Below are 56,481 nucleotides of genomic sequence, written 5' to 3' on the forward strand. Positions count from 1 at the left end.
GCTGGCCGGGGGTTGGGGGTTGTGGCGGGGACTGGTTAGCGGCGCATGATCTTGGCCGAGACCCAGTTGCCCAGGAACTGGGCGGCCTGGACCAGGACGATGATGATCAGGGTGGCCACGACGGTGACCTGCCACTCGTAGGCGCGGTAGCCGTAGACGATGGCGAAGTCACCCAGGCCGCCGCCGCCGACGTAGCCGGCCATGGCGGACATGTCGACCACGGCGATGAACAGGAAGGTGTAGCCCAGCACCAGCGGGCCGAGGGCCTCCGGGATGATGACGCTGGTGATGATCTTCCAGGGGCTGGCGCCCATCGCGCGGGCGGCCTCGATGACGCCGGGGTCGATGCCCACGAGGTTTTGCTCGACGATGCGGGCCACGGCGAAGGTGGCGGCAAAGGCCATGACGAAGGTGGCGGGCTCGCGGCCGATGGACGAGCCCATCACGGCCACGGTGACCGGTTGCACGAACGCCAGCAAGATGATGAACGGGATGGGCCGGATGATGTTTACCGCGATGTTGAGGATCGTGTAGATAAACCGGTTGGCCAGGATTCCCGACGGGCGGGTGGTGTAGAGGAGGATACCGAGGATAAGGCCCAGGATGCCGCCGATGATCATGGTCAGCGAGACCATGATGAGGGTGTCGACGACCGCCTCCATGAGGGTACCGGACAGGCGGTCCCAGTCCGCGGCGGCCAAGATAGTTGTCGTCATCGCTTGATCTCCTCAATGTCGGTGGTCTGGGACATGGTGTGGTAGAACTCCTCGATGGCCTCGTCAGAGCCGTTGAGGCGGACGGTCATCTTGCCGAAGGAGTGCTGCTGCAAGGTGGTCACGCCGCCGTGGACGATGGAGATGGACACGCCGCGCTCGCGCAGCTGGGCGGCCGCGCCGAAGAAGCCGGAGTTTTCCGTCAGGTTGATGGTGAACAAGCGGCCCTCGTGGGCCAGCAGGTCGTCGGCCTCGACGTGGTCCGGGGTGTTGCGCAGGGAAGTGGACACGAAGCGCTGCGCCACCGGGGTCTGCGGGTTGGAGAAGACCTCGTAGATGGAGCCTTGCTCGACCACGCGGCCCTGCTCCATGACGGCGACCTTATCGGCGATGGAGCGCACGACCTCCATCTCGTGGGTAATGACCACGATGGTGATGCCGAATTTCTGGTTGACCTGGCGCAGCAGCTCGAGGACCTCGTGGGTGGTCTGCGGGTCCAGCGCGGAGGTGGCCTCGTCGGCCAGCAGGAGGCGCGGGTTGGTGGCCAGCGCGCGGGCGATGCCGACGCGCTGCTTCTGCCCGCCGGAGAGCTGCTCCGGGTAGCTCGAGCCCTTGTCGCCCAGGCCGACGAATTCCAGGAGCTCCTGCACGCGGCGCTTGCGCTCGGCCTTGGCCACGCCGGCCAGCTGCAGCGGGTATTCGATGTTGCCGGCGGCCGTGCGGGAGTTGAACAGGTTGAACTGCTGGAAAATCATGCCGATGGAGCGGCGCAGGGAGCGCAGCTTCTTCTCCGACATGCCGGCGATGTTGGTCTCGTCCAGCAACAGCTCGCCCTCGGTCGGGGTGTCGAGCCCGTTGATGAGGCGCACCAGGGTGGACTTGCCGGCGCCGGAGTAGCCGATGATGCCCATGATTTCGCCGGGCTCCACGGTCAGGCTGACATCGTCGAGCGCCCGGGTGGTGGTCTTTTTATGCTCAAAGACCTTGGATACGTGGCGGAACTCGACGCGGGTTCCGGTGGTGGGTGATTCGGTCACTAAAAGCCCCTTGGTTGTTGCGTGTGCAGTAGCGGGTTCATTAAACGTGGTACAACCCCGGCAACGCGGTAGCCAGTGGGCTGGGCGCGTCGGCGGGGTGGAAGGTGCCGGGAGTTAAGTTTAGAGGTCTTCTTCCAGGCGCTTGAGGATGTCCTGCAGTTCCTCCGGGGTGCGCTCCACGGAAACGGAGGTGCCCTTGGAGTCTTCCTGCACGGCTTCCTGGACCTCGGGGGTGTGCCAGATCTTGACGAGCTCCTTGAGGGTCTCGTTGTCGGCGTCCTCCGAGCGCACGGCGAAGACGTTGATGTAGGGCTCGGCCTCCTCGGAGTTCGGGTCGTCCTGGACCACCGCGGTGGTCGGGTCGATGCCGGCGCGCTCCAGGAAGGAGTTGTTGATGACGGCCGGGGTGCCCTCGCTGTAGGCGGAGGTGGTCTGCTCGGCGCCGACCGGGGTGACCTTGACCTTGGAGGCCTTCTCGTCAATGTCGGCCGGGGTCGGGGTAATAAGCCCGTCCTGCTTCAGGGTGACCAGGTCCTGCTGGACCAGCAGGTTGATGGCGCGGCCCTGGTTGGTGGAGTCGTTCGGGATGGCGACGTTTTCGCCCTCGATGCCGTCCAGGGAGTTGTGGTCCTTCCAGAACAGGGCCAGCGGCACGATCTCGGTGGCGGCGATCGGCACCAGGTCGGTGCCGTTGCCCTTGTTGTACTCGGCCAGGAACTTCAGGTGCTGGAAGTTGTTGGTGTCCAGCTCGCCCTGCTCCAGGGCCTGGTTCGGGGTGGTGTAATCCGAGTAATTGACGATATCCAGGTCGAAGCCCTGGTCCTTGGCGGCGGTCTCGAATGCCGCCCAGGCCTTCTTGGAGGCGTCGGTGGTGCCGACGGCGATCTTCGAATCCTTGGTAATTTCCCCGCCCTCGGAGTCGGAGGAGCAGGCAACCAGGCCGGTCGCTGCCACGACGGTGGCGGCGGCTGCGGCAAGTGCGCGACGGATCTGCATGAGAATGGTCCTTTTCTGTGTGACTTTTATAAGGCCGGGCGGTGTCTCGGGGCAGTGCCCGAGCGCCGTCGGCAGGCGTAATAAAGCGGGTTGCGGGGCGCGCAACCTCGATGGGTTATAACCTAACAGTCTGTATACCGCTTTGTCTATTTACTTGCAGATTTTATGCATATTCACAGACTGCTCGGTTTGTAAGGTGCGAGTAATTAGAACACGAGTTCGTATCTTGCTAGGCTGTGCGGCGTGAGATTCAACGGTGGACGGGCGCTGAGCTGGTCGCGGCTGGAGCGGATCCTTTCCGGCCGCCCGGCGCTCACGCCTGTGCCCGTAAACCACAGCGCTGAGCAGGACGTACCGCGGGCTAAGGGGAAATCCGCGGTGCCGTTTGCGGAGCTGCACGCCGTGTCGAGCTATTCCTTCCTGCAGGGCGCCTCCGAGCCGGAGGAGTTGGTCGAACGCGCAGTTGAACTAGGCCTGGAATCCCTGGCGCTGGTGGACAGGGACGGGTTCTACGGCCTGATGAAATTCGCCGAAGCCGCCGCCCGCGCGGGCCTGCCCACGGTCTTCGGCGCCGAGCTGAGCCTGGACGAGGGCGTCCTGACGGTGCTGGCGCGCGGCCCGGAGGGCTACCGGCGCCTGTCGCGGCTTATCGCCCAGGCCAAGATGGCGGCTGGGGAGAAGGGCAAGACCGCCTACCCGCCGCTGGCGCAGGTCGCCCGCGCCCTGGGCGAGGAGGTGGTCTACCTCGCCGACGTGGACTGGGTGGACCGGTTGGAGCAGCTGGTGGGCGCCGCCGGGGCCGACAACGTGGTGCTTGAATACGCCAGCACCATGGTGCCGGCGGACGCGGACCGCCACCGCCGGCTGGATGCCGCCCGGGACGGCTGGGGGCTGCGGGCTATCGCGAGCGCCCGCCCGGCGGCGGCGCGGCGCACCCAGGCCCGCCTGGCGGCGGCGAAAAACGCCTTGGCCCACCGGCAGTCCCTGCAGCAGGCGGACCCGGACCAGCACCCGATGGGGGCGAGCTGGCTGCGCTCCGGCGAGGACATGGCGCGCCTGCTTCCCGGGCGCGAGGATCTGCTGGCCGCCGCGGCCCAGCTGGGGCGCGACTGCAGCTTCCGCTGGGACGTTTTGGTGCCCAACCTGCCGCACTTTGACGTGCCGGACGGGCACACGGAGATGACCTGGCTGCGTACGCTGGTTTACGTGCGGGCGCGCAAGCGCTACGCGAGCCGGCCGGCCGATATCCGCGAGCGCGCGAAAAAACAGATAGAACACGAGCTCGCCGTGGTGGAGCAGCTGGGCTTTCCCGGCTATTTCCTCATCGTCACGGACCTGGTGGATTTCTGCCGCCGGGAAAACATCCTGTGCCAGGGCCGCGGCTCCGCCGCCAACTCCGCGGTCTGCTTCGCTCTCGGCATCACGAACGCGGAGCCCATCTCCGCGGGCCTGCTCTTCGAGCGCTTCTTGTCCCCGGACCGGGACGGCCCGCCGGATATCGACGTTGATATTGAGTCCGGCCGCCGCGAGGAGGTCATCCAGTACGTCTACTCCGCCTACGGGCGCCAGCAGGCCGCGCAGGTGGCCAACGTCAACACCTACCGCCGCAAGGGTGCGACCCGGGACGCCGCCCGCGCCCTGGGCTACCCGCAGGGCAGCGCGGACGCCTGGTCGAAGGGCACCGACGAGCCCCCGGCGGACGTGGTCGCACTCGCCGAGGAATTCCTGGGCCAGCCGCGGCACCTGGGCATCCACTCCGGCGGGATGGTGCTGTGCGATAGGCCTATCGCGGACGTGGTGCCCATGGAGTGGGCGCGGATGGAGGGTCGCTCGGTGCTGCAGTGGGACAAGGACGACTGCGCGGCCGCCGGCCTGGTCAAATTCGACCTGCTGGGGCTGGGCATGCTGGAGGCCCTGCACCACATGCAGGACCTGGTGGCCGAGTCGACCGGCCGTGAGGTCAACCTCTGGGAGCTAGATCTGGCGGAGGAGGCCGTCTACGACATGCTCTGCCGGGCTGATGCCGTCGGCGTCTTCCAGGTCGAGTCCCGTGCGCAGCTGGCCACCCTGCCGCGGCTGAAGCCCCGCGTCTTCTTCGACCTGGTCGTCGAGGTCGCCCTCATCCGCCCGGGCCCCATCCAGGGCGGGTCCGTGCACCCGTACCTGCGCCGCCGCGACGGGCTGGAGGAGGTCACCTACGATCACCCGGTGCTGGAAAAGTCCCTGGGCAAGACGCTGGGGATCCCGCTGTTCCAGGAACAACTGATGCAGATTGCCGTCGATGCCGCCGGTTTTACCGGCGCCCAGGCCGACGATCTGCGCCGCGCGATGGGCTCGAAGCGCTCGCCGGAGAAGATGGCCGCGCTGAAAGACCAGTTCTTCGCCGGCCTGGCCGCCACCCACGGGATCACCGGGGAGACGGCGGACAAGCTCTGGAACAAGATCGTGGCGTTTGCCGCCTACGGCTTCCCGGAGTCGCACTCCCAGTCCTTTGCCTCCTTGGTGTATTTCTCCGCCTGGTTCAAGCACCACTACCCGGCGCAGTTCTGCGTGGGCCTGCTGCGCGCCCAGCCGATGGGCTTTTATTCCCCGCAGTCGCTCATCCAGGACGCCCGCCGCCACGGCGTGCCGGTGCGCCCGGTCAGCATCAACGCCTCCGGCAAGGAGTCGAGCGTGGAGACCTGCGAGCCCACCCCACCCCGGCCGGGCGGCCCACCTGGTCCCATGGCCATCCGCCTAGGGCTGGGTTTGGTCAAGGGCTTGGGCGACAAGGCGGCCGAGCGGGTGGAGGCCAACGCGCCGTACACGGACATCCCGGACCTGTCGCGCCGGGCGGGGCTAAAGGTCGCCCAGGTCGAGGCCCTGGCCGAGGCCGGCGCCCTGGACTGTCTGGGGCTAAGCCGCCGGCAGGCGCTGTGGCAGGCCGGGGTGGCGGCCACCGAGCGCGCCGGCATGCTGCCCGGCATGTCCGCCATTTCCGCGCCGGCCCTGCCCGGCATGTCCTCATTCGAGCTGCTGGCCCAAGACATCGCTGCCACCGGGGTCAGCCACGACCGGCAGCCGATGTCCGCGGTGCGCGGGGCCCTGGATGCCGCCGGCATCCTGCGGGCGCGCGACCTGGCCGCGGTTCCGGACGGCACCCGCGTGCGCCTGGCCGGGATCATCACGCACCGGCAGCGCCCACAGACGGCCGCCGGCCTCATCTTCTTAGGGATGGAGGATGAGACGGGGCTGATGAACGTGATGGTCTCGCCCGGGCTGTGGAAGCGGCAGAAGGTGCTGGCGCGCACGGCCAAGGCGCTGGTCATCCGGGGTATTGTCCAGAACGCCACGGGCGCGGTCAGCGTGGTGGCGGACAAGCTCGAGCCGCTGGATATCGGAGAGTATTTCAGCCGCGGCTCGCGGGACTTCCGCTAGGCGGGCGCCAGCCGCCGGAGGCGCCGGGGAGGGCCCGGCTAGATCCGCTGGTAGAGCTCGCTGGACAGCGGGGTGAACTCGGTGCGGGAGAAGACGGCCTCGACGGGCAGGTCGAAAAACTCGCAGATGCTAAAGGCCAGGTCCAGGCTGGGCGAGTGGTCGCCGCGCTCGAGCGCCCCGATGGACTGGGGGTTCACATCCACGGCCGCGGCCAGCTCGGCGCGGGAGACGCCGCGCTCGACGCGAAGCAGGCGCACGCGGTTGTAGATGGGGCGGCGCGGCTTCTTCTTCGGGGACATGCAAGAAATTATTATATAAACATAACGGCTAGTCAAGGTGTAGTTTTCCGGCGCGCGGCACCCGCCCGGGCGTAGCACCGCGGCTATCACCCGGCAGTCGCGCCCAGGATTGTTAGGCTAAAGCGCATGAACGCTGTCGCCTCGCCGGAGCTCAACCCGGTCTCCCAAGCCTTGGTCAAGGCCCGCTATATCAATGCCGCGATCTGGCTGATAGCCCTGGCCCTGGGCGTAGGCGCCCTGGGATTTTTCTGGGCCAGCTGGTGGTACTGGGGCCTTATCGTCATCGCCGCATTCGGCGCGTGGCTGGCCTGGCTCATCCCCGCCCAGGTGCGCAACATGGGCTGGCTGGAAACCGACGACGAGCTGCTCATTACCCGCGGCAAGCTGTGGCACACCTTCACCGTGGTGCCCTACGGGCGCATCCAGTTCGTGGACGTGTCCGCCGGGCCCATCCAGCGCTGGCTGGGCATTAAGAAACTGCAGCTGCACACGGCCTCGGCGACCACGGACGCGACCGTCAAGGGCCTGCCGGCCCAGACCGCGGACCAGCTGCGCGAGCGCCTGGCCGTCAAGACCCGGGAGAGGATGAGCGGGCTGTGAGCAAACACCGCCGCGGCCCGGACAACGCGGCCGTCGACGCCGACGGCTTCCACCGCGTGCACCGGCTCACGCCGCTGCTGCAGTTCTGGTCGGTCATCCTGGCCATCCTGGCCATCGGGGTGGTCAACATCAACCTCGAGGTCCTAGGGGATGCCGCGCGCTTCATCGCCGACGGCCACTGGGGTCGCGGCCTGCGGGACGCCGCCTGGACCGCAGCCGCCTTCCTCGGCGTCTGCCTGGCCATCTGGTTCCTCTCCGCCATCTGGTGGCGGCGGCTGGGCTACCGGCTGGGCACGGACGAGCTGGCCCTGCGGCGCGGGGTGTTATCCACCCAGCTGCGCACCGCCCGCTACGACCGCATCCAGGCCGTCGACGTCATCGAGCCGGTCATCGCCCGGATTTTCGGCGTGGCCGCCGTCCGCGTCGAGACCGCCGGCGGGGCGTCCTCCCACATCCAGATCGCCTACCTGAAAAAGCCCGCGGCCACCCAGCTGCGCGAGGAGATCCTCACCCGCACCAGCGGCCGCCGCCCACCCACCGGCGCGGAGCCAGCTGCCGCTAACGATGCCGCCGGCAGCGACACCGGCAGCGGCACCGGCAGCGACACCGGCCACCAGGAGGTGGTCATCCCGCCTATCCCGACGCGGCGCAGCCTGCTGGGCGCGGCCCTGCGGGTGAGCACGTTGCTGGTGGTGGCGATTGCTGCGGTCTTGATCCTCACACCGGTGCCGACTACCACCGTGGTGCCGATCCTGGTGGGCCTGGTGCCCAACGTCTGGGGGCTCATTGACACCTCGTGGCGGTTTAGCTCCCGCCTGGATGAGGACGACTCCGGCCGCGCGCTGCTCATCATCAACTACGGCCTGGCCGACCGGCGCCACCAGTCGGTGCGACTGGATCGCATCCACGCCGTCCAGGTCCGCCAGCCGCTGCTGTGGCGCCTGACCAAGTGGTGGGAGGTCCGCGTCTCCGTGGCCGGCTACGGCTCCGCCGCGGGCAAGGGCTCGGGCACTACCCGGGTGCTGCCCGTCGGCAGCCGGGAGCAGGCCCTCCGCCTGCTGGAGCTGCTCAGCCCCCTGGACAAGAAGGAGATCGACCGCTACGCCCAACCGGAGGGCGCCCGTGAGCCGACCTATTCCTCGCCGCGCCGGGCCTGGTGGGTCTCGCCGCTGGATTCCCACCGGCAGGCCGTGACCCTGGTGGGCGATAACAGCATCACCCACGCCGGGCTGCTCAACCGCCGGGTCAGCGTGATTGCCAACAGCCACATCCAGGAGCTGGCCTATACCGCCGGCCCGATTGCCCAGCTGTGCCGGCTGGCCACCGTCCGCTACGAACTGGTCGCCGGGCCGGTGCGCATGGCCGGCAGCGACCTGGATCCGGCCGACGCCGCCGCCTTGCTAAGCCACCTGCGCGCCCGGCGCCTGCCGGCGGCCCCGAGCGCCCACGCCACAGACGATCCGGACCCGGCCTAGACCGCGCCGTTAAAGCCCAGCTGGCGCCAGGCCTCGAACACGGCCGTCGATGCCGCATTCGACAGGTTCATCGAGCGCCGCGCCGGCACCATGGGGATACGCACCTGCTCGGTGATCCGCTCGTGGGCGAGGTGCTCGGCCGGCAGGCCGGTCGGCTCCGTGCCGAAGAGCAGTACGTCACCTTCCTGGTACTCGATATCGGTAAACCACTTGTCCGTGTGGGTGGTAAACGCGAAGACCCGCGCGCCGGGCAGGGCATCCATGCAGGCCTGGAAGTTGGGGTGGATGGTCATATCGGCCAGGTCGTGGTAGTCCAGCCCCGCCCGCTTGAGGTGCTTGTCGTCGAAGTTAAACCCCAGCGGCTCAATGAGGTGCAGGTGCGCGCCCGTGACCGCCGCAGTCCGGATGGCGTTGCCGGTGTTGGTGGGGATCACGGGGTTGTCGAAGACGATGTGCAGGTTGGTCATGGTTTTAGGGTAGTCGGTGAAAGGCAGAGGAAGGAGTCGCACCTCTTGTTCTCCCGCTGCCTTGAGAAACCGGTTTCTCTTATTCGCCGGTCCCGCGATTGTCGCGCTTTTTCCACCTGTGCCTACGCACAAGGAAAAACGGCAGGACCAGAAGGTAATAGAAGGCAAGGAATTGCGCCGAATAGCCCAATAATCCTTCCGAGCTCACCTCGCTCCACGAGACACCTTTTTCGTTGGGTGAAGCTACGCCGCGCCAGCCGGTCACTTGGCTGATGTAGAAACTTGCTACGACCATGGCTGGTAGGACAATAAAAGAGAACCATGCCGGTGGTGCCCACGGTCCACCGTTACTGCTCGTTCTGTGCAGAGCACCGCCGAATCCCATCGAAGAAACCTTTCTACCTACATCTGTTCACTCAAAGCGCAAGACCCTGCGTACAGGGCCAGTTTTGCTGCCCAAGCGACAGGGCCACCAATCGCTGAAATGCCGTAATCAAGAGCTGCGGTAGCGCCGTTCAAGGCAGCAACCTGAGTGATTTTCTCAGCTGCTTGGCTCCATTGTTTATCCTTGAGGAGTCGACCGATGGCTTGTGCGTCTTGGGGAGACATTGGTACGGGAGCGATATTCCAGACCACGCATTCAGCAAAGGAGCCTAAATCTCGGGTGGCAATGTCCGGCTGCTCTGGGTGGCTCTCTTGGGGGAGGGGCGTTTCCATGAACTCCGCTAGTGCATCGGCCTCTTGGGCAGATAATCCGTGTTTAGCGGCGTTTTCGTAATTTGGTTCCCATTGCCCCGTGGGTTGTTCAGAGACTACTTCGGTGAATACTGTTTCGAAACTCTCGGAAAGCTCTCGTGTGAGTTCTGCACTCTTGTCCGAATTAGTGTTGGCAACAGCCGGGGGTGTCTAAACTGGTTGATGTTGATCAGCAGCATGAGCGGAACTGACGGGTAGTAGCGTTACCGTCAGGGCAGCGATTACAGAAGCGAAAATTGGCCTTTTGGGGGGTGGAAGGCGTACCTTTCACCAAATCTCAACCTCTCTAGTTGGTTGCTTTACCTGTCGTAATTGAGCTCCAACGCATTGCTGTGAGTTCGATTGCTCGGAGCAACCAATAGTTTACATAAGAATTCAGCGTTTTCCAGTAGAGAAAAGTCACAATGAGGCCCTGGGGTCGGTGCCTACGCAAGAAACAGTGACGGTTTTGAGCTGCTTTGGGGTTGTTGCTGGGTCTTGGCTTACGCCTGCCACTAGGATATAAGCCATGGCTGCAACCAAACTAGACGGCAAACTGTACCGCGACGAGATTTTTGAAGACCTCAAGCAGCGTGTGGCTGCGCTCAAGGAGAAGGGGATTACTCCGGGCCTGGCCACCGTGCTGGTCGGTGAGGATCCCGGCTCCCAGTCCTATGTGAAGATGAAGCACCGCGACTGCGAGCAGCTGGGGATTAATTCCATCCGCAAGGATCTGCCGGCCGATATCAGCCAGGAGGACCTGGAAGCGGTCATCGATGAGCTGAACGAGGACCCGGCCTGCACCGGCTACATCGTGCAGCTGCCGCTGCCGAAGCACCTGGACGAAAACCGCATCCTCGAGCGCATCGACCCGGACAAGGACGCCGACGGCCTGCACCCGGTGAACCTGGGCAAGCTGGTGCTCAATGAGGACGCGCCGCTGCCGTGCACGCCGAACGGCTGCATCCACCTGCTGCGCCGCTTCGGGGTGGAGCTCGACGGGGCCAAGACCGTGGTCATCGGCCGCGGTGTGACCGTCGGCCGGCCCATCGGCCTGCTGCTGACCCGCCGCAGCGAGAACTCCACCGTGACCCTGTGTCACACCGGCACGAAGGACCTGGCGGCGGAGACCCGCGCGGCGGACGTTGTCATCGCCGCAGCCGGCAAGGCCCACATGCTGACCGCGGACATGATTAAGGAAGGCGCGGCCATCCTGGACGTGGGGGTTTCCCGCGTGGATGGCAAGCTGGCTGGCGACGTTGCTGACGACGTCTGGGATAAGGCCGGATTCGTCTCCCCGAACCCGGGTGGGGTGGGCCCGCTGACCCGCGCGTTCCTGGTGCGCAATATTGTCGAGCGGGCAGAAAAGGCTCATGGCCTCGCCGATTAATAAGGCGCAGGCCGCGTCCGCGCGGCCAGTCGCCGGGCTGGACAAGACCTCGCTGGATAATCCCCACGACCGGCACGTGGCGCCGTCCAAGCTGCCGGCCAAGGTGCAGTGGGCGATGATCGGGGCCTTCGTCGCCGTGGTGGTGCTCTCCGGGGTCTTTGCCCTGCTGGAGCACTGGCGCCGGGCGGCGTTTGCCTTAGGGGCGGCGATGCTCTGGCTGGTGGTCGTGCGCGCGACCTGCGACTCCCGCCGGGTCGGGGTCTTTTCGGTGCGCTCGCGCCGCTTCGACTGCATTTTCAGCGCGGTGGTGGGGGCCGCGCTAGTCTTCTTGGCCGTCTCCGTGGACGCGCTGGGCAGCTAGCGGTTTCAGTTAGATGGCGTAGTCGCCATCGGTCAGCCCGCCCGGCAGGTCGAGGCCGTCCGGGGCCGACAGCGTGAGGAAATTGCGCAGCACGCGGTCCATCTGGCGGGTCTCGGTCAAGAAGGCGTCGTGGCCGACGGGGGAGACGACCTTGGCCATGGCCAGGAGGTTGCCCAGGTTGCGCGAGAGGTGCTCCTGCTGGTGATAGGGGTACAAGATGTCGGTGTCGACGCCGACCACCATCGTCGGCACGGTCGACGAGGCCAGGGCCTTGTTTAAGCCCCCGCGGCCGCGGCCGACGTCGTGGCGGTTTAAGGATTCGGTCAGCGCGACGTAGGAGCCGGCGTCGAAGCGATCGACCAGCTTCTTTCCCTGGTATTCCAGGTAGGAGTTGACCGCGAATCGCTGGTCGCCGGCGCGGTAGGCGCCCAGGGGGTTCTCCCCGCGCTGGGCGGTGGTGCCGAAGCGCTCGTCGATCTCTTGCTCACCGCGGTAGGTCAGGTGCGCGATCCGGCGCGCGGCGGCCAGGCCGGCCTCCGGGGCTACCCCCAGCTCGTAGTAGTCGCCGCCGTGCCACTGCGGGTCGTTTTCGATGGAGGAAATCTGCGCGGACTGGATACCGATCTGCCACCCGGAGGCCCGCGCGGAGACCGCGATGACGCAGGCGGTGGTGAGCGATGCCGGGTACATGAGCGACCACTCCAGGGTCCGCGCCCCGCCCATGGAGCCGCCGATGACGGCGTGGACGGTGCTCAGTCCCAGGGCATCGATCAGCAGCTTTTCGGCCTGGACCTGGTCGCGGATGGACGCGGCCGGGAAGCGCGAGCCCCAGGCGCGGCCGTCCGGGTGCGGCGAGGACGGGCCGGTGGAGCCGCCGCAGCCGCCCAGGACGTTGGTGGCGATAACGCACCAGTGATCCGTGTCCAGCGCCCGGCCCGGGCCGATGAGCTCGCCCCACCAGTCCGTCACGTCCGAATCACCAGTCAGGGCGTGCTCGACGATGAGCACGTTGTTCACGCCGGCCGGATCCCCGCGGAAGCTGCCCCAGCGCTGGTAGGCGATTACCACGTCCGGGATCTCCGCGCCGGCCTCCGTGGTGACCGTTCCCACCGGAACGGTGGTGCGGCGACCGGGCGGGGCGAGGCGGGGAAATTCGGACATAATCAACTACTTCCTGAGCGTGGGGATAATCGGCGGCGAGTGCTTAGACCCAGTGCGGGTCGGGCGGGGTTGGGCTGCGCTGTGCAGTGCGGTGCAGCCCGGTGCAGCGCAGCAGGGTTTAGCCCAGCGCGGCGAAGCCCAGCTCGAGGTCGGCGATGATGTCCTTGACATCCTCGATACCCACCGAGAGTCGGATGGTGGACTGGGCAATGCCGGCCACGCGCAGGCCCTCCTCGTCGGACTGGGAGTGCGTGGTGGTTGCCGGGTGGACCACCAGGGAGCGGGTGTCGCCGATGTTGGCCAGGTTGGAGTGCAGGCGCAGGGCGTCGATGAACGTCCACGCCTCGTCCTTGCCGCCCTCGATGTCGAAGGAGAGCACCGAGCCGGTGTATTCCAGGCCCAGCTTTTCCTTGATCTTGCGGTAGGGGGAGGACTCCAGGCCGGCGTAGTTGACCTTGGTGACCTTGTCGTGGCCTTCCAGGTACTCGGCCACAGCCTGGGCGTTTTCGTTGTGGCGGCGGATGCGCAGGGTGAGGGTCTCTAGGCCGTTGAGTGTCAGCCAGGCGTTGAACGGGGAGATGGCCGCACCGGTGTCGCGCAGGATGCCGGCGCGGGCCTTCAGGGCAAATGCCGGGGCGCCCAGGTCCGCGTACTTGAGGCCGTGGTAGGCCGGATCTGGGGTGACGAAGCCGGGGAAGACCGGCTTTCCGTCGCGTTCGACGGTCCAGTCGAACTTGCCGCCGTCGACGAGGATGCCGCCCAGGGCGGAGCCGTTGCCGGTGTAGAACTTCGTGGTGGAGTTGACCACGATGTCCGCGCCCAGAGCCAGCGGGCGGACCAGGGCGACGGTGGCGATGGTGTTGTCCACGATGAGCGGGACGTTGGCGGCGTGGGCGACCTCGGCAATCGCCGGGATGTCCAGCACGTCGGCCGCCGGGTTGCCGAAGGTCTCGCCGTAGAGAGCCTTGGTGTTCGGCTGGATGGCCGCCTTCCAGGACTCCGGATCGTCCGGGTTGTCCACCAGGGTGAAGTCGATGCCCAGGCGCGGCAGGGTCACGGTGAACAGGGTGGCGGTGCCGCCGTAGAGGTGCGGGGAGGCCACGATGTGGTCGCCGGCGCCGGCCAGCGTCAGGATGGCGGCGGTCTCGGCCGCCTGGCCGGAGGCGAAAGCCACGGCCGCCACGCCGCCCTCCAGGGAGGCGATGCGGTTTTCCAGCGCGTCCTGCGTCGGGTTGGTCAGGCGGGAGTAAATCGGGCCGGCATCGGACAGGCCAAAGCGGGCCGCGGCGTGCGCGGCGTTGTCGAAGACGTAGGACGTCGTCTGGTAAATCGGCAGGTTCCGGGCGTTGTTCTTGCCGTCCAGGTCCTGGCCCACGTGCAGCGCACGCGTGGCGATGTCCCAGTTAGCGAAGTTCGGGTTGGATTCGGTGTTGTCGTATTTCGTCGTCATGCCAGAAACCGTACTAAACCGCTCTGTCTATTACGAAGGACTTTCGGGAAACGTGCAGGTAATAGCGGGAATAAAAATAGACAAATCGGTCGGTTTCTTCAGTGTGGCCGCCTGGCGGGTGGGCTTTCAGTCTATTTGCGGCGTTTCTTGCGACCGCTGATGAGATACCAGCCGCCGAGGATGAGGCCGAAGAAAATGAGTGCCGCAGCAAGAAAGACCATGGCGACGACGACGGTCTGGTGGGGGTTATTGAGGAAGATCATCGACGTGATGGCGGCTAGGAAAATGGCGGCAAATAGCGTGATTAGCCAATTGCGTTTTGTGTGTTCCGTGAAAGACATATTTCAAATACTACGGGAAAAACCGGTTTAAATATCCCGTCGAAGACGGTGGTGTGTTCGAGATAACAGTCCGCGGTGGGCGTAGGGTTCGGTTGTTTTGTGGAAGGGATGAAAGGGGTGAATATAGTGCTAAAATGTTGGTTTTTCCGGGCTGTTTCGTGGGGGTTTGCGGGCTGGGGTAAGGCTTAGCTATTCAATCTTTTGAATGACTCGAAGAGTGGGGAAAACACTTTTTCGTCTATTTAAAACGGGAAAACCCGTAGATAATCGAAGGGAGGTTTCCGGCACAGTGCCGCCTTGTCGCAGCCAGACAACTGTCGTTCTGGAATGCGGGTAATCCGACAAAAGACGGGAAATTATGTCCTCTACAGTTGGCACGGACGATCGTCGTAGACCTGTCCTAAAAGTGAGCAACGTCTGGGTGCAAGGCGTCGCGCTGGTGATGATTTTTGGATTCTTGGTAATGGGTTTCTTGGCTTATCGCACCTACACAGCCTCGATGCCGCTTCCCGACAAAATCGTTTCCCAGTCCTCGGGGGAAACGATTCTCACGAAAGATGAAATCCTCAACGGTCAGGCGCTCTATCAGGCACGTGGCCTACAGCAATATGGCTCCGTCATGGGGCATGGTGCCTATCTCGGCCCGGACTACACCGCTGAATACCTGCGTATGTCGTTGGAAAAGGCGCGGGAGCTCAACGACGAAAATGGAATTCCCGAGTTCGTCGATGACGCAGCAACTCCCGAGGAAGCCGTAAAAGAAGAATTTCGCGCTAACCGCTATGACCCCGAAACCGGGGTTCTCGAGTGGACCGATAACCAGATAGCGGCATTTGAGGCCGCGAAGGATTATTACGCCGAATACTTTGGTCCGCTTTCCAGCGAAAAGGGCTTGCCGTCGGAATTCATTACCGATCCGCAAGACATCAACAACCTGACCGGCTTCTTCGGCTGGACCGCCTGGGCCTCGGCGGCGGAGCGCCCGGGTCAAGACTATTCCTACACCAACAACTGGCCGGCAGAACCCCGCGTGGACAACGGCCCGACCGCAGACCTCGTAGTGTGGTCGGTGCTTTCCTTGATCGCGCTGATCGGTGGTACCGGCCTGATCTTCGCCATCTACGGACGCTGGTCGAAGTCTATTGGCTGGCACGCTGAGGAGACGCCTAATCTCGACTTCACCCAGCCGGGGGAAGTCGGGCTGACCAAATCCCAAAAGATTGTCGCCTGGTTCATCCTGGTGATTGCGGTACTGTTCCTTATCCAGGCCTTGTTGGGCGCAGCGTCGCAGCACTACCGAACAGAGCTCACGGGCTTCTTTGGAATCCCTTTGCAGGAATTGCTCCCGTACAACGTGTCCCGCACGTGGCACCTGCAGTTGTCGCTGCTCTGGACGGCCGGGGGACTGCTTGCTGCCGGCATCTTCTTGTCGTCATTCGTCGGCAAGAAAGAGCCGAAGGGACAGCACTGGTTGGTCTGGTTCCTGCTGGGGGCAATCGCGTTCGTCGTCTTTGGGTCCATGGCGTTTGAGTGGCTTTCTACGATGGGCTACATCGAAGAAGGAACTCTGTTCTCTCAGCAGTGGGAGTTCCTTGACCTGCCGCGGTTCTTCCAAATCCTGCTCACCATCGGCATGTTCGTGTGGATCGGGATCATCTTCCGGCAACTGCGCAGCCGGCTGAAAACTGAGCACAAATCCAACATGCCGTGGTTGTTCTTCTACGCGGGAATTGCCATCCCAGCGTTTTACGCAGTGGGTAACCTGGCGGGTTCGGAAACGCATATTTCGGTAGCGGAATTCTGGCGCTTCTGGGTCGTTCACCTGTGGGTGGAAGACTTCCTGGAACTATTCACGACGGTCATGGTCGCCTACGTCTTCGTCCTACTGGGCGTGATCCGCGAAAAGATTGCGTTGGGCATCATTTTCCTCGACGTGATCCTCTATTCCACCGGCGGCGTGCTAGGTACGATGCACCACCTGTACTTCTCCGGCACGCCGGTCGAGCACATGGCGCTGGGGGCCTTCTTCTCGGCAGCTGAGGTTGTGCCGCTGACCCTGCTGACCGTTGAGGCGTGGACCTTTATGCAGCTCGGCTCTCGCCAGCGCGCTTCCGGTGAGCGCCCGTTCCCGCACCGCTGGGCCGTTATGTTCCTCGTCGCCGTGGGCTTCTGGAACTTCCTCGGCGCCGGTATCTTCGGGTTCCTGGTCAACCTGCCGATCGTGTCCTACTACGAGATCGGCACCGCCCTGACCGCTAACCACGCCCACGGCGCCATGATGGGTGTGTACGGCTTCTTGGCTGTCGGACTATCCGTTTTCGCGCTGCGCTATCTGACGCCACCGGACAAGTGGTCGGAAAAGGGGATGGCCTGGGCCTTCTGGCTGCAGAACCTCGGGTTGCTGTGGATGGTAGTGATTTCCTTGCTGCCGCTAGGCATCCTCCAGCTCTATGAGTCCGTGGCATCTGGCTACGTGGAAGCTCGTTCCCTGGGCTATATCACCGAACCTGGCAACGCCATCATGGAGTGGCTGCGTATGCCTGGCGACGTCCTGTTCCTCGTCGGGATTATTCCGCTCTTGATCGCGGCGCTTCGGGGCGTGCTGTACAACAAGCACATTCCGACCGTCGATGAGCATCCTGCCGATCCGCTCTTCAGTATCGTCACTGCTGAGGAGGAAGAGTACGACGCCTCCCACGCGCCGGGAGCCTCTTCGTCGGTCGGGTTGGTATCCGGTGGCAAGGCGCGTGTTGATTCCGGCCGTGCCGGGAACAACGGTGGGCGTGTGGCCGGTCGACGTTATGGCTATATCGACGAGCGCGGTGCGTTTGTCGAAGAAGAGTCTCCGGATTCCGGCCGCGGTGATTCTGCACCGACAGGCCCGTGGTCCCCTGGCTTTGAATCGAAGACCAACTGGGGCGGAAAGTACAACTCGAAGTGGGGCGGTACCTACCGGTCCGATTCGGTCCAAGATTCCGACCCCTCCGATGACACAAAGAACTAGGGCAGGGAAGTGATGGAAGCTCCTGGCATTTTCACCCTTCTAGCAGTGGTCTATGGGCTTTTCCTCGTGGCCATTGCTTGGGCCTTTGACGGCATGGCGAAGCAAACGTCGAACCGCACGATGGCGAACCGGGCGGGAACCTTTCGTTACCTGGAGGAACACGACGCCTGGCAGTGCCCCGAGGATCAGTGGCTGTGGCCGTCGAGCTTCGATCCCGAAAACCGCGTTATGCGGTACCGGGGAAACCCGACCGTCTGCAATACCTGTCCGGTCAAGGATTTCTGCACGGTGTCGCACCACGGCCGCGAGGTCACCCGCCAGCTAGACCCGTGGCCGCATTCTGACGCGGGGCGTTTCCACCGCGGGATTGCTCTAGCTGTCGCTGCCTTGGGCTACCTACTACCGCTGTGCTCCTTGATTACCAACCATTCGCTGTCTGAGGTGTTAATCATCTTGGCTACCGTGCTGGTTATTTCCGCACTTGGCGTGTACCCGCTGTCCCGGCATTTGTGGAGGACCCCGTCTAACGCGCCCAAGATCGTCGTGCCTGAGCTTGATAACCGTGAAGCTGAGCTGGCCGCACAGATCGACAGGTATGGGTCGAAGTATGGAAAGTCGAAATTCGCTTCGGGCCGTAAGAAGTCCGACATGGAAAGGGAAACTACCTAATGTCTGCTTTTGTATTCTGGCCGGTTGTCATTGGCATCGTTATAGCCTTGCTTGTGGCATTCGCCGCTTACTCGCTCAAGGTCATCAAGCAGTACGAACGCGGCGTGACTTTCCGCTTCGGGCACTTGCGGCCGCTGATGGAGCCTGGGCTGCACTTCCTGTGGCCGGGCATCGACAAGCTGGAGCGCGTGGACCAGAGGGTCGTGACTTTAACCATCCCGCCGCAGGAAATCATTACCAAGGACAACGTCTCCGTCCGGGTAAATGCGGTGGTCATGTTCGAGGTGACCGACTCAGTAAAGGCGGTGCTCGAAGTCGAGAACTACGCTGTGGCGACCTCCCAGATCGCGCAGACTACGCTGCGTACTCTCTTGGGCCGAGCGGATCTCGATGACCTGCTGGCGCACCGCGAGGAACTCAATGAAGACTTGGCCAACATCATCAATGGACAGACCAAGCGTTGGGGCGTGGTAACTCGCATCGTGGAGATCAAGGACGTCGAAATCCCAGAACTGATGCAGCGGGCCTTGGCGCGCGAGGCCGAGGCAGAGCGTGAACGCCGTGCCAAGGTGATTTCCGCCCACGGCGAATTGCAGTCCTCCCGGGAGCTGCGGGAAGCTGCTGACGAGTTGGGGAAGGCCCCAGCTGCCCTCCAACTGCGTTACCTGCAGACCGTGCTGGAGCTCGGGGCGGATCAGAATTCGACGATCGTCTTCCCTCTGCCCATCGACATCATGGGCGGCTTCATGGAGAGTCTGGGGACCTTTTCCAAGGGGTTCAAAGACGCCCACCAAAGCCAGCCCAAGTAACGGTGGGCGGGGCATCGCGGAGCTAATGTGCGGGGGATTGACCGAGAATCTCCTGAAAAACATGTAGGGCAGAAGCAAGCTCAGCGTCGCTCAAGTGCCCGAAGCCGATGACGATGCCGTTGTCGGCCGCCGTGCCGCCCCAGTAGTCGGTCAGGGCGGTCACCGCGAGGCCGCGCTCGGCGGCTGCGGCCACGACCTCGCGGGCCGGGCGGGTGCAGATGACTACGGCGTGCAGGCCGCCGCTGATGGGGCGCACGGCCGGGCCGAGCGCGGAGACCACCAGATCGCGGCGGCGCCGGTAGTCGCGCCGCACGCGCCCGGTGTGCCGGCGCAGCTCCCCGCTGGCCAGAAACTTCGCCAGGGCCGCCTGGGTGATGGCCGCCACCGGCTGCCCGGTGACCGCGCGCACCTGGCGGATGGGGGCGATGAGCCGGTCGGGGACCACCAGGTAGCCGCAGGCGATGGAGGGCGAAATCACCGAGGAGAACGTGCCCAGCAGGACGGCCTGTTCCGGGCCCAGCGTGGCCAGGGCCGGCAGCGGCTGGCCGGCGTAGCGCAGCTCCGAGTCGAAGTCGTCCTCGACCAGGAGGACGTCGTGGCGGCGGGCGAAGGCGACCAGCTCGGTCTGGCGGGCGGCCGGCAGGGAACCGCCGTAAGGGTACTGGTGGCTCGGGGTGATAAGCGCCAGGTCGAGCCCGCCGGCGGGGATGTGCTCGGGCACCCGCAGCCCGTGGTTGTCGGTAGGCAGTTCCACGAGCGCGTGGCCCAGGGCCGGCGGGATCTGGCGCAGGCTGGGATACCCCGGGGATTCCACGCCGACGCGCAGGCGCCCGCCCACCGCGCGCAGTAGGAGGCCCAAGCCCTCGCGGGCCCCGGCGGTGACCATGATGCGGGCGGGATCCACATTGAGCCCGCGCATGTGGCGCAGGTGCGCGGCGATCTCCCGGCGCAGCTCCGCCAGGCCGGCCGGCGCCTGCTCGGTGAGACGGCTGGCATCGGCCGCCGCGGAGCGCCACGCCGCCCGCCAGGCGGGGGTGATAAGGCGCGCGGTATCCGGCAACCCCGGGGTCAGCTGCAGCAGCGCGGCCTTTTCCTCGGGCGCTGGATGCGCGGGGGCGGGCCGCGGGGGAGCGGGGCTTATATCCGGGTGCACGCGGGTGCCGGAGCCGTGCTGGCCGAGTAGGTATCCCTCCGCGATGAGTTGCTCGTAGGCGGTGACCACGCTGCCCCTGGCTACCCCCAGTCGGTGGGCCAGGGCGCGGGTGGACGGCAGCTTCTCGTTCGGCCGGTAGACGCCGTGGGTGATCTGCTCACGCAGCTCAGCGGCGATCCGGGCGGGCAGGGGCAGGGTGTGCATAAAAATCCATAGTAAGTGGTCCAATTCAACACGCCAAAAGTGGCTCTTGTCATAAACCACTTTAGCGGGGTTGGATGTAGTCCATGACTGAAACCCAGAAGAACGCTAACCAGAACGCGCAGGCCCCGGCCGGCGCCCAGACCGCCACCACCCGCGTCAAGCGCGGCCTTGCCGACATGCTCAAGGGCGGCGTCATCATGGACGTGGTGACCCCGGAGCAGGCCAAGATCGCTGAGGACGCCGGCGCCAGCGCCGTCATGGCGCTCGAGCGCGTGCCCGCCGATATCCGCGCCCAGGGCGGGGTGGCCCGCATGTCCGACCCGGACCTTATTGACGGCATCGTCAATGCCGTGTCCATCCCGGTGATGGCCAAGTCGCGCATCGGCCACTTCGTCGAGGCCCAGATCCTGGCGGAGCTGGGCGTGGACTTCATCGACGAGTCCGAGGTGCTCTCCCCGGCGGATTACACCAACCACATCAACAAGTGGGACTTCGACGTCCCCTTCGTCTGCGGTGCCACCAACCTGGGCGAGGCCCTGCGGCGCATCACCGAGGGCGCGGCCATGATCCGCTCCAAGGGCGAGGCCGGCACCGGGGACGTCTCCGAGGCCGTGCGCCACCTGCGCACCATCAAGGGCGAAATCGCCCGCCTGCGCAACCTGGACCGCGACGAGCTCTACGTCGCCGCCAAGGAGCTGCAGGCCCCCTACGACCTAGTCGCCGAGGTCGCCGAGACCGGCTCCCTGCCGGTGGTCCTCTTCGTCGCCGGCGGCGTGGCCACCCCGGCCGATGCCGCCCTGGTCCGCCAGATGGGCGCCGAAGGCGTCTTCGTCGGCTCCGGCATCTTCAAGTCCGGCGAGCCGGCCAAGCGCGCCGCCGCCATCGTCAAGGCTGCCACCGCCTACGACGACCCGGCAGTGCTGGCCGAGGTCTCCCGCAACCTGGGCGAGGCCATGGTCGGCCTGAACGTCGCCGACGTCCCGGCCCCGCACCGCCTGGCCGAGCGCGGCTGGTAAGCCCCCCATGCGCATTGGCGTACTCGCCCTGCAAGGCGGGGTGGAAGAACATCTAGAAATCCTGGGCGGCCTTGGGGCGGTAACCCGCCGGGTGCGGATGCCGCGGGACCTGGACGGCCTCGACGGGATAGTCATCCCCGGCGGCGAGTCCACCGTCATCGACAAGCTGGCCCGCACCTTCGACCTGGCAGGTCCGCTGGCTGAGGCCATCGGCGGCGGCCTGCCCACCCTGGCCACCTGCGCGGGGCTCATCTACTGCGCCCGGGACCTGGACAACCCCGCCCCGGGGCAGCAGACCCTGGGGGTGCTGGACGTGACCGTGCGCCGCAACGCCTCCGGCTCCCAGCGCCACTCCGCGGAGCAGGCCGTGCCCGTCGGCGCGGACCTGACCGTCGACGCCAGCTTCATCCGCGCGCCGATTGTCACCCGCGTGGGCCAGGGAGTGGAGGTGCTCTCCCGCGTGCCCGGGCCGGACGGCGAACCCGCCGTCGTGGGCGTGCGCGCTGGGGCAGTTACCGCGCTGAGCTTCCACCCGGAAGAAAACGGCGATGACCGAGTCCACGCGGCCTGGCTGCGGGCCGCAGCGTTAGTCGGGCACTCTAGCTAAAACGCATGCCGTGGGCCTGCAGCGCGCGCAGGTACGGTCGGCCCAGGCCGGTGGCCGGCGTGAGCACGCCGGTGGTTTCGGGCAGATCCGCGGGCTGGGTGGCCAGCGTGACGGCCGCCTCGGCCAGCATCATCGCGGTGGTCTTGTACCCGGGATCGCCGTCGGCGGCCACGCGGGAGGTGTGCAGCGCGCCGTCGGTGGTCAGCCCCGTGTGGGAGATGACAAAGCCGCCGGCGTCGATGTCCTTCGGGCCCTCGCCCGGCTCCGGGATGAAGCGGGACAGCGGCCGGCGCAGCTTGTCCACCATGATGATGGCGAATCCGGCGGCGGTCGCGGCCTTGAGCAGGTGCGCCTTGATCTTGCCGGCAAGGCCCGTGCCCGTGGGGATGACCTCGCGGTAGCGCATGGGCCCGTAGGCGTGCCCCAGCAGGGAGTTGCTGCGGCGGACCACGCGGGTGTTGAACATGGCCATGAAAAACGGCCCGGCCCACTGCTGCAGCAGCTCGTCGAAATCGACCACCAGGTCCGGCTCGGGCCCCAGATCCGGCTCTTGCTTGTGATCCGGGGACAGCGAATGCGGGCTGTGCAGGATGGCCCCGCCCTTGGGCATGTCCTTGGCGTCCTTGCTGACCGCGCGCATCGAGTCGATGGTGCCGCCGGACAGCCCGCCCTGGAGGTGCTCGACCGCCATGGTCACCTCCGCGAACTCCGGGTAGCCGGCGGAGCTAAACAGGTGGAACATGCCCATATCGGAGGGCACGGAGTCGAACCCGCACGAGGGCACGATCTTCGCCCCGGTTTCCTGGGCGGTGGCGTGCCACTGGTCGATGGTGCGGCGGATGAACAGGGCCTCGCCGCACAGGTCCACGTAGTGGGTCCCATACTGGGCGCAGGCGCGCACGACCTCGTCGCCGTAGCGGGTATATGGCCCCACCGTCGAGATCAGCACCGCGGTGCGCTGGACCAGGGCATCGATAGCCGCGGCGTCCTTCGCGTCGGCGACGATGGCCTCCACCCCCAGGTCCAACGCGGCGAGCTTGTCCGCGTTGCGGCCGGCCACGGCGATCTTCAGCTCCGGGTGGTGGTCCACCAGGTAGCGCGCGGTGGTGGTGCCGACAAAGCTGGTCGCGCCGAACAGGACGATGTCGAATTCACGGTCGTGGGTGCCTTTATCCATGCCCTTCAGGATAACGGCAAAGCCGGCTTCCCGGCGGGGAAACCGTCCTGGGACTCCGGCGCCGCTTGGGGCGGGAAGCTGGGCGACCGGGTTTCCCGCCCCAAGGCATGCGAAAAGCCCCGGGGAAATCCCGGGGCTTAGTGCGCGCTAGGCGGAGAAGGCGAAGTGGTTCCTTAAGCCTTCAGGCCGTCGATGATCTGGTTGTACTTGTCGACCGGGCGCATGACGGAGGTGGTCTTGGCCTCGTCCGGCAGGTAGTAGCCGCCCAGATCCGCCGGGGAGCCCTGAACGTCCAGCAGGGCCTGGGCGATCTCGTCGGCCTGCTCGTTCAGTTCCTTAGCGACGGCGGCGAACTTCTCGGCCAGCTCGGAGTCGTCGGACTGGTTAGCCAGCTCGTCGGCCCAGAAGGCGGCCAGGAAGAAGTGGGAGCCGCGGTTGTCGATCTCGCCGACCTTGCGGGACGGGGACTTGCCCTCGTTCAGCAGGCGCTCGGTGGCGCGGTCCAGGGCGGCGGCCAGGACTCCGGCCTTCTCGTTGCCGTTGGACTGCTGCTCGTGGCGGAAGGACTCGGCCAGGGCCAGGAACTCGCCCAGGGAGTCCCAACGCAGGTGGTTTTCCTCCTCGACCTGCTGGACGTGCTTCGGGGCGGAGCCGCCCGCACCGGTCTCGAAGAGGCCGCCGCCGGCCATCAGCGGGACGACGGAGAGCATCTTGGCGGAGGTGCCCAGCTCCAGGATGGGGAAGAGGTCGGTGTTGTAGTCACGCAGGACGTTACCGGTCACGGAGATGGTGTCCTCGCCGCGGCGGATGCGCTCCACGGAGGTCTTGGTGGCGGCCACCGGATCCATGATCTCGATGTCCAGGCCCTCGGTGTCGTGGTCGCCCAGGTACTTCTCCACCAGGGAGATCAGATTGGCGTCGTGGCCGCGCTCCGGGTCCAGCCAGAAGATGGTCTTCATGCCGGACAGGCGGGCGCGGTTGACGGCCAGCTTGACCCAGTCCTGGATCGGGGCGTCCTTGGTCTGGCAGGCGCGCCAGATGTCGCCGGCCTCGACGTCGTGGGAGATCAGGACGTCACCGGCGGTGTTGACGACCTCGATCTTGCCGTCGGCCGGGGACTTGAAGGTCTTGTTGTGGGAGCCGTACTCCTCGGCCTTCTGGGCCATCAGGCCGACGTTCGGGACGGTGCCCATGGTGGTCGGGTCGAAGGCGCCGTTGGCCTTGCAGTCCTCGATGACGGCCTGGTAGACGCCGGCGTAGGAGGAATCGGGGATGACGGCCAGGGTGTCCTGCTCCTCATCGTTCTTGTTCCACATGTGGCCGGAGGTGCGGATCATGGCCGGCATGGAGGCGTCGATGATGACGTCGGAGGGCACGTGCAGGTTGGAAATGCCCTTGTGGGAGTTGACCATGGCCAGGTCCGGGCCGGCCTCGTAGGCGGCGTCGAAAGCGGCCTTGATCTCTGCGCCGTTGTCCAGCTTCTCCAGGCCGTCGTAGATGGCGCCCAGGCCGTTCTCGCCGTTCAGACCGGCGGCCAGCAGCTCCTCGCCGTACTTGTCGTAGACGTCGGCGAAGAAGGCGCGCACCACGTGGCCGAAGATGATCGGGTCGGAGACCTTCATCATGGTGGCCTTCAGGTGCGCGGAGAAGAGCACGCCCTCTTCCTTGGCGCGCGCGACCTGGGCGCGCAGGAACTCGTCCAGGGCCTTGGCGGACATGAAGGTGCCGTCGATGACCTCCTTGTCCTGGACCTTCAGGCCGTCGAGCAGGACGGTCTCAGTGCCATCCGCGGCGGTGTGCTTGATGGTCAGGGAGTCCTCGCCGTCGATGATGACGGACTTCTCGTTGTGGCGGAAGTCGCCGTCGGACATGGTGGCGACGTTGGTCTTGGAATCAGCGGACCACTCGCCCATGCGGTGCGGGTGCTTCTTGACGAAGTTCTTCACGGCCTCCGGGGCGCGGCGGTCGGAGTTGCCCTCACGCAGTACCGGGTTCACGGCGGAGCCCTTGACGGAGTCGTAGCGGGCGGCGATGTCCTTTTCTTCGTCGGTGGACGGGTTGTCCGGGTAGTCCGGCAGGTTGTAGCCGGCGGCCTGCAGCTCCGCGATGGCCTTCTTCAGCTGGACCAGGGAGGCGGAGATGTTCGGCAGCTTGATGATGTTGGCTTCCGGGCGCTTGGCCAGGGCACCGAGCTGGGCCAGGGCGTCGTCCTGCTTCTGCTCGTCGGTCAGGCGCTCCGGGAACTGGGCGACAATGCGGCCAGCCAGGGAGATATCCGCGGTCTCGACGTCGATCCCAGCGGTGGAGGCGAATGCCTCGACGACCGGCTTGAACGAGTAGGTCGCCAGCAGCGGCGCTTCGTCGGTGCGAGTCCACATGATTTTAGCCAAGGTAAGTATCTCCTCTTGCGTAGTGTCGATTAACTAAAGTACAGCTTGGACCAGTTTACCCCGCCCCAGCGCCGAATTCTATGGATTTTTAGGAACCCGCCCGGCCCAGGCGCCAGTACCCCATAAAAGACACCTGCCGGCGGTCGATGCCGCATTCCTTCACCAAGTAGCGCCGCATGCCGGTCACCACGCCCGATTCCCCGGCGATCCAGTAATAATCGCGCAAAGCCGGACCCGCGGGCGGGAGGGTCTCGCCCGATGACGAAAATTGGGGGGTCTCCCACACCAGGGCGGCGCCCCCGTCGGACTCAGCGGCGTCACGAGCTTTTCCCGCGGGAGCCGGCTTGGCTGCCGATGTAGTCTTTTCTGCCTCGCCTGCCGCAGCATCTGCCGACCCCGCGGTGACCGCCTCCCGCAGCGCGTCGGTGAGCAGGCTCCCGCGCGCGGCGTTGTCCCGGACCTGCCACGTCAGCTCCACCCGGTCGGGCAGCGCGATGTCGCGGGCCTGGGCCTCGGCATCGGCGGCATCGGGCACTTCGATGAAGGCGTGGCCGGCCAGCCCTTCGGGCCACTCGTCGAGGATGCGGGCGATGGCGGGCAGGGCGGTCTCGTCGCCGAAGAGCAGGGCGCGCTCGCTGTGGCCCGGCTGGAATTCGATGCCGGCGCCGGTGGAATCATGCGCCGTCGGCCCGATCAGCCACAGCGTATCGCCGGGCTGGCAGGACTCGGCCCACGCGGAGGCCGGGCCGGGGTTGGCGCCGGCGTGCAGGGCGAAGTCAATATCGACCTCGTCGCCGCGGCGGGCGCGAATGGAATAGGTGCGCATGTCCCCGCGCACGCGGGGATCGAGGCCGCGCCAGGTGGCGAACCAATCCGCCGCGCCCTCGAAACCGGTCAGCGGCTCGGGGCCGGGGATGATGAGCTTGATGCGCAGGTCTCGGATCGGCCCGGCCGGGCCCATGTCCGCCAGCCCGGACAAGGTCACGCGCTGGAAGTTGGGGCTAATGCGCTGGCTGGCCCGGACCCGGGCGAGGAAGGGCAGAAATGGCATGGGGTAGACCTCTAAGAATCTCGATGGAGTCGATGGGGTAGTGGAGTAGGCGGAGTGGGACTAGTGCTGTCTAGCGCGGTTGCTCTTTGACGTGGTGCCGGCCCATGGGCATGACGGCCGGCGTACCGGAGACCGGGTCGGTGATGACCTGGCAGTCGATGCCGAAGACGTGCCGGACGGCGTCGGGGGTAATGACCTCCGCGGGCGCGCCGTGGGCGTAGATGTCGCCGCCGGAGACCGCCACCAGCTCGTCCGAATATCGGGCGGCGAGGTTGAGGTCGTGGAGGACCATGACGATGGTGGTGCCGTTGTCCCGGTTGAGGTCGGTGAGCAGGTCGAGGACCTCGAGCTGGTGCTTGACGTCGAGGTAGGTGGTCGGCTCGTCCAGCAGGAGGATGCCGGTGCGCTGCGCCAGGGCCATGGCGATCCAGACGCGCTGGCGCTGCCCGCCGGAAAGCTCGTCGACGGCGCGCTCGGCCAGCGCGGCGGTGCCGGTGGCCTCCAGGGACTCGGCGACTACCCGGTAGTCCTCCTGCGACCAGCGGCCGAGCAGCCCCTGGTGCGGGGTGCGCCCGCGGCCCACGAGATCGGCCACGATGATCCCGTCCGGGGCGACCGGCGACTGCGGCAGCAGGCCCAGCTGCCGGGCCAGCTGCTTGGTGGGCAGGGAGCTGATGTCGTGCCCGTCTAAGCACACCTGCCCGGAGGTCGGCGCCAGCAGCCGGGACAGGCAGCGCAACAGGGTGGACTTGCCGCAGCCGTTGGGGCCGACGATGGAGGTAATCGCGCCGGGGGTGAGTGTGACCTCGAGGCCGTCCAGGATGGTGCCGTGCCCGTAATCGAGGCGGAGGTCGCGGGCGTGTAATTGACCGGTCATGACTTTCCTAACGCAGGGATCGGTTTAGCGGTGGGATCGGATGAGAACGAGGATTAAGAAGGGCGCGCCCAGCACGCCGGTGATAACGCCGACTGGGTAGCGGGTGCCGAAGAAAAGCTGGCCCGCTAGGTCCGCGGCCAGCACCAGTACCGCGCCGACTAAGGCGGCGGGCCCCAGCGCCGGGAAGCCGCGCGGGATCAGCCAGCGGGCGATAGGCCCGGACATGAAGGCCAGGAACGCGATGGGGCCGGTGGCCGCGGTGGCCACGGAAATCAGCGTGACCGCGCCCAGGATGAGCAGCACGCGCGAGAGGTTGACGCGCAGGCCGAAACCAATGGCCAGCTCGTCGTTCAAGGCCAGCAGGTTGAGCACGTGGGAGAGCACCAGCATGCCGGGGGCGACGACGGCGACCACGACCAGCAGGGGCAGGCCGCGCTCCCAGCTCATGTTGTTGAGGGAGCCGGTGATCCAGCGGGTGGCGGTGTTCAGATCCCACGCGGCGGCCTGGGACAGCGCGTAGTTGACCCAGGCCTGGAGGAGGGCGGCGAAGCCGATGCCGACGAGGATCAGGCGCGTGCCCGAAAAGCCCGACTTCAGGCTGGTGAGGTAGATGATGAGCGCGACCGCCAGCGAGGCCACCAGCGCGAGGGCGGAGGTGGCCGTCTGCGACAGGTGCAGGAAGGTGATCGCGGTGACCCCGGCGGCCGAGGCCCCGGCGGAGATGCCGATGATGTCCGGGGAGGCCAACTGGTTGCGCAGCAGGGTCTGGAAAGTGGCGCCGCCGATGCCGAAGGCGATCCCGGCCGCGACCGCCGCGGTAGCCCGCGGCAGGCGCAGGTCACCGACGGTGAAGGAAGCGCCCGGGACCGTCTGTCCGCGCAGGACGCCCAAAACCTCGCTGGCAGAGTAGGTGGTCTCACCCACCATGAGGGTTATCCACCACAGCGCTAGCACGGCAATACCCAGTAGCGTCAGGGTCACGGCGTAGCGGGCCCGCCGGCGGTTGCGCTGGGCGCGCAGCCGCTCGGCGCTGAGCGCGGGGGAAGGAAGCGTTGTCATGCGAGCTCACGCACCTTGACTTGGCGGACAATCCAGATGAACAGCGGGGCGCCGAGGAGCGGGGTGATGATGCCGACGGCGAGTTCCTCGGGGCGGATGATAAGCCGGCCCACGGTATCGGCCACCGTCAGCAGCACGCCTCCGGCCAGGGCCGAAGCGGGCACCAGCCAGCGGTTGTCGGGGCCCATCAGCAGCCGCATGACGTGCGGGACGATGAGGCCGACGAAGCTGACCGGCCCGGCTAGGGCCGTGGCCGTGCCGCACAGGATGACGGCGCCGACGGTAGCCAGCAGGCGGGTGCGCAGCACCTTGACGCCGAGCCCCGTGGCCACGTCGTCGCCAAGCGCCAAGGCGTTCAGCCCGCCCGTGTGTACCACGACGATCAGCAGGCCCAGCACCAGCAGCGGGCCCGCTATCCCGAGCAGGTCCCACTGGGCGCCGCCCACGGAACCGATCTGCCAGAAGCGGAAGCGGTCCATGACGTCGGTGCGCGGCAGCAGGATGGCGCTGACCAGCCCGGAGCAGGCCGCCGCGGTGGCCGCCCCGGCCAGGGCGAGCTTGAGCGGGGTGGCCCCGCCGCGCCCCAAAGAGCCGACCACGTAGACGAAGACGGCGGCGGCGAAAGCGCCCACGATGGCCACCACCATGGTGCCGAGCGCGCTCGCCAGCCCGCCGAAGGCGATGCCGATGACGACGGCCAAGGACGCGCCGGACAAAACCCCGAAGATCCCCGGATCGGCCAGGGGATTGCGGGTAACCGCCTGCAGGGTGGTGCCGCTGACGGCGAGGGCCGCCCCCACCACCAGCGCCATGACCGTGCGCGGCAGGCGGGTATAGGCCACCGCCTGCTCCGGGGTGGCGGACAGGCCGCGGAGGGCGTCCAGGGCGTCGGCGACGCCGATGGAACGATCTGGCGGGTGGGTCAGTCATTTTTGCGAGGGCGTCCAGGGCGTCGGCGACGCCGATGGAACGGGCCCCGAACATGACGGAGCTGACCGCCGCCGCGACGGCGGCGAGGATCAGCAGGGCGACAACAGCGGAATTTCTAATCTTCAACGGCGTCGTTCAGAATTCGGAAGTAATCGTCGATGGTCTGGGGCAGGGCCAGCGGGGACTCGTTAGCGGCCGCTCCTAGCGGGCCGTCGGGCAGCAGGGCGATGCGGCCGTCGCGGACGGCCGGGATCTTCGACAGCAGTGGATCCTTCTGCATGTCCTCGATGGCCTTGGCGTCCTCGTCCGCGTTGCCGGAGGAGTAGGCGATGAGGAAGTCGACGTCCTCGAACTGCTCGGGGTTTTCGGCCGAGACTTCTTCCCAGAAGCTCTCGGTGTTCTCCGAGTGATCCTTGACGATCTGCGGGGCCTCGAAACCGTGGTCCACGAGGAAGCCCATGCGGGTATCCCCGGTGGTGTAGAAGCCGATCTTCGACTTGTCGGACGCGCCCCCGAAGGCGGTGAACAGCGGCTTGGTCCCCTTGAGCTTCGGGTACTTCTCGAGCGCGGCGTCGACCTGCGACTCCAGATCCTCCAGGAGCTCGCGGCCCTGGTCAGGCTTGCCGAGTGCCTGGGAGTTCAAAGTGACCATGTCCTCCAGCGAAGTCGCCCAGGGGATGTCGGGGTAGGCGACCACCGGGGCGATCTTGGACAAGGTCTCGTAGTCCTCCCGGGTCAGGCCGGAGTAGGCGGCCAGGATAACGTCCGGCTGGGTGTCGGCGACCTGCTCGAAGGGGATGCCGTCGGTTTCGTCGAAGAGCGCGGGCTGCTCGCCGCCGAGCTCGTCGATCTTGTCCTTGACCCAGGGCATCATGCCGTCGTTGTCGTCGTCGCCCCAGGTGACCTTGGCCATGCCGACGGGCACGATGTCGAGGGCGAGCGGGACCTCCTGGTTGGACCAGCCGACGGTGGCCACGCGCTGCGGCGCGTGCTCGATGGTGGTCTCGCCGAAGGCGTGGGTCACGGTGGTGGGGAACTGCGCCGCGTCGGCGTCGTTGGTCACGCTGTCCCCGGAGGCTGAATTGGTCGACGAGTCGCTGCCGGCCTCATCGCTGGAACAGGCCGCCAGTCCGAAGGACAGGCAGGCGGCGGTGGCGATGGCTGCGGCGGTGCGGGCGGCACGGCCGGGGCCGGTGAGGCCGCGGCGACGGGCGGCAGAGGGGAGATGAGAGTTGCTCATGGGCGGGAACCTCCTACGTGGTGCTTGTTTAGGCTTACCTACTTTAGCGGTATGGGCCGGGTGCGCCCTAGTCGCGCCTAGGTGATGTGTGTCACCGGGTCTGCGTGCGCGTTGGAAAGTTCACGGGAATATGGCGCTGACGTGCGAATATATTTGTCGCAGCGTACTCTAAGCCCGATGCGCAACCAATCAGAACCCCAGAAGCGACAGCCCGGGCGGGCCCTGCGCCGCCAGCCGAAGCCGCGGCAGACCGAGATCTCCGAGCTCCGCCGCCGCGTGGTTATGGTCGCACTGGCGCTGGGTGGATTCGGGATCGGCACCACGGAGTTCGTCTCCATGGGCCTGCTACCGCTCATCGCGGACGACTTCGGCATCACCGAGGACCAGGCCGGCCACGCCATCTCCGCGTACGCGCTGGGTGTGGTGGTCGGCGCGCCGCTGATTACCGCGGTCACCGGCCGCACGCCGCGCCGCCGGCTGCTCATCCTGCTGATGATCGCCTTCACTCTGGGCAACGCCCTGTCCGTGGTGGCTGCCAACTACCCGCAGCTGCTGGCCGCCCGCTTCATCGCGGGCCTGCCACACGGCGCGTATTTCTCCGTCGCCGGCCTAGCCGCGGCCTCGATGGCCCCGGCCGGCAAACGCGGCAAGGCCGTGGCCCTGGTGGGCATGGGGCTGTCCGTGGCGACCGTGGCCGGCGTGCCCGCCGCCCAGGCGCTCGGCGTGGCGGCCGGCTGGCACGCGGCCTACCTCCTGGTCGCGCTCATCGGCGTGGCCACCCTGGTGGCCCTGTGGTTCCTCATGCCGCACATGACCCGCATGCCGGCCACGTCCGTGCGCACTGAGCTGGGCGCCTTCGGCCGCAGCCAGGTCTGGCTGACGCTGGCGATGGGCACCGTCGGCTTCGGCGGCATGTTCGCGGTCTATACCTATATCTCTTGGACCATGACCGAGCGCGCCGGCCTAGACCCGTCGCTCATCTGGTTGGTGCTGATGGCCTACGGCATAGGCAACGTGGCCGGCAATTATTTCGGCGGCACCCTGGCCGACCGCAACCTGGAAAAGGGCATCCTGTTCTCGCTGGTGATGATCGCCGTCGTGCTCGTGGCTTTCTACTTCACCTCCCAGTCGCCGGTGCTAGGCGTGCTGAACTTCGGCATCATCGGCTTTTTTGGCTCCTCCCTGGTGCCCTCGCTGCAGATCCGGCTCATGGACGTCGCCGGCGATGCCCAAACCCTCGCCGCCGCGCTCAACCACTCCGCGCTCAACCTGGCGAACGCCTCCGGCGCCGCGCTGGGCGGGGCCGTGGTCGGTGCGGGCCTCGGCTACGCCAGCCCGGCCCTGGCCGGCGCGGGCCTAGCGGTTAGCGCCATCGTCATCTGGTTCATCACCCAGGCCGCCAAGGCCCGCGCCGCGAAAACCCGCTAGCTTACAGGCCTGCTACGGCCTTCCCCAGCGCAGTCCGGCTGCAGTACCGCGCCGCCTGCGCCTTTCTAGTCCCCGCTGTCCGGAAGGAGGGAATTTTTCATGTCCCGTCTCCACGTCCCGCAACCGGCGCTGCGCCGGCGCCCGCGGCCTGTCCAAACCGAGATCACCCCGGCCCGCCGGAAGGTGGTCATGCTCTCGCTGGCCCTGGGCGCGTTCGCCCTGGGTACTACCGAGTTCGCCGCGATGGGGCTGCTGCCGCTTATCGCCGGGGACCTAGGCGTGACGGAGGATCAGGCCTCCGCGGTGATTTCCGCCTACGCCCTGGGCGTGGTGGTCGGCGCGCCCGGCGTGGCCGCGCTGACGGCCCGGCAGCCGCGCCGGCGCCTGGTCATCGTCCTGCTGGCGGTGATCGTGGCCGGCAACGCCCTGTCCGTGGCGGCCGGCTCCTTCCCGGTGCTGCTGGGCGCGCGCTTTGTGGCGGGCATCCCGCACGGGGCGTATTTCTCCGTGGCCATGCTGTCCACGGCGTCGATGTCCCCGCCCAAGGAGCGCGGCCGGGCGCTGGCCTTCGTGGTCACCGGCCTGACCGTGGCCACCATCTTCGGCGTGCCCGCCGCCCAGGCCGTGGGCGATGCCGTCGGCTGGAAGGCCGCCTTCGGGATCGTCGCCGGCCTGGCCGCCGTGGCCCTGGCCCTGCTGTGGGTGGTCATGCCGCACATGACGCTCATGCCGGCGACCTCCCTGCGCACTGAGTTTTCCGCCCTGGCCAACCGCCAGGTCTGGCTGACCCTGGCCATCGGCGTGGTGGGCTTCGGCGGCATGTTCGCCGTCTACACCTACATCACCTGGGTGATGACCGAACGCGCCGGGTTGGACGCGGGCTGGATGTGGCTCATCCTCATGCTCTTCGGCCTGGGCATGACCGCCGGCAACTGGCTGGGCGGCCGGCTGGCCGACTGGAACGTCGAGCGCGGCCTGGTGCTCTGCGTCGGGCTGCTGTGCATCTCCCTGCTGGCCTTCTACTTCGCCTCCACCGCGGTGGTGCCGGCCATCGTGACGTTCATGTTCATCGGCGTTTTCGGCATGGCGCTGCAGCCGCCGCTGCAGGTGCGCCTGCTGGACTACGCCGGCAAGGCCCAGACCCTGGCCGCCGCGTTGAACCAGTCCGCGCTGAACACCGCCAACGCGGCCGGCGCCGCCCTGGGCGGGGCCGTGGTTGGCGCGGGGTGGGGCTACGGCTCCCCGGCGCTGGCAGGCGCGGTGCTCGCCGCCATTGCCGTGGGCATCTGGGCGCTCGCGCAGCGCGCGCGTTAAGCTTTGCAGCATGAGCTTTACCATCGCCACCGTCAACGTCAACGGCATCCGCGCGGCCTGCAAACAGCGCAACGAGAACAACCCGGGCATGAACGCCTGGCTGCAAGACACTGATGCTGACGTAGTGCTGATGCAAGAGGTGCGGGCATCGCAAGCCCAGACCGAAAAGGCCCTGGCCCCGGCCCTGGAGGCCGGCTGGCACCTGGCGATGGCCGAGTCCCTGGACCCGGGCACCAAGGGCCGGGCCGGGGTGGGCATTTTGTCCCGCACCCCGCTGAGCGACGTCGTGGTCGGGCTGGGCACCTTCGGCGACTCCGGGCGCTGGATCGAGGCCACCGTCGAGGACCCGGCGGCCGCCGCCGGCGGCAGCGCCCTGCGCGTGGCCTCGCTCTACCTGCCGAGCGGGGACACCGGCACCGAAAAGCAGGACCAGAAGTACCGCTTCCTGAGCCAGTTCTCCGAGGTCCTGGCCGAGCGCGCGGAAGCTTACCCGCAGATGGTCATCGGCGGCGACTGGAATATCTGCCACCGCTCCCAGGACCTGAAGAACAACAAGCCCAACGAGAAGGTCTCCGGCCACCTGCCGGAGGAGCGCGCCTTCATGGACCACGTCTTCGGCAGCTTCCCGGACGCTAACCCGCAGGATAAGGCCGGCCTGGGCGACTGGCGCGGGGTAGTGGACTACCCGGGCGGTAAGGTCTGGACCGCGGCCGCGGAGCCGGTGTGGTTCGACGTCGACCGGCGCCTGCACTCGGACCCGGAGCAGGACGGCCCCTACACCTGGTGGACCTACCGCGGGCAGGCCTTCAACAACAACGCGGGCTGGCGCATCGACTACCAGGCCGCCACCCGGGCCATGCTGGACCGGGCCCAGACAAGCCGCGTGGACAAGGCGCCCACGGTGGAACAGCGCTGGTCCGACCACTCCCCGCTGCTGGTGACCTACGCTTAAGAAACGGCGGGAGAATAGATTGACCCCACTGTTTAGCGTCCTCTACATCATCGGAATCACCGCCGAGGCGATGACAGCCGCGCTGTCCGCCGGGCGGCAAAAACTCGACCTCTTCGGCGTGACCCTGCTGGCCGCGATTACGGCCCTGGGCGGGGGCACCGTGCGCGACATGGTGCTCGACGACTACCCGCTGACCTGGGTGGGCCAGCCCAAATACCTCGTCTTCGTGCTGGTGGCGGCCCTCATCACGGTGTGGATGTCGTTTTTGATGCACTACTTCCGGCACCTGTTTTTGATCCTGGACGCGCTCGGCCTGGCGGTCTTTTCGGTGCTAGGCACGCAGGCGGCGCTCAACCTAGGCCACGGGTTTGTCATCGCCTCCGTCGCCGCTATCATCTCCGGTGTTTTCGGCGGCATCCTGCGCGACCTGCTCTCCGACCGCGTGCCGCTGGTCTTTTCCGGTGAGTTCTACGCCTCCATCTCCCTGGCCGCCACCGCGGTCTACATGCTGCTGCTAGAGGCCGGCCTGAGCGTGGAGATCACCGCGATCGCCACCGTCATCTTCGGCTTCTGCGCCCGCCTGTGGGCCATCTACTCCAAGCGCGGCCTGCCGGTTTTCGAGTACAAGGGCGCCGAGCAGCCCATCGACCCGCGCCTGCGCCTGTCCGCCCGCCTGGTGCGCGACGGGGCGCGCTCGATGAAGCGCCGCGCCGGCAGCCTGGCCAGCGGCCGGAGCCTGCGCTTCGACGCCTCCGCCTACACCTCGGTCAACCGCCAGACCGGCAAGCACGCCCGCGGCAGCCGCGACCGCGATCCGCAGCAGCAGTGGGTCATCCAGCGCCCCCGCAAGGCCGCCCAGCCCACCCGGCACGCCAAGCCGGACCCGAAGCGCCAGGCCGCGGCGGGCAAGAACGCGACGCCCAAAAAGCCCAAGGCCAAGCCGAAGCCTAAGTGGCCGCGCCTGCCGAAGGGTGGGCTGCCGCGGCGCAGCCGCCCGGATGAGGGGCAGTGGGAGCAGAACGATTAAGGCAATCTGTGTGCCCGGGTGCTAAACTATGGCACGCACAATATTTCCCGGAAAACTTGGAGTTAATAGAAACTATGGCGCGCGCAATCATTTACTTCGTGCTCGGTGCTGTCTTGCTGGCACTCGGTATCTGGTGGTGGACCGCAATGGGCCCGTCCTTTGCCTTCCTGCTCCCGACCATCACGATGGGTATCGGTGGCGCGTTCATGGTGGCCGGCTGGGCCGTCCTGATGGACGTCATGAGCCCCACCAGCCGCAAGCTCTAAGCTTTCCCAGCAAGCACCAACCGCCCGGCACCGCGTTGCCCGGCGGTTTTTTCATGCCCGCTGGCCGCGCCCTATAGGCTGCCGCCCCGCCGGCGGCGCCGCGCGCGGAAGGGGGCGTTGTGACTCGGGCAGGGGTAACAGGGATTACACTGGGAGCATGACTGATCAGAACGCGAACGCGGCCGAGGCCGCGACCACCCGAGTACTATCCGGTATCCAACCCACGGCGGATTCCTACCACCTGGGCAATTACTTGGGAGCGTTGAAGCAGTGGATCGAGCTGCAGAACAACCACGAGGCGTTCTACTTCATCCCGGATCTGCACGCCATTACCGTCGAGCAGAACCCGGAGGAGCTGCGCCAGCGCACCCTGGCCGGGGCTGCGCAGCTTATCGCGCTGGGTATTGACCCGGACAAGTCCACCCTCTTCGTGCAGTCGCACGTGCCCGCCCACGCGGAGCTGACCTGGGTCCTGCAGTGCCTGACCGGCTTCGGCGAGGCCTCCCGCATGACCCAGTTCAAGGACAAGTCCGCCAAGCAAGGCTCGGAGCGGACCTCCGTGGGCCTGTTTACCTACCCGGTGCTCATGGCCGCGGACATCCTGCTCTACTCGCCGCACTACGTGCCGGTGGGCGAGGACCAGCGCCAGCACCTGGAGCTGACCCGCAACCTGGCGGAGCGTTTCAACGGCAAGTACGGCGAGACCTTCCGCATCCCGGAGGCCTTCATCCCGGAGGGCTCCGCCAAGATTTACGACCTGCAGGAGCCGACGGCGAAGATGTCCAAGTCGGGCGACAACCCGAAGGGGATTATCAATCTGCTGGATCCGCCGAAGACCTCGGCCAAGCGCATCAAGTCGGCCGTGACGGACGACCTGGGCGTGGTGGCCTTCGACCGCGAGACCCAGCCGGGCGTGTCCAACCTGTTGGCCATCCAGTCCGCGCTGACCGGCAAGGCCATCGACGAGCTGGTGGAGTCTTACGCCGGCAAGGGCTACGGCCACCTGAAGGTAGACACCGCCGACGCCCTGGAGGCGTTCACCACCCCGCTGAAGGCGCGCTTCGACGAGCTGATGGCGGACTCGGCCGAGATCGAGCGGATCCTGGCCCGCGGCGCCGAGCGCGCCGCCGAGGTGGCCCAGCCGCTGGTAGACGACGTCTACGCCAAGGTAGGTTTCCTGCCTGCGCGCCGATAAGCAATTCCGGTTAAGCTGTCAAGACAGCCAAAGAAAATAACTTAGCCCGCAATCAAGCCCGTCCCCCGAACCTAAGAGGAGAGCCCGTCGTGGCAGCCAAGACCACCTCGCGCCGCGAGAACACCGACCAGTACGGCATCGAGCGCACCCGCCAGGATGAACCCGGCGCCGTAGACAAGCTGCGAGACAAGTCCCGGATTGTCGAGCGCGCCATGCGCATGCAGGAGCGCTATTCCGCCGAGGGCGGCAACCAGTTCGCCGCCGGCATTACCTACTACTCGGTGCTGGCGATGTTCCCGATCCTCATGCTGGCCATGGCCGCCGTCGCCGCCGTGCTGGCCAACCGCCCGGACCTGTTCCAGCAGGTCCAGGACCAAATCACCAACGCCGTGGACGGCGACCTGGGGGATACCCTCAACGAGGTCCTGCAGACGGCCGTCGACCAGCGCGGCGCCATGTTCGGCATCGGTGGTATTACCGCCCTATGGTCCGGCCTGGGCTGGATGAACAACCTCCGCGTGGGCATTTCCGCCATGTGGCGCATCGACGCCACGGAGGGCGGCAACTTCGTGGTCAAAAAGCTCAACGACCTGATCGGCCTCATCGGCCTGCTGCTGGCCTTCGCCGTGGCCTTCGGCGTGACCGCCGCCGGTACCTCGGGGCTTACCCAGAAGGTCTTCGAGTGGGTGGGCATCGAGTCCTTCCCCGGCATGAACTTCGTCCTCTTCGCCGCCGGCCTGGTGGTCGGCCTCATCGCCAACTTCCTGGTCATCTGGTGGCTGGTGGTCATCCTGCCGCGCACCAAGGTCCCGACCAAGTCGGGCCTGCAGGGCGCGCTGCTGGGTGCTATTGCCTTCGAGGTCATCAAGCAGCTGTCCACCGTCATTATGTCCTCGGCCACCGGCTCCCCGGCCGGCGCGGTCTTCGGCCCGGTCATCGTGCTGATGATTGTGATGTACCTGATCTGGCGCGTGGTGCTCTACGTGTCTGCCTGGACCGCGACCACCGACGAGTCGCTGGCCCAGACCCCGCTGCCGGCGCCGGAGCCGGCCGTCATCCGCGTGCGCAACGAGATCCACGAGGGCCCGAACACCGGTGTTACCCTGGGCGCCGGCGCGGCTATGGGCGCTGCCGCCGCGGGTATACTGGCACTGCTCAACCGCAAGAAATAATTTTCGACGAGGTAATTTAAGCGAGGTTTTCCCGGATGGCCATTGCGCACAATCTCTACCAGGCGCACCACCTTGATACCAGCGATAGCTGCCAATCCCTGGGGATCATCATGGCCGGCCGGGACGCGCGCCTACAGAGCCTGGGCGAATCCGAACAGTCGCCGCAGCGCCGCGAGGCCCAGCTGGTCTTCGCCGTGCTGTCCAGCCCGCAGCGCCGCGAGCTCTACGATGCCGCCATCTCCGCCGGCCGCAGCGTCGACTGGTCCGACTTGGAGCACCTGGCCAACTTCGACCGCTGGCCGGATCCGAACCTTGCCCGGCCGGTCACCCAGGCCGACAAGCAGCAGCCGCCGCAACAGCCGCAGCCGCAGCGGAAACCGGAGCCCCCGCAGGCCTCGCCGTACGGGCAGCCGCAGACGCAGTACGCCCCGCCGGCGTCCCCGTACGCGCAGCCCTTCAACCCGCACCAGGTGGCGACTAACAACGCGAACGTTCCGGCGGTCCACAACGCGAACCTGCCGGCGGCCCAGCGCTACTCGGACGCGGTGGCGGCCAACCCGGAGGTCGAGCGCATCGCCGCCCGCCCGAGCGCCGGCGGGTGCTTCGGCATGGCCCTGTTCGACGGTTTTCTGGCCACCGTCGCCTCCGGCCTGGTCGGCGGCCTGCTGGCCGCGGGCGGTGGGGTGCTCTCCGACGCGATGAACGACACGCTGGGAGTTGTGGTCTTCACCCTGCTCTTCATCGCCTATTTCTTAGGCTTTGAGGCCTACATGGGCGGCACCCCGGTCAAGCGCATGATGGGCTACAAGGTCGCCAACGTGGAGACCGGCCGCAACCTGACCCTGGGAGAGTCCGCCAAGCGGCAGTGGTTCCGCGTCGTGCAGATCATCCCCGGCCTGGGCTCGCTGGTCTCCCTGGGTGGTTCCCTGTTCGTGCTGGCTTCTATCAGCCCGTCTAACGAGCTGCGTGGTTCCCACGACCGCTGGGCCGACGCCGAAGTAACGAAAAAGCCGCGGCAGCAATAACGATAACGGCCACCGCCGCCACCGCGGCGATGCCCAGCCAGCTGTCTGATTTCTCGATCCAGCTGGCGCGCTGGTGGGGGTCGGAATCCGCCGGCGGGGCGGGAGTGGGGGTAGCGTCCTGGGCGGCGCTATCTTTTTCCTTCTTGTCCGCATCCTTTTCATCCAGGCTGCCGATGCCGGACCCGGCCGGGACCTCGTAGGCGGCGTGGAGGAGCATCTGGGCCTGCTCCCAGGCGCGGGGGCCGTGCTCGATGGTGGTGTCCAGGAGGACGGCCTGCAGGCGGCGGCCGTCGCGGTCGAGGGCGCCGACGAAGGTGTGGTGGGCGTCGTCCGTATAACCCGTCTTGCCGCCGATTCCGTCCGGATCGTGCATGAACAGCCCGTTGTCGTTGCCCAGCTCGTAGCCGGGGTGGTCTTCGTAGCCGGGAAAATCCACGGACTCGGTGTTGACTATCCGCGCGAAGGTCGGGTTAGCGTAGGCCGCCCGGTAGATGCGGGAGATGTCCCGGGCAGACGTCGACATGCCGGGCGCGTCCAGGCCGGAGTAGGAGGCGGCAAAGGTCGAGGTGGTGCCCAGCTCGTGGGCTAGGTCGTTGACCTTTTCCAAGGTCTTCTCGTCCCCGCCGAGCTCCTGGGCCAGCGCGTGGGCGGCGTCGTTGCCCGAGGCCATGAGCAGGCCCTGGAGGAGCTGTTCGATGGTGTAGCGCCCGCCGGCGCCGATCCCGACGGAGGAGCCGGTGATGCCGGCGGTCTCCTCGTTGGCGACGACCTCTTTGTTGAGATCCAGCTCGTCGATGGCGACTAGGGCCAGCAGGGCCTTGATAATGGAGGCCGGGCGGTAGCGCCCGTCCGGATCCTTCTGGGCGATGATCTCGCCGGTGTCGATGTCGCTGACCATCCAGGCGCTGGCGACGACCTCGGGGTTGAGATCGAAGCCCTCCGGCGCGGTGACCCCGCAGGCCGCGCCTTCCACCGGCGGCAGCGGGGCGGGGGATTCCTGGCCGGGCGCGAGGTTCTCGGAGGTGGTGCTCGGCTCGGCCGGCACGAGCGAGTGCGGGCAGTCGTTGGTATCCGGCGCGGTGGTGCGGATGGAGCTGCTCGGCTCGTCGCCGGTACCGTCGTCCTGCAGGCCCTCGGCGGCCTCGGCGTCGGTCAGGTGGGCGGCGGGGTCCTCAAAACCCTCGGGCACCTCGGCGGCCGGATCGCCCGGCCCGGCCTCCTGGGCCTGGGCCTGGGCGGCGACTCCGGCGGGGGAGTGGGCCGCCACGACGGGTGCGGGCGCGACGAGGGCTGCGGCTAGAGCTGCAGTGATAATTCTTTTCATGGCATGACATATCTTAAAGGCACACCTACTATGGCCGGTATGCATGACGCACCATTAATTAGTCCGGAAAATAAAGACGCGGACGCGGACGTTTTCGCCCAGCTGCCGAAGATCACCCTCTTCGAGGAGCTCGGCGCCACGGTCGCGCGGGCCGGCAGCCCAGCGGAGCTTACCGCGGCGGTCTCTGCGCACCTGCAACGGCTGGCGGAGGACCACGTGGTCTACGCGGAGCTGCGCTTTAACCCGGCCCGCGCCCAGCTCGCGGCGGAAGAGGCGCTGGCCGCGGCCGTGGCCGGGCTGGACGTCGAGGGCATCGACGCCCGGATCATCGTCACCGCCGAGCGCGGCGCGCAGGACGCCGCCGCCGTGACCCAGCTGGCCCAGCTCACCGTCGCCCAGCACAGCGGCAAGGTCGTCGGCTTCGAGCTCGCCGCGGATAACGGCCAGGAAAGCCAGGACGGCCAGGCCGCGGCGCCGCTGGCCGGCTTCGCCGCGGCGTTGCAACCCCTGCGCGAGGCCTACGTGCCTTTCGCGGTGCGGCTGACGGCCGCCGGCGATGCCGAGGACATCGGCCAGGCGCTGCAGGCGGGCGCGACGCGGCTGACGCTGACCGCCGGCATCATCGATGACTTCAGCGCGACGCTGGAGGGCATCGAGCCGGGCCGGGTCTCGGCCTGGGTGCGCGACCGCCACATCCTGCTGGATGCGGCACCCCGCTTCGAGGTCGCCCGCGGCGAGATCGAGGAGCTAGTCGACCACCCGCTGCCGCTGCTGCAGCAGCTGGGCTTTAACTGCGCGGTCAGCTCCGGGTCGTTCGAAACCGGCACCATGACCGAGCAGCTCAGCGCCCTGGCGGAGACCTTCGGCTACGGGCTGGAGGAATTCTTCGATCTGTCGGTCAACGCGATAGAGCACTCTTTTGCCAACCAGGAGGACCGCCAGCACCTGCTGGAGACGGTCTTCCTGCCGGCCTACGAGGAGCTCTCCGACGCCGAATTCGCCGAGGACCACCACGATAGCGACGGTGCCGAAGACACCCACGGCGCTGCCGAGACCCCAGGAGAAGAGGTATAAACCATGTCGAAAGTACTCTTTGTTATCTCCGCGGCCGAGGAATGGACCCTGGCCGACGGCAGCACGCGTGAGACCGGCTTCTGGGCCGAGGAGCTCGTCGCCCCGCACCGCACCTTCGCCAACGCGGGCTGGGAGATCGCCTTCGCCACCCCGGGCGGGCAAGAGCCCGTCGTGGACGAGGCCAGCCTGGAGAGCCTGAACGAGATGCAGCGCGAGTCCCAGGAGGACTACCTCGCGGCCACCCACTACGAGCTGTCCCAGCCGCTGGACCTGGCCGAGGTCGACGAGGCCGACTACGACGTCGTTTTCTACCCGGGCGGCCACGGCCCGATGGAGGACTTGGCTGAGGACGCCACCTCGGCGGCCCTGCTGGCCCGCCGCCACGCGGCCGGGCGTCCCCTGGCGCTGCTGTGCCACGCGCCGGCGGCGCTGCTGGCCGTGCCGGCCGATGAGAACGGTCAGTGGCCCTTCGCCGGCTACGAGATGACCGCCTTCAGCGACGTCGAGGAGGGCGAGGAGACCCTGGCGAAGGCGAAGTGGAGCCTGGAGCAGCGCCTGCGGGAGCTGGGCGCGGACTACCGCGCCGCGGATCCCCTCCAGCCCAACGTGGTCAAGGACCGCCACCTGTTTACCGGCCAGAACCCGGTCTCCTCGGAGCCGCTGGCCCAGCGCGTCCTGGCCGCGCTGCGCTAGAGGAAAGCAAAAAGCCAGCACCGAAGAAAAACACTCGGTGCTGGCTTTCGCTATGCCGGCGGCTTTTCTCCGCCGGCGGGGCCTAATCTTGGCCTAGAACTTGGAGAAGCGCTTGACCAGCATCTCCTCGAGCTCCTTCCACGCCTCGGCATGGTCGTTGAACGGCTTGGACGGCACGTAGCCGGCCTGCTCGGTCGAGCCCAGCATGTAGCCCAGGTAGTCCTGGAAGCGCGGGTGCGACAGGAAGAAGGAGTTCACCGAGTCGTCGCCGGCCCAGTCGGCGGCATCCGCGCAGATCTCGTAGCAGCGGTTCATCTGCTGCGAGTCGACGTGCTCCGGGCCCTTCTCGATGTCCCGGGCGATCCCGTTGAAGGTGTACTGGTTGTCCGGGTGGACGGTGACCTCGAGCTCGCCGGCGTTGCCGGCGTTGACGATGTCCTCCCAGGTGGACACGCGGGCCAGGTCGTGGTCGTCGTTCTCGATGACCCAGCGGGCCAGGTGCTTGCCGGTGGGGAAGGTGAAGATCTCGCCCCACTTGCCCAAAAAGACCGGGGAGGAGCCCAGGTAGGTGCGCAGCGTGTACACGGACTTCTGGTCGATGGTGATCTTCACCGGGTCAATGCCGGCGGCCGCCCAGATGGACTTGTCATAAGGATCGGCGGCCTCTTCCTCGGCCTTGCGGGCCGCGGCGGCGTCCTCGCGGGCCTGGCGGGTGGCCGCGGCGGCCGCGGTGATGCGCTTGTCGGCGTCCTCGACCTGCGCGGAGTCGAACTCGGAGCTGTCCACCACCTGGGTGTGGGCCTCCAGGTCGTCCAGGACCTCGGCCCAGTTGCCGGCGACCACGCTGCCGACGCCGGTCCACTCGCTCATGCCCTGCGGGCCGGCGTAGTGGTCGGCGCCGCGGGCGACGTTGCGCAGCAGGGAGTGGCTGGCGAAGAAGATCACGGAGTGCTCCGCGCCGGAGACCTCCGCCAGGGACTGGGTCAGCTCGAAGTTGCGGGCCACGGTGCCGACGTTGTCGTGGCTGGGCGCGCCCGCCAGGCGGTTGGGCACGTCCACCAGGTCGTAGACGTCGCGGGTGGCCGGGGTGATGCGGTCCTCGCCGCGGGCGGCGAAGGCCTGCCACTCCGGGTGATCGAGCAGATCGTGTTTGTGGTCGGATTCCACGTAGCACAGCAGCTCGGCGGCGGAGCCGAACAGCAGGACGGATTCGTCATTGCCTAAGAAGGCCTGCCACTCGGCACCGTCTTGGCGCCATTTTGGGGCCCACAGGGTGAAGTAATCACCGGCGGGCAAACTCAGCTTTACGGGAACGATCGCGCGGGTGCTCATGGCGTTTAAGTCTACCCAAACCTCCCGCCCGGCTCGGCGACCCGCCCGGGCTTTAGCCAGTAGGCCGCCAGAATCCGAGGAATTGCATCCCGATATTGGAGGTGCGCACCGGGTTGACCTGGACCGGATCGCCGGCCTCGACCATCTGGCCGTTGCCGGCGTACATGGCCACGTGCCCGTCCCATACCGCCAGGTCGCCCTCCTGCAGCTCGCTGGCGTCCACCTGCCGGCCGACAGCCTGCTGGTCCGCCGTGCGCGGCAGGTCGACCCCGGCCTGGGCGTAGGCCCACTGGGTCGGGCCGGAGCAGTCGAAGCCGTTCGGGGTCGTCCCGCCCCAGACATAGGGCGTTCCCTGCTGGGACAGCGCGGCCTTAACCGCCGCCTTGCCCGCGGCGCTGCTTGCGTCCTCCCCGCCGGTATCGTCCTGGTGGGCGACCGGTTCGATCTCGTGCTCCGGCGCGGTCTCCGGCAGGGCCTCCGGCCCGCGGTTTCCGCCGGCGCCCGGGGAGGCGGCCTTCTCCTCGAGCGCGGCGACCGCGTGCGCGCCGCGTTCTTCCGAGGGCAGGGCGGAGCCCACGTGGGAGGCGGCGATATCGGCCAGCGGCTGCGCGGCGGCGGCGAGTTCCTCGACCAGCTGGGCCACGCGGGCGCCCGCCCGGGCGACGAACTGCTGGGCCAGGGCCGCCAGCTGGGCGGCCGCCGCGGCGCGGGCCGCCGGGTTGTTGGTCAGCATGCCCAGCGCGAGGGGCAGGGCCTGGCGGCCTAGCTCCACGGCGATGCCTACGATGTCGCCGCCGGCGGCAAAGACCAGGTCCCGGCCGCGGGCGAGCGCCTGGTGCAGGGACTCGCGGTCGCTGGCCAGGGCGTTGGCGGCGGCCAGCACCGGGGTGGCGTCGGTCTGGCTGATGCGCGCGAGCGGCTCCACCGCGGCAACATCGGGGTTTATAGGCAGCTCCAAGCCTGCGGGGAGGTCGGCCGGGCGCATCTCGGAGATGGTCTTGAGGGCCTGGGTGATGACCTGCATTAGGAACCTCCCGCGTGGGAGGCAAGGCGGCCGGCGGTGTGCTCGTCGGTGGCGGCCGCGGCCGCGGCCAGGGCGTAGCCGGCCCGGGAAATATGCGCCAGGTCCGCGCGCAGGCGCTCGGTGCGCTGGTTGATATTGGTCACAGCGGCGGCCAGGTGGGCGCCGAAGTCGTGCGTGGCCGCATCCCGGGGTACCGCGGGCGGGGCAGGCAGGCTGCCCTGGGCGTTGCGGGATACGTCGGTGGCTAGTTGGCGGGTCAGGTCTGGGTCAACGTCGAGAATGCTCATGCCTTCTTAGACTGCGCGGGCGCCGACACGGTTCCCGCCACTTTCTGCATGCCGCCGATGCCCTACGATGGGGGACATGGAAACCTACGTTGCTGATCACCCCCTCGCGGCGTCCCGCCTGACCCTGATGCGCGACGCCCGCAGCGATAACGCGGCCTTCCGCGCCGCGCTGAAGGACCTGGGCACCATGCTGGTCTACGAGGCCGCGCGGAACCTGCCGGTGGAGCACTTCGACTGCCAGACCCCGGTGGACGTGGCGGAAGGCACCCGCCTGCAGGACCCGCCGATCATCGTGCCGATCATCCGCGCCGGCCTGGGGATGATCGACCCCGCGCTGGCGATGATCCCCGACGCCCAGGTCGGCTTCATCGGCATGGCGCGCAACGAGGAGACCCACGAACCGGTCCCATACCTGGAGGCCCTGCCGGAGGACCTGTCCGGCCGCACCGTCTTCGTGGTCGATCCCATGCTGGCCACCGGCGGTTCGCTGCTGCACTCGCTGCGGCTGCTGGCCGACCGCGGTGCCACCGACATCACCGCCATCTGCATGGTCTCGGCGCAGCCGGGCGTGGACGCGCTGGCCAACTCGGGCCTGCCGGTGCGCCTGGTCACCGCGTGCATCGACCCGAGCCTGAACGAGGAGGCCTACATCGTCCCCGGCCTGGGCGATGCCGGCGACCGCCTCTACGGCCCGCGCAATATCGACTTCTAAGCTAGGCTTTAAGGCGCACATCATCGAGCGTCTTCCACGGGGGTGGGGAAGTTTTGACTACGGCTGCGCGTCCGGCCTTGAGCTTTTGGAAATTCTGCGGGGAATTATTTGCCAGCAACCTGCGCACCGCGCGGGTGCGCCGCGGCCTGTCCCAGCGGGCGCTGGCGGATATCTCCGGCGTCTCCCGCAACCAGATCGGCAACCTGGAGCGCGCCCGCGCCGCGGATCCGACGGTCTCCACGGTCTACAAGCTGGCCCTGGCCCTGGAGATCCCGCCGGCTGTGCTGCTGCCGTATACCCGCCAGTTCGCGGGCTCGCTGGTGGCCGAGGTCTCCGATGTCGCCGCCTTCTCGCCGGCGTACGTGCGCCAGCGCCGCCGCGAGGCGACTAGCCAGCCTTTCCCGGCCGCGCGGGCAAGCTAAGGGGGCGGGCTATTGGCGCGCGGGGGAGGGGCGGTTATACTGGGCGACTAACTGAACAGCATGGTCTAGTTGTAGACTGTGGCGAGTACTAAACGAGCAGTTGCCTAACGCGGTGAGGAGGCCATTAATGGCAGACCAGACGGGAGACCCGGCGGTCCCACAGTCAATCAGCGCGTTCGTCGGCGCCTGGTTCGAGGAGCACCGGGCGGAGATCCACGGCTGGCGCCGCCACATCCACCGCCACCCGGAGACGGCCAACCGGGAGGTAGAGACCACCCGGTATATCGCCGCCCGCCTGGCCGAGTACGGCGTTAGCGCCCACCGCTTCCCGGAGACCGGCCTGATGGCCGACATCGGCCCGGAGACCGAGGGCGGGCGCGTGGCCTTCCGCGCGGACATCGACGCCCTGCCGGTCACGGAGGTCACCGGCCTGGAATTTACCTCGGAGGTCCGCGGGGTGGCGCACGCCTGCGGCCACGACGTGCACACCACCGTGGTGCTGGGCCTGGCCTGTGCGATCGCCGATTACGACCGGGCCTTCGGCCTGCCGGTCGGCGTGCGGGTCATCTTCCAGCCCGCCGAGGAGGTCTGGGTGGGCGGGGCCACCGACGTCATCGAGTGGGGCGCGCTCAAGGGCGTGCACTCCATCTTCGCGGTGCACGTGGAGCCCAAGCTGCGCGTCGGGCGCATCGGCGTGCGCACCGGCGCTATCACCTCGGCCACCGACATCGTCGAGCTGACCATCAACGGACCCGGCGGGCACACCTCCCGCCCGCACCTGTCCGCGGACGTGGTCTACGCGCTGGGCAAGGTGATAACGGAGCTGCCGGCGCTGCTGTCGCGCCGCGTGGATCCGCGCACTGGCACGGTCGCCGTCTTCGGCCAGGTCAACTCCGGCTACGCGCCGAACGCCATCCCGGAGACCGGCACTGCCTCGGGCACGGTGCGCACCGCCGACATCGGGGTCTGGCGCAAGATCCAGGGGCTGGTCACCGAGCTCATCGAGCAGATCCTAGCCCCCGTCGGCGTCGAGCACGTCCTGTCCTATCACCGCGGTGTTCCGCCGGTGCTTAACGACGACGTGGCCACCGCCCTGTTGGCCAGCGCGGCCAGCCACATCGACCCGCAGGCCGTGGTGGAGGCCCCGCAGTCCTCCGGCGGGGAGGATTTCTCCTGGTACCTCGAGCACGTCCCCGGCTCCATGGCGCGCCTGGGCTGCTGGTCCGGCGACGGCGAGCAGTTCGATCTGCACATGGGGGATCTCGTGGTGGACGAGCGCGCCATCGGCGTGGGCATCAAGCTCTTCGGCTCCGTGGTGGAGCAAATCGCGAACTCGGAGGGCGTAGACCTAGGCTAGGGCGGTAGAGTAGGCGGGGAAGTATCATCTCGACACTTGTCTTGTCTCTATTTCCCCGTGACTTAATCGCCTGAATTTTTATAAAGGAGCTTTTCTACGTGTCTCACCAGTCGCAGCGAATTGTCATCATCGGCGGCGGCCCCGCAGGTTATGAAGCAGCTTTGGCCGGTGCCAAGTATGGCGCCGACATCACCCTGATTGAGGATCAAGGCATGGGTGGCTCGGGCATCCTGCTGGACTGCGTGCCGTCGAAGTCCTTCATCGCGGGCGCCAACATTAAGACCGACCTGCGGCGCGCGGAGGCCATGGGCCTCAACGAGCACCTGGGGCACATGCCGCTGGCGCTCCAGGCCCTCAACGAGCGCGTGCAGGCCCTGGCCGCCAACCAGTCGGGCGATATCCAAAACGACATGGAACGCGCCGGCGTGCGCGTCATCAACGGCCGCGGCTACTTCGGCGAGGACCAGACTGCCAGCGCCAGCGCGTGCCACAAGGTCACCGCGGTGCACAACGACGGCGGCGAGGAAGAGGTCCTGGAAGCGGACCTGGTGCTGATTGCCACCGGCGCGACCCCGCGCATCCTGCCGGGCGCCCAGCCGGACGGCGAGCGCATCCTGACCTGGCAGCAGGTCTACAACCTGCAGGACCTGCCCGAGCACCTCGTCGTGGTCGGCTCCGGCGTCACCGGCGCGGAGTTCGTCTCCGCCTTCGCGGAGCTGGGCGTGAAGGTCACCATGGTCGCCTCCCGCGACCGCATCCTCCCGCACGACGACGCCGACGCAGCCGACGTGCTGGAGACCGTCCTGTCTGAGCGCGGCGTCGAGCTGGAAAAGCACGCCCGCGTGGACACCATCACCCGTACCGAGGACGGCGGCGTGTGCGTCAAGACCTCCGACGGCCGCGAGATCTTCGGCTCCCACGCCCTGATGTCGATTGGTTCCATCCCGAAGACGGAGGGCCTGGGCCTGGAGAACGTCGGCGTGTCCACCACCAAGTCCGGCCACATCGAGGTCGACCGTGTTTCGCGCACCAGCGTGGCCGGCATCTACGCCGCCGGTGACTGCTCCGACCTGTTCCCGCTGGCCTCCGTGGCCGCCATGCAGGGCCGCATTGCTATGTACCATGCCCTGGGCGAGGGCGTGTCCCCGCTGCGCCTGAAGACCGTCGCCACCGCCGTGTTCACCCGCCCGGAGATCGCGGCCGTCGGCTTCACCCAGGCCGAGATCGAAAACGGCGACGTCGCCGCCCGCACCATCACCATGCCGCTGAGCACCAACCCGCGCGCCAAGATGCGCTCGCTGCGCCACGGCTTCGTCAAGCTGTTCTGCCGCCAGACCTCGGGCCGCGTCATCGGCGGTGTGGTCGTCGCCCCGACGGCCTCCGAGCTCATCCTGCCGATTGCGGTCGCCGTGACCAACCAGCTCACCGTGAACCAGCTTGCGGATTCCTTCGCGGTCTACCCGTCCCTGTCCGGCACCATCACCGAGGCCGCCCGCCGCCTGGTTGCCCACGACGATCTGGAGTAGGCACTACTCAAACGCCACCCCGGGGGCGGCCCCGACGGCATAAATTAAAGGCAGCTGGTCAGACCAGATGCCTTTTTGCTTGCTAGAAGCGCAGGCCGTTGGGGCTGGCGTTGAGGTCGTGGTGCGCTTCGACGCCGGACTGCGGGAAGGCGCGCTGGGGGCAGGCGCTGCGTGGGCAGGTGGTGCACCCGGGCCCGATGGGGGTCGCGGCGGCCGGGTTGAGGTTGAGGGCGTCGGAGTAGATGAGTCGGTGGGCCTGGGAGATGTCGCAGCCCAGGCCGACGGAGAATTCCTTGCGCGGGGTGCCGAAGGGCTGGACCTGGCCCTGGATGTGGCGGGCGATCCACAGGTAGCTGTGTCCGTCGGGCATGGTGGCGACCTGGCGGGTGATGCGGTTGGGGGTCTCGAAGGCCCGGTGGACCACCCACAGCGGGCAGGAGCCGCCGGAGCGGGAGAAGTGGAAGCTGGTGGCGGACTGGCGCTTGGAGATATTGCCCGCGCGGTCGGTGCGGATGAAAAAGAACGGCACGCCCTGGGCGCCGGGCCGCTGCAGGGTGGCTAGCCGCTGGGCGGTGGCCTCGAAGCTGGTGCCGAAGGCGGTGCCGAGGCGCTCGACGTCGTAGCGGAAATCCTCGGCCTGCTCGAGGAAGGCGGTGTACGGCATGGTGACGGCGGCGGCGAAGTACTGCGCCAGGCCGTAGGTGGCCAGGTCGCGGGAGCCGGCATCGGCCAGCTCGGAGACCAGGTTGTCCAGGACGTCGCGGTAGGCCAGCAGGCAGTACTGGAGGGCCATCTGGAAGCACAGCTGGGCATCTGTCAGCCCGTCCTGCAGATCCAGCTGCCGGGTCTCAGGGTCGTAGTGGCGGCGCAGGTGCGGGCCGGCCGCGCGGAAGCGGACCTGCACGCCGAGCTCGCGGTCGAGCAGCGTGGACAGCTGGGTCAGGCGGAAGAGGCTGTCACCCAGCCGGCCGGAGAGCTCCTCGGCGAGCACGTCGAGCTCGTGGATGTAGTTGTTGGTGTCGTAGAAGAAATCCCGCACGACCTCGTAGGAGCCGGCAGGGCGGGAGTCGGGCACGCGCCGGGCGATGTCGACGAGCTCCGGCATGAGCTCGGGGTAGCGGGCGGCGATTTCGGAGAGCGTGGACTCGGGCGCTTGGGGGAAGATGGCGCGCAGGTCGGAGATGGTGCGCACGTCCTTGACCGGCGAGAAATAGGTCGGGTCCACGCCGAAGCGCTGGGTCAGCTGCATCAGTACCGTCACGGTCAGCGGGCGCTGGTCGTTTTCCAGCTGGTTGAGGTAGCTGGTGGACAGGTCCAGCTCCTTGGCCATGGCGACCTGGGTGAGGCCGCGGGACTTGCGGAGCGCGTGGATCCTTGCCCCCGCGTAGTGCTTGCTCATCGTTTTTAACCTTCCTCTGGAGCCCGTGTGCTGCGGTTTTTACAGCTTTTGCGGGAATTGCCGTCATATTCCACTCTATTCCGCAAACTTTACTTGTGGTCTGGGCCCGCGGCAAGCGCCTAGTGTGATGTGAAACGCAAACAAGTGTTACGGCCCTCACAATGGGGGCCTAGAAAGGCAGGCACGGCAGACCATGATCGAGCACCAAGTACGCACCCACAAGTCCGCGGAGGACTTCCCGCTGGAGGAGCACCTGGCCTACAAGGTGGCGCAGGTCGCCGCGGACCCGGTGGCCGTCGACGACGAGGTCGCGGACATGATCATCAACCGCATCATCGATAACGCGGCCGTGGCGGTTGCCTCCGTCACCCGTCGCCCGGTCACCTCTGCGCGCAGCATGGCCGAGGGCCACCCGGTTACCGAAGGCGGCGCCAGCGTCTTCGGCATCGACGGCACCTACTCCGCCGAGTGGGCCGCCCTGGCCAACGGCACCGCCGTGCGCGAGCTGGACTTCCACGACACCTTCCTGGCCGCGGAATACTCCCACCCCGGCGACAACATCCCGCCGCTGCTGGCCGTCGCCCAGCATAAGGGCCTGGGCGGCAAGGAGCTCATCCGCGCGGTGGCCACCGGCTACGAGATCCAGGTCAACCTGGTCAAGGGCATCTGCCTCCACGAGCACAAGATCGACCACGTCGCCCACCTCGGCCCGTCCGTGGCCGCCGGCCTGGGCACCCTGCTGGAGCTGGACACCGAGACCATCTACCAGGCCGTGGGCCAGGCGCTGCACACCACCACCGCCACCCGCCAGTCCCGCAAGGGCCTGATTTCCTCCTGGAAGGCCTACGCCCCGGCGTTCGCCGGCAAGATGGCCATCGAGGCCGTCGACCGCACCATGCGCGGCGAGGGCGCGCCGGCCCCCATCTGGGAGGGCGAGGACGGCTTCATCGCCTGGATGCTGCACTCCCCGGAGCGCACCTACACTGTGCCGCTGCCGGCCCCCGGCGAGGCCAAGCGCGCCATCCTGGACACCTACACCAAGGAGCACTCCGCGGAATACCAGTCCCAGGCGCCCATCGACCTGGCCATCCGCATGAAGCAGACCCTGGCGGACAAGGGCCTGGACACCGCTGACATCGAGTCCATCGTCCTGCACACCTCGCACCACACCCACTACGTCATCGGCACCGGCGCGAACGACCCGCAGAAGATGGACCCGCAGGCCTCCCGCGAGACCCTGGATCACTCCATCATGTACATCTTCGCCGTGGCCCTGCAGGACGGCGGCTGGCACCACGTGGACTCCTACTTGCCGGAGCGCGCCGCCCGCCCGGACACCGTGGAGCTGTGGCACAAGATCTCCACCGTGGAAGACCCCGAGTGGACCCGCCGCTATCACTCCCACGACCCGAACGAGAAGGCCTTCGGCGCCAAGGCGGTCATCACCTTCAACGACGGCACCGTGGTCGAGGACGAGATGGCCGTGGCCAATGCCCACCCGCTGGGCGCGCGCCCGTTCGAGCGCGACAACTACATCACCAAGTTCCGCACCCTCGCCGAGGGCTTGGTCGACCCGGCCGAGCAGGACCGCTTCCTGGCCGCCGCCCAGAACCTGCGCGAACTCACCGATTTGAGCGAGCTCAACGTCCGGCTTAACGATGCCGCCCTCGCCCAAGCCTCCAACACCCCGGAAGGACTCTTCTAATGGCTGGCCTGTTTGGTTCCACCGTTACTGACACTGAGAAACGCCAGGCGCTGCGCCAGACCCTGGCGGACGAGAACATCACCACGCTGCCCGGCGCGTTCAACCCGTTGACCGCGCGGCTCATCCAGGACATCGGCGGCTTCGGCGGCGTCTATATTTCCGGCGCCGTGCTGGCCAACGATCTGGGCCTGCCGGACATCGGCCTGACCACCCTGACCGAGGTGGCCCAGCGCGCCGGCCAGATCGCCCGCGTGACCGACCTGCCCGTGCTGGTCGATGCCGACACCGGCTTCGGCGAGCCCATGTCCGCCGCCCGCACCATCGCCGCGTTGGAGGACGCCGGCCTGGCCGGCTGCCACCTGGAGGACCAGGTCAACCCGAAGCGTTGCGGCCACCTGGACGGCAAGGAGGTCGTGGAAACCGACGTGATGGTGCGCCGCATCACCGCTGCCGTCAACGAGCGCCGCGACGAGAACTTCGTCATCTGTGCGCGCACGGACGCCGCCGGCATCCACGGCATCGACGAGGCCATCGAGCGCGCCAAGGCCTACGCCGACGCCGGCGCCGACCTGATCTTCACCGAGGCGCTCTACAACCCCGCGGACTTCGAGAAGTTCCGCGCCGCGGTAGACACCCCGCTGCTGGCGAACATGACGGAGTTCGGCAAGACCGAGCTGCTCAGCGCCCAGCAACTGCAGGATCTGGGCTACAACGCCGTCATCTGGCCGGTCTCCACCTTCCGCGTGGCCATGGGCGCGACCGAGGACTTCCTCCGCGACATGGCGGACACCGGCCTGCAGACCGAGTGGCTCGAGCGCATGCAGCACCGCTCCCGCCTCTACGAGCTGGTTCGCTACGACGAGTACAACGCCTTCGACAACTCGGTGTTCACCTACTCCAAGGACTCCTACCGTCCTACCTTCTAAACCCCACCACCCACCTTCGTTGAAAGAAAGAGGCATTCACCATGTCTGATACCGCAGCTGATACCAAGAACCAGGAACCGGAGATCCGCAAGGGCCTCTACGGCGTCGTCGTCGACGAGACCGCCATCTCCAAGGTCGTCCCGGAGACCAACTCCCTGACCTACCGCGGCTACCCGGTCCAGGAACTGGCCCGCTACTGCTGCTTCGAGGAGGTCGCTTACCTGCTGTGGAACGGCAAGCTGCCCGGCCAGGAATCCCTCATCCGCTTCTCCGCCCGGGAAAAGGCCCTGCGCCACCTGGACCGCCACCTCATCGACCTGATCAAGTCGATGCCGCTGTCCTGCCACCCGATGGACGTCCTGCGCACCGCCATCTCCTATATCGGCGCCCAGGACCCGGAGGCCTACACCCGCGACTCCGAGCACATCCGCCGCACCGCCTTAGAGCTGATGGCCAAGATCCCGACGATCATCGCCCTGGACATCCGCCGCCGCCGCGGCGAGGACTACATCCAGCCGTCCCGCAAGAAGGGCTTCGCCGAGAACTTCCTGTGGATGGTCTTCGGCGAGGAGGAAGGCTCCCCGGCCAACAACCGCGCTGATATCGAGGCCTTCGACAAGTCGCTCATCCTCTACGCGGAGCACTCCTTCAACGCCTCCACCTTCTCCGCCCGCGTGGTCACCTCCACCATGTCGGATACCTACTCCGCCATCGTGGCCGCCATCGGCGCCCTCAAGGGCCCGCTGCACGGCGGCGCCAACGAGGCCGTGATGAAGAACTTCCTGGAGGTCGGCGACCCGGCCAAGGCGGAGGAGTGGACCAAGAACAAGCTGGCCAACAAGGAACTGGTCATGGGCTTTGGCCACCGCGTCTACAAGAACGGCGACTCCCGCGTGCCCACCATGGAGGCCGCCTTCAAGGAGCTGGCCAAGGAGCACGGCCAGGAGCAGTGGGTCGAGATGTACGACATCATGGCGAAGACCATGTACGAAAACACCTCCATCAAGATCCGCCCGAACCTGGACTTCCCGGCCGGCCCGGCCTACCACATCCTGGGCTTCGACATTGAGTTCTTCACGCCCATCTTCGTGATGTCTCGCATCACCGGCTGGACCGCCCACATCGTGGAGCAAAACGAGAACAACTCGCTCATCCGCCCGCTGTCCGCCTACGTCGGTGAAGAACAGCGCTCGGTCCCGCCGAAGTCCTACTAAGGCGGGCCTGCCCCAAAACCTGATACCGCCGGTTCCCAGTACTCGAGCGCCGCCGCTGAGGCCGGGGTACTGGGAACTAGTGCTGGCAGGGCTAGCTGCGCCGGCGACCCAGGGCAAAGCCCACGATGGTGCCGGCCACTACGGCTAGAGTAGCCCAGCCGGCGGCGGCCCAATCCCAAGCCACGACGAACCCGGTCGGACCCAACACCAAGTGTACGACGGCCAAGCTCAGCGATGCCGCCAGTATCCCTCCGACAACTGACGTAAGCGCCGTGCCGCCGAGGAGAGTGGCTAGGATTCGTCGGTCCCAGCGACTTGTAATGCTCAACTCGTACAGCATTAAGCGCAGTAGGGTCGTTTTGCCGGAGCCGCTCTTGCCAGTCAACGCGACGAATTCGCCCGCACCTGCTGTCAGGGAGCAGTCCCGCAGAGCCGTCGTTGCGCGGGGCCCAGAACCCAGGGTGGTGGTGACGTGTGAAAGTTCTATTGTTTTCATTCTTAAAAAGTGAAGCGGGATAGCCAGTGGTTGAACGGGGTTTAGTATAGGTGAATAAAAATAGGTGGGAGAGGGGAAGCGGGTGCAGGCGGGCGGGGGTGCTTGCCCTGGGTGTTGCCCGGGGCCGCGCCAGGCGGCTTAGCTTCCCGTCGGCGGGCTGCCGAGTTTTCCCAGAACTACCTGCTTTACAAGCTTTGCAGGAATCCCGTTGCAACTGTGTGAATCTTTGCACTGGAAATCGTCCCTAAAACGGTCGTGATGGAACTAGGATGTAAGGTGCATCACTCACTGAACTGAAAGGAAAACTCGTGGTTCAGACTGCCCCTGCCTCGTTCTCGAAGGTGCTCGTCGCTAACCGCGGCGAGATTGCCGTGCGTGCCTTCCGTGCGGCCTTTGAGACCGGGGCTACCACCGTTGCTGTTTATCCCCGGGAGGATCGAAACTCCTTCCACCGGGCTTTCGCGGACGAGGCCGTGCGTATCGGCACCGAAGGCCAGCCGGTGAAGGCCTACCTGGATATTGAGGAGATCATCCGGGCGGCGAAGAAGTCCGGCGCGGACGCCGTCTACCCGGGCTACGGCTTCCTGTCCGAGCGCGCGGATCTAGCGCGGGCGTGCCAGGACGCCGGCATCAAATTTATCGGCCCGACCCCGGAGACGCTGGATCTGACCGGCGACAAGGCGGCCGCCGTGCACGCGGCCGAGGAGGCCGGGCTGCCGACCCTGAAGGACTCCGAGCCGTCCACCGACGTGGACCAGCTGGTTGCTTATGCCGATGACTTCCAGTTCCCGGTCTTCGTCAAGGCCGTGGCCGGCGGCGGCGGGCGCGGCATGCGCTTCGTCGAGACGCCGGGGAAGCTCAAGGAGAAGGCGGCGGAGGCCTCCCGCGAGGCGGAGGCGGCCTTCGGCGATGGCAGCGTCTACCTGGAGACCGCCGTCATTAACCCGCAGCACATCGAGGTCCAGATCCTGGCCGATTCCCAGGGCAACGTCATCCACCTCTTCGAGCGCGACTGCTCCGTGCAGCGCCGCCACCAGAAGGTCGTGGAGATCGCCCCGGCGCCGTTCCTGGACGCCGAGCTGCGCGACCGCATCTGCCAGGACGCGGTGAAGTTCTGCCGCCACATCAACTACGAGGGTGCCGGCACGGTCGAGTTCCTCGTCGACGAGCGTGGCAACCACGTCTTCATCGAGATGAACCCGCGCGTGCAGGTCGAGCACACCGTGACCGAGGAGGTCACCGGCGTGGACATCGTGAAGTCCCAGATGCAGATCGCCGCCGGCGCCAGCCTGGAGGACCTGGGCCTTAACCAGGAGGCCATCCACCTGACCGGCTCGGCGCTGCAGTGCCGCATCACCACCGAGGACCCGAACAACGGCTTCCGCCCGGACACGGGCACGCTGACGGCGTACCGCTCGCCGGGCGGCGCCGGCGTGCGCCTGGACGGCGCGACCGCGGTCGGCGCGGAGATCTCCCCGAACTTCGACTCCCTGCTGGTGAAGATGACCTGCCGCGGCAAGGACTTCCAGCAGGCGGTGGCGCGTGCCATCCGCGCGCTCAACGAGTTCACGGTCTCCGGGGTCTCCACCAACATCGGCTTCCTGCGCGCCCTGCTGCGGGAGCCGGACTTCACCGCGCACCGCATTGACACCGGCTTCATTGCCAACCACCCGGACCTGCTCAAGGCCCCGCCGGCCAGCGACGAGCCGGGCCGCATCCTGGACTACCTGGCCGAGACCACCGTCAACCGCCCCAACGGCGAGCGCCCGACACCGCTGCGCCCCTTCGACAAGCTGCCGGAGCGCTCCCACCGCGACTCCGAGCTGCCGCGCGGCTCCCGCGACGAGCTGCGCGAGCTGGGCCCGAAGGGCTTCGCCGAGAAGCTGCGCGCCCAGGACGCCCTGGCAGTCACGGACACCACCTTCCGCGACGCGCACCAGTCGCTGCTGGCCACCCGCGTGCGCGGCACCACCCTGGTCTCCG

Annotated in this window: 52 protein-coding genes (1 of these 52 only partly in view); 28 read left to right on the forward strand and 24 right to left on the reverse strand. The window is 67.0% G+C overall.

The genetic code is table 11. The features are described 5' to 3' along the window. Positions 1-35: 35 nt before the first annotated feature. The 3 genes from VVR85_RS06040 to VVR85_RS06050 form a co-directional block, all read right to left on the reverse strand. Positions 36-716 carry a methionine ABC transporter permease gene (locus VVR85_RS06040; RefSeq protein WP_296202927.1) on the reverse strand — a complete coding sequence of 227 codons (681 nt, stop codon included), beginning with the start codon at positions 714-716 and terminating at the stop codon, positions 36-38. Next, positions 713-1,750, reverse strand: coding sequence for a methionine ABC transporter ATP-binding protein (locus VVR85_RS06045; RefSeq protein ID WP_368520046.1), 1,038 nt, complete (start codon positions 1,748-1,750; stop codon positions 713-715). The genes VVR85_RS06040 and VVR85_RS06045 overlap by 4 nt, the downstream gene beginning before the upstream one ends. A 120-nt stretch (positions 1,751-1,870) precedes the next feature. Further along, positions 1,871-2,746, reverse strand: a complete 876-nt coding sequence (locus VVR85_RS06050) for a MetQ/NlpA family ABC transporter substrate-binding protein (protein WP_368520047.1) — start codon at positions 2,744-2,746, stop codon at positions 1,871-1,873. Positions 2,747-2,989: 243 nt separating this feature from the next. Here VVR85_RS06050 and VVR85_RS06055 point away from each other — a divergent pair, with 243 nt between their 5' ends. After that, a complete protein-coding gene (locus VVR85_RS06055; RefSeq protein ID WP_368520048.1) occupies positions 2,990-6,163 on the forward strand; it encodes an error-prone DNA polymerase in 3,174 nt (1,057 codons plus the stop codon). Positions 6,164-6,201: 38 nt separating this feature from the next. Here VVR85_RS06055 and VVR85_RS06060 read toward each other — a convergent pair whose 3' ends face one another. Further along, positions 6,202-6,462, reverse strand: a complete 261-nt coding sequence (locus VVR85_RS06060) for a helix-turn-helix transcriptional regulator (RefSeq protein ID WP_368520049.1) — start codon at positions 6,460-6,462, stop codon at positions 6,202-6,204. A gap of 126 nt (positions 6,463-6,588) precedes the next feature. Here VVR85_RS06060 and VVR85_RS06065 point away from each other — a divergent pair, with 126 nt between their 5' ends. Together VVR85_RS06065 and VVR85_RS06070 are read left to right on the forward strand one after the other, a co-directional pair. Continuing rightward, positions 6,589-7,062, forward strand: a complete 474-nt coding sequence (locus VVR85_RS06065) for a PH domain-containing protein (RefSeq protein ID WP_368520050.1) — start codon at positions 6,589-6,591, stop codon at positions 7,060-7,062. After that, positions 7,059-8,537 (forward strand): PH domain-containing protein, encoded by a 1,479-nt coding sequence (locus VVR85_RS06070; protein WP_368520051.1) that lies wholly within the window; start codon positions 7,059-7,061, stop codon positions 8,535-8,537. Before VVR85_RS06065 ends, VVR85_RS06070 begins: the two co-directional genes overlap by 4 nt. Here the strand turns inward: VVR85_RS06070 and VVR85_RS06075 are convergent. The 3 genes from VVR85_RS06075 to VVR85_RS06085 form a co-directional block, all read right to left on the reverse strand. Beyond that, a complete protein-coding gene (locus VVR85_RS06075) occupies positions 8,534-9,004 on the reverse strand; it encodes a tRNA (cytidine(34)-2'-O)-methyltransferase (protein ID WP_070769206.1) in 471 nt (156 codons plus the stop codon). The two genes, VVR85_RS06070 and VVR85_RS06075, sit on opposite strands and share 4 nt — an antisense overlap. A 79-nt stretch (positions 9,005-9,083) precedes the next feature. Then, positions 9,084-9,299 (reverse strand): cell division protein FtsW, encoded by a 216-nt coding sequence (locus VVR85_RS06080; protein WP_368520052.1) that lies wholly within the window; start codon positions 9,297-9,299, stop codon positions 9,084-9,086. A 107-nt stretch (positions 9,300-9,406) separates the two neighbouring features. Next, positions 9,407-9,721, reverse strand: a complete 315-nt coding sequence (locus VVR85_RS06085) for a hypothetical protein (protein WP_368520053.1) — start codon at positions 9,719-9,721, stop codon at positions 9,407-9,409. Between the two features lie 547 nt (positions 9,722-10,268). Here VVR85_RS06085 and VVR85_RS06090 point away from each other — a divergent pair. Beyond that, positions 10,269-11,129, forward strand: a complete 861-nt coding sequence (locus VVR85_RS06090) for a bifunctional methylenetetrahydrofolate dehydrogenase/methenyltetrahydrofolate cyclohydrolase (protein WP_368520054.1) — start codon at positions 10,269-10,271, stop codon at positions 11,127-11,129. Beyond that, positions 11,113-11,490, forward strand: a complete 378-nt coding sequence (locus VVR85_RS06095) for a DUF3017 domain-containing protein (protein ID WP_368520055.1) — start codon at positions 11,113-11,115, stop codon at positions 11,488-11,490. Before VVR85_RS06090 ends, VVR85_RS06095 begins: the two co-directional genes overlap by 17 nt. A gap of 9 nt (positions 11,491-11,499) precedes the next feature. Here VVR85_RS06095 and VVR85_RS06100 read toward each other — a convergent pair whose 3' ends face one another. From VVR85_RS06100 to VVR85_RS06110, 3 genes are all read right to left on the reverse strand, one after another. Then, the gene (locus VVR85_RS06100; protein WP_368520056.1) at positions 11,500-12,651 is read right to left on the reverse strand and encodes a homoserine O-acetyltransferase; all 1,152 of its coding nucleotides are present in this window, start codon (positions 12,649-12,651) and stop codon (positions 11,500-11,502) included. A 118-nt stretch (positions 12,652-12,769) separates the two neighbouring features. Continuing rightward, the gene (locus tag VVR85_RS06105) at positions 12,770-14,101 is read right to left on the reverse strand and encodes an O-acetylhomoserine/O-acetylserine sulfhydrylase (RefSeq protein ID WP_368520057.1); all 1,332 of its coding nucleotides are present in this window, start codon (positions 14,099-14,101) and stop codon (positions 12,770-12,772) included. 131 nt (positions 14,102-14,232) lie between these two features. Then, positions 14,233-14,442 (reverse strand): hypothetical protein, encoded by a 210-nt coding sequence (locus VVR85_RS06110; protein WP_368520058.1) that lies wholly within the window; start codon positions 14,440-14,442, stop codon positions 14,233-14,235. A gap of 358 nt (positions 14,443-14,800) precedes the next feature. On the opposite strand from VVR85_RS06110, the gene VVR85_RS06115 reads away from it, so the two are divergent. Genes VVR85_RS06115 through VVR85_RS06125 form a run of 3 tightly spaced genes read left to right on the forward strand, consistent with a single transcriptional unit; the run spans position 14,801 to position 18,924 of the window. Continuing rightward, the gene (locus VVR85_RS06115; protein ID WP_368520059.1) at positions 14,801-17,446 is read left to right on the forward strand and encodes a nitric-oxide reductase large subunit; all 2,646 of its coding nucleotides are present in this window, start codon (positions 14,801-14,803) and stop codon (positions 17,444-17,446) included. Between the two features lie 12 nt (positions 17,447-17,458). Further along, entirely contained in the window at positions 17,459-18,115 is a 657-nt protein-coding gene (locus VVR85_RS06120; RefSeq protein WP_368520231.1) for a hypothetical protein, read from the forward strand. Continuing rightward, a complete protein-coding gene (locus VVR85_RS06125) occupies positions 18,115-18,924 on the forward strand; it encodes an SPFH domain-containing protein (protein WP_368520060.1) in 810 nt (269 codons plus the stop codon). Before VVR85_RS06120 ends, VVR85_RS06125 begins: the two co-directional genes overlap by 1 nt. A gap of 22 nt (positions 18,925-18,946) precedes the next feature. Here VVR85_RS06125 and VVR85_RS06130 read toward each other — a convergent pair whose 3' ends face one another. Then, on the reverse strand, positions 18,947-20,281 hold the full coding sequence (locus VVR85_RS06130; protein ID WP_368520061.1) for a PLP-dependent aminotransferase family protein: 1,335 nt from the start codon (positions 20,279-20,281) through the stop codon (positions 18,947-18,949). An 83-nt stretch (positions 20,282-20,364) separates the two neighbouring features. Here VVR85_RS06130 and pdxS point away from each other — a divergent pair, with 83 nt between their 5' ends. Together pdxS and pdxT are read left to right on the forward strand one after the other, a co-directional pair. Next, the gene (gene pdxS / locus VVR85_RS06135; protein WP_368520062.1) at positions 20,365-21,297 is read left to right on the forward strand and encodes a pyridoxal 5'-phosphate synthase lyase subunit PdxS; all 933 of its coding nucleotides are present in this window, start codon (positions 20,365-20,367) and stop codon (positions 21,295-21,297) included. A gap of 7 nt (positions 21,298-21,304) precedes the next feature. Then, entirely contained in the window at positions 21,305-21,904 is a 600-nt protein-coding gene (gene pdxT, locus VVR85_RS06140; RefSeq protein ID WP_368520063.1) for a pyridoxal 5'-phosphate synthase glutaminase subunit PdxT, read from the forward strand. On the opposite strand, the gene VVR85_RS06145 is transcribed toward pdxT, so the two are convergent. The 7 genes from VVR85_RS06145 to VVR85_RS06175 form a co-directional block, all read right to left on the reverse strand. Next, positions 21,897-23,081, reverse strand: a complete 1,185-nt coding sequence (locus VVR85_RS06145) for a trans-acting enoyl reductase family protein (RefSeq protein ID WP_368520064.1) — start codon at positions 23,079-23,081, stop codon at positions 21,897-21,899. The two genes, pdxT and VVR85_RS06145, sit on opposite strands and share 8 nt — an antisense overlap. Positions 23,082-23,254: 173 nt before the next feature. Next, positions 23,255-25,471, reverse strand: a complete 2,217-nt coding sequence (locus VVR85_RS06150; RefSeq protein WP_368520065.1) for an NADP-dependent isocitrate dehydrogenase — start codon at positions 25,469-25,471, stop codon at positions 23,255-23,257. Between the two features lie 88 nt (positions 25,472-25,559). Beyond that, complete coding sequence (locus tag VVR85_RS06155; protein WP_368520066.1) at positions 25,560-26,522, reverse strand: siderophore-interacting protein; 963 nt, start codon at positions 26,520-26,522, stop codon at positions 25,560-25,562. Positions 26,523-26,592: 70 nt separating this feature from the next. Next, entirely contained in the window at positions 26,593-27,399 is an 807-nt protein-coding gene (locus VVR85_RS06160; RefSeq protein ID WP_368520067.1) for an ABC transporter ATP-binding protein, read from the reverse strand. Positions 27,400-27,423: 24 nt separating this feature from the next. Beyond that, positions 27,424-28,458, reverse strand: a complete 1,035-nt coding sequence (locus VVR85_RS06165; RefSeq protein ID WP_368520068.1) for a FecCD family ABC transporter permease — start codon at positions 28,456-28,458, stop codon at positions 27,424-27,426. After that, positions 28,455-29,384 carry a FecCD family ABC transporter permease gene (locus tag VVR85_RS06170; RefSeq protein ID WP_409338187.1) on the reverse strand — a complete coding sequence of 310 codons (930 nt, stop codon included), beginning with the start codon at positions 29,382-29,384 and terminating at the stop codon, positions 28,455-28,457. Before VVR85_RS06170 ends, VVR85_RS06165 begins: the two co-directional genes overlap by 4 nt. Before the next feature lie 119 nt (positions 29,385-29,503). Next, positions 29,504-30,628: an iron-siderophore ABC transporter substrate-binding protein gene (locus tag VVR85_RS06175; protein ID WP_368520069.1), complete on the reverse strand. Its 1,125-nt coding sequence runs from the start codon at positions 30,626-30,628 to the stop codon at positions 29,504-29,506. Between the two features lie 177 nt (positions 30,629-30,805). Here VVR85_RS06175 and VVR85_RS06180 point away from each other — a divergent pair, with 177 nt between their 5' ends. The 8 genes from VVR85_RS06180 (at position 30,806) to VVR85_RS06215 (ending at position 39,007) form a co-directional block, all read left to right on the forward strand. Then, the gene (locus VVR85_RS06180) at positions 30,806-32,056 is read left to right on the forward strand and encodes an MFS transporter (protein ID WP_368520070.1); all 1,251 of its coding nucleotides are present in this window, start codon (positions 30,806-30,808) and stop codon (positions 32,054-32,056) included. 99 nt (positions 32,057-32,155) lie between these two features. Next, complete coding sequence (locus VVR85_RS06185; RefSeq protein WP_368520071.1) at positions 32,156-33,370, forward strand: MFS transporter; 1,215 nt, start codon at positions 32,156-32,158, stop codon at positions 33,368-33,370. A 10-nt stretch (positions 33,371-33,380) separates the two neighbouring features. Then, entirely contained in the window at positions 33,381-34,322 is a 942-nt protein-coding gene (locus VVR85_RS06190; protein ID WP_368520072.1) for an exodeoxyribonuclease III, read from the forward strand. Positions 34,323-34,341: 19 nt separating this feature from the next. Further along, complete coding sequence (locus tag VVR85_RS06195; protein ID WP_368520073.1) at positions 34,342-35,349, forward strand: trimeric intracellular cation channel family protein; 1,008 nt, start codon at positions 34,342-34,344, stop codon at positions 35,347-35,349. A gap of 74 nt (positions 35,350-35,423) precedes the next feature. Then, positions 35,424-35,615, forward strand: a complete 192-nt coding sequence (locus VVR85_RS06200) for a hypothetical protein (RefSeq protein ID WP_368520074.1) — start codon at positions 35,424-35,426, stop codon at positions 35,613-35,615. Between the two features lie 157 nt (positions 35,616-35,772). Further along, the gene (gene trpS / locus VVR85_RS06205) at positions 35,773-36,810 is read left to right on the forward strand and encodes a tryptophan--tRNA ligase (RefSeq protein WP_368520075.1); all 1,038 of its coding nucleotides are present in this window, start codon (positions 35,773-35,775) and stop codon (positions 36,808-36,810) included. Positions 36,811-36,899: 89 nt separating this feature from the next. Further along, the gene (locus tag VVR85_RS06210; protein WP_368520076.1) at positions 36,900-37,982 is read left to right on the forward strand and encodes a YhjD/YihY/BrkB family envelope integrity protein; all 1,083 of its coding nucleotides are present in this window, start codon (positions 36,900-36,902) and stop codon (positions 37,980-37,982) included. A 35-nt stretch (positions 37,983-38,017) separates the two neighbouring features. Beyond that, a complete protein-coding gene (locus VVR85_RS06215) occupies positions 38,018-39,007 on the forward strand; it encodes an RDD family protein (protein ID WP_368520077.1) in 990 nt (329 codons plus the stop codon). Here VVR85_RS06215 and VVR85_RS06220 read toward each other — a convergent pair. Continuing rightward, positions 38,937-40,331 carry a D-alanyl-D-alanine carboxypeptidase family protein gene (locus VVR85_RS06220; protein ID WP_368520078.1) on the reverse strand — a complete coding sequence of 465 codons (1,395 nt, stop codon included), beginning with the start codon at positions 40,329-40,331 and terminating at the stop codon, positions 38,937-38,939. The genes VVR85_RS06215 and VVR85_RS06220 overlap by 71 nt on opposite strands. A gap of 39 nt (positions 40,332-40,370) precedes the next feature. On the opposite strand from VVR85_RS06220, the gene VVR85_RS06225 reads away from it, so the two are divergent. Then, positions 40,371-41,405 carry an adenosine deaminase gene (locus VVR85_RS06225; RefSeq protein WP_368520079.1) on the forward strand — a complete coding sequence of 345 codons (1,035 nt, stop codon included), beginning with the start codon at positions 40,371-40,373 and terminating at the stop codon, positions 41,403-41,405. A 3-nt stretch (positions 41,406-41,408) separates the two neighbouring features. Then, the gene (locus VVR85_RS06230; RefSeq protein WP_368520080.1) at positions 41,409-42,098 is read left to right on the forward strand and encodes a type 1 glutamine amidotransferase domain-containing protein; all 690 of its coding nucleotides are present in this window, start codon (positions 41,409-41,411) and stop codon (positions 42,096-42,098) included. A 93-nt stretch (positions 42,099-42,191) separates the two neighbouring features. Here the strand turns inward: VVR85_RS06230 and VVR85_RS06235 are convergent, their stop codons facing one another. The 3 genes from VVR85_RS06235 to VVR85_RS06245 are packed head-to-tail and all read right to left on the reverse strand — an operon-like array spanning position 42,192 to position 44,741. Beyond that, positions 42,192-43,430 carry a hypothetical protein gene (locus tag VVR85_RS06235; RefSeq protein WP_368520081.1) on the reverse strand — a complete coding sequence of 413 codons (1,239 nt, stop codon included), beginning with the start codon at positions 43,428-43,430 and terminating at the stop codon, positions 42,192-42,194. 52 nt (positions 43,431-43,482) lie between these two features. Then, positions 43,483-44,454 carry a C40 family peptidase gene (locus tag VVR85_RS06240; protein ID WP_368520082.1) on the reverse strand — a complete coding sequence of 324 codons (972 nt, stop codon included), beginning with the start codon at positions 44,452-44,454 and terminating at the stop codon, positions 43,483-43,485. Then, positions 44,454-44,741: a transducer protein Htr23 gene (locus tag VVR85_RS06245; RefSeq protein WP_368520083.1), complete on the reverse strand. Its 288-nt coding sequence runs from the start codon at positions 44,739-44,741 to the stop codon at positions 44,454-44,456. The genes VVR85_RS06240 and VVR85_RS06245 overlap by 1 nt, the downstream gene beginning before the upstream one ends. A gap of 76 nt (positions 44,742-44,817) precedes the next feature. Between VVR85_RS06245 and upp the strand changes: the two genes are divergently transcribed. The 4 genes from upp (at position 44,818) to VVR85_RS06265 (ending at position 48,758) form a co-directional block, all read left to right on the forward strand. Next, positions 44,818-45,453: a uracil phosphoribosyltransferase gene (gene upp, locus VVR85_RS06250; RefSeq protein ID WP_368520084.1), complete on the forward strand. Its 636-nt coding sequence runs from the start codon at positions 44,818-44,820 to the stop codon at positions 45,451-45,453. Between the two features lie 77 nt (positions 45,454-45,530). Further along, positions 45,531-45,875 (forward strand): helix-turn-helix transcriptional regulator, encoded by a 345-nt coding sequence (locus tag VVR85_RS06255; protein WP_368520085.1) that lies wholly within the window; start codon positions 45,531-45,533, stop codon positions 45,873-45,875. 127 nt (positions 45,876-46,002) lie between these two features. Next, on the forward strand, positions 46,003-47,232 hold the full coding sequence (locus VVR85_RS06260; RefSeq protein ID WP_368520086.1) for an amidohydrolase: 1,230 nt from the start codon (positions 46,003-46,005) through the stop codon (positions 47,230-47,232). 98 nt (positions 47,233-47,330) lie between these two features. After that, entirely contained in the window at positions 47,331-48,758 is a 1,428-nt protein-coding gene (locus VVR85_RS06265; RefSeq protein WP_368520087.1) for an NAD(P)H-quinone dehydrogenase, read from the forward strand. Positions 48,759-48,840: 82 nt separating this feature from the next. On the opposite strand, the gene VVR85_RS06270 is transcribed toward VVR85_RS06265, so the two are convergent. Further along, positions 48,841-50,157, reverse strand: coding sequence for a short-chain fatty acyl-CoA regulator family protein (locus tag VVR85_RS06270; protein ID WP_368520088.1), 1,317 nt, complete (start codon positions 50,155-50,157; stop codon positions 48,841-48,843). A 193-nt stretch (positions 50,158-50,350) separates the two neighbouring features. Here VVR85_RS06270 and prpD point away from each other — a divergent pair, with 193 nt between their 5' ends. Genes prpD through VVR85_RS06285 form a run of 3 tightly spaced genes read left to right on the forward strand, consistent with a single transcriptional unit; the run spans position 50,351 to position 54,002 of the window. Then, positions 50,351-51,862, forward strand: a complete 1,512-nt coding sequence (prpD, locus tag VVR85_RS06275) for a 2-methylcitrate dehydratase PrpD (RefSeq protein ID WP_368520089.1) — start codon at positions 50,351-50,353, stop codon at positions 51,860-51,862. Continuing rightward, entirely contained in the window at positions 51,862-52,788 is a 927-nt protein-coding gene (prpB, locus tag VVR85_RS06280; RefSeq protein WP_368520090.1) for a methylisocitrate lyase, read from the forward strand. The genes prpD and prpB overlap by 1 nt, the downstream gene beginning before the upstream one ends. A 41-nt stretch (positions 52,789-52,829) precedes the next feature. Then, positions 52,830-54,002, forward strand: a complete 1,173-nt coding sequence (locus VVR85_RS06285; protein ID WP_368520091.1) for a bifunctional 2-methylcitrate synthase/citrate synthase — start codon at positions 52,830-52,832, stop codon at positions 54,000-54,002. A 91-nt stretch (positions 54,003-54,093) separates the two neighbouring features. Here VVR85_RS06285 and VVR85_RS06290 read toward each other — a convergent pair whose 3' ends face one another. After that, a complete protein-coding gene (locus VVR85_RS06290; RefSeq protein WP_368520092.1) occupies positions 54,094-54,498 on the reverse strand; it encodes an ATP-binding cassette domain-containing protein in 405 nt (134 codons plus the stop codon). Between the two features lie 308 nt (positions 54,499-54,806). On the opposite strand from VVR85_RS06290, the gene VVR85_RS06295 reads away from it, so the two are divergent. After that, positions 54,807-56,481, forward strand: the 5' portion of a protein-coding gene (locus tag VVR85_RS06295; RefSeq protein WP_368520093.1) for a pyruvate carboxylase. 1,766 nt of this gene lie beyond the right edge of the window; only the first 1,675 of its 3,441 coding nucleotides appear in the window; the start codon lies at positions 54,807-54,809; its stop codon lies off the right edge, out of view.

This window comes from Corynebacterium sp. LK2590, from assembly GCF_040946105.1.
Classification (GTDB): domain Bacteria; phylum Actinomycetota; class Actinomycetes; order Mycobacteriales; family Mycobacteriaceae; genus Corynebacterium.

Coding starts and splice junctions, on each gene's coding strand:
- VVR85_RS06040 (WP_296202927.1), bottom strand. CDS start 716: ATGACGACAACTATCTTGGCCGCCGCGGACTGGGACCGCCTGTCCGGT.
- VVR85_RS06050 (WP_368520047.1), bottom strand. CDS start 2,746: ATGCAGATCCGTCGCGCACTTGCCGCAGCCGCCGCCACCGTCGTGGCA.
- VVR85_RS06060 (WP_368520049.1), bottom strand. CDS start 6,462: ATGTCCCCGAAGAAGAAGCCGCGCCGCCCCATCTACAACCGCGTGCGC.
- VVR85_RS06065 (WP_368520050.1), top strand. CDS start 6,589: ATGAACGCTGTCGCCTCGCCGGAGCTCAACCCGGTCTCCCAAGCCTTG.
- VVR85_RS06075 (WP_070769206.1), bottom strand. CDS start 9,004: ATGACCAACCTGCACATCGTCTTCGACAACCCCGTGATCCCCACCAAC.
- VVR85_RS06080 (WP_368520052.1), bottom strand. CDS start 9,299: ATGGTCGTAGCAAGTTTCTACATCAGCCAAGTGACCGGCTGGCGCGGC.
- VVR85_RS06085 (WP_368520053.1), bottom strand. CDS start 9,721: ATGGAAACGCCCCTCCCCCAAGAGAGCCACCCAGAGCAGCCGGACATT.
- VVR85_RS06090 (WP_368520054.1), top strand. CDS start 10,269: ATGGCTGCAACCAAACTAGACGGCAAACTGTACCGCGACGAGATTTTT.
- VVR85_RS06095 (WP_368520055.1), top strand. CDS start 11,113: ATGGCCTCGCCGATTAATAAGGCGCAGGCCGCGTCCGCGCGGCCAGTC.
- VVR85_RS06100 (WP_368520056.1), bottom strand. CDS start 12,651: ATGTCCGAATTTCCCCGCCTCGCCCCGCCCGGTCGCCGCACCACCGTT.
- VVR85_RS06105 (WP_368520057.1), bottom strand. CDS start 14,101: ATGACGACGAAATACGACAACACCGAATCCAACCCGAACTTCGCTAAC.
- VVR85_RS06110 (WP_368520058.1), bottom strand. CDS start 14,442: ATGTCTTTCACGGAACACACAAAACGCAATTGGCTAATCACGCTATTT.
- VVR85_RS06115 (WP_368520059.1), top strand. CDS start 14,801: ATGTCCTCTACAGTTGGCACGGACGATCGTCGTAGACCTGTCCTAAAA.
- VVR85_RS06120 (WP_368520231.1), top strand. CDS start 17,459: ATGGAAGCTCCTGGCATTTTCACCCTTCTAGCAGTGGTCTATGGGCTT.
- VVR85_RS06125 (WP_368520060.1), top strand. CDS start 18,115: ATGTCTGCTTTTGTATTCTGGCCGGTTGTCATTGGCATCGTTATAGCC.
- VVR85_RS06130 (WP_368520061.1), bottom strand. CDS start 20,281: ATGCACACCCTGCCCCTGCCCGCCCGGATCGCCGCTGAGCTGCGTGAG.
- pdxS (WP_368520062.1), top strand. CDS start 20,365: ATGACTGAAACCCAGAAGAACGCTAACCAGAACGCGCAGGCCCCGGCC.
- pdxT (WP_368520063.1), top strand. CDS start 21,305: ATGCGCATTGGCGTACTCGCCCTGCAAGGCGGGGTGGAAGAACATCTA.
- VVR85_RS06145 (WP_368520064.1), bottom strand. CDS start 23,081: ATGGATAAAGGCACCCACGACCGTGAATTCGACATCGTCCTGTTCGGC.
- VVR85_RS06155 (WP_368520066.1), bottom strand. CDS start 26,522: ATGCCATTTCTGCCCTTCCTCGCCCGGGTCCGGGCCAGCCAGCGCATT.
- VVR85_RS06160 (WP_368520067.1), bottom strand. CDS start 27,399: ATGACCGGTCAATTACACGCCCGCGACCTCCGCCTCGATTACGGGCAC.
- VVR85_RS06165 (WP_368520068.1), bottom strand. CDS start 28,458: ATGACAACGCTTCCTTCCCCCGCGCTCAGCGCCGAGCGGCTGCGCGCC.
- VVR85_RS06175 (WP_368520069.1), bottom strand. CDS start 30,628: ATGAGCAACTCTCATCTCCCCTCTGCCGCCCGTCGCCGCGGCCTCACC.
- VVR85_RS06180 (WP_368520070.1), top strand. CDS start 30,806: ATGCGCAACCAATCAGAACCCCAGAAGCGACAGCCCGGGCGGGCCCTG.
- VVR85_RS06185 (WP_368520071.1), top strand. CDS start 32,156: ATGTCCCGTCTCCACGTCCCGCAACCGGCGCTGCGCCGGCGCCCGCGG.
- VVR85_RS06190 (WP_368520072.1), top strand. CDS start 33,381: ATGAGCTTTACCATCGCCACCGTCAACGTCAACGGCATCCGCGCGGCC.
- VVR85_RS06200 (WP_368520074.1), top strand. CDS start 35,424: ATGGCGCGCGCAATCATTTACTTCGTGCTCGGTGCTGTCTTGCTGGCA.
- trpS (WP_368520075.1), top strand. CDS start 35,773: ATGACTGATCAGAACGCGAACGCGGCCGAGGCCGCGACCACCCGAGTA.
- VVR85_RS06215 (WP_368520077.1), top strand. CDS start 38,018: ATGGCCATTGCGCACAATCTCTACCAGGCGCACCACCTTGATACCAGC.
- VVR85_RS06220 (WP_368520078.1), bottom strand. CDS start 40,331: ATGAAAAGAATTATCACTGCAGCTCTAGCCGCAGCCCTCGTCGCGCCC.
- VVR85_RS06225 (WP_368520079.1), top strand. CDS start 40,371: ATGCATGACGCACCATTAATTAGTCCGGAAAATAAAGACGCGGACGCG.
- VVR85_RS06230 (WP_368520080.1), top strand. CDS start 41,409: ATGTCGAAAGTACTCTTTGTTATCTCCGCGGCCGAGGAATGGACCCTG.
- VVR85_RS06235 (WP_368520081.1), bottom strand. CDS start 43,430: ATGAGCACCCGCGCGATCGTTCCCGTAAAGCTGAGTTTGCCCGCCGGT.
- VVR85_RS06240 (WP_368520082.1), bottom strand. CDS start 44,454: ATGCAGGTCATCACCCAGGCCCTCAAGACCATCTCCGAGATGCGCCCG.
- VVR85_RS06245 (WP_368520083.1), bottom strand. CDS start 44,741: ATGAGCATTCTCGACGTTGACCCAGACCTGACCCGCCAACTAGCCACC.
- upp (WP_368520084.1), top strand. CDS start 44,818: ATGGAAACCTACGTTGCTGATCACCCCCTCGCGGCGTCCCGCCTGACC.
- VVR85_RS06260 (WP_368520086.1), top strand. CDS start 46,003: ATGGCAGACCAGACGGGAGACCCGGCGGTCCCACAGTCAATCAGCGCG.
- VVR85_RS06270 (WP_368520088.1), bottom strand. CDS start 50,157: ATGAGCAAGCACTACGCGGGGGCAAGGATCCACGCGCTCCGCAAGTCC.
- prpD (WP_368520089.1), top strand. CDS start 50,351: ATGATCGAGCACCAAGTACGCACCCACAAGTCCGCGGAGGACTTCCCG.
- prpB (WP_368520090.1), top strand. CDS start 51,862: ATGGCTGGCCTGTTTGGTTCCACCGTTACTGACACTGAGAAACGCCAG.
- VVR85_RS06285 (WP_368520091.1), top strand. CDS start 52,830: ATGTCTGATACCGCAGCTGATACCAAGAACCAGGAACCGGAGATCCGC.
- VVR85_RS06290 (WP_368520092.1), bottom strand. CDS start 54,498: ATGAAAACAATAGAACTTTCACACGTCACCACCACCCTGGGTTCTGGG.